This is a genomic window from Ramlibacter sp., assembly GCF_035548915.1.
Lineage (GTDB): Bacteria > Pseudomonadota > Gammaproteobacteria > Burkholderiales > Burkholderiaceae_C > Ramlibacter.
This window is the reverse complement of the sequence record NZ_DASZSE010000018.1, coordinates 1-57,671: the sequence shown is the minus strand read 5'-3', so window position 1 is coordinate 57,671 and position 57,671 is coordinate 1. Positions and strand designations below refer to the sequence as shown.

The following is a 57,671-nucleotide window of genomic DNA, read 5'->3' as shown; positions in this document are numbered from 1 at the left end:
GAGCACCTTCTTCACGAGCGGGTGCACGGTGAAGCCCTCTGGCGTGGTCGTGATGCGCTCGGCAAGGCGCTTCCACTCGGCAAGCGGGATGGCCGTGTCGGCGCTGTCGGTCCACTTCTTGCCGAGGAAGGGCGACCAGTCGACCGCGTACTTGCTCTTGAAGTTGGTGAGCACCGGATCGACCGTGTGCTTGCCGGCGTCCATCGCAGCGCGGTAGGACTTCACCATGTCGTCGCCGAGCGTGTCGCCCAGGCCCTGCGCGGCGAGCTTGTCCGCGTAGAGCTTGCGCGTGCCCGGATGCGCCGCGATCTTCTTGTACATGAGCGGCTGCGTGACCGAGGGCGTGTCCTGCTCGTTGTGGCCGAGCTTGCGAAAGCAGATGATGTCCACGACCACGTCCTTCTCGAACTCCATGCGGTAGTCGAGCGCGAGCTGCGTCGCGAGCACCACGGCCTCGGGGTCGTCGCCGTTCACGTGCAGCACCGGCGTCTCGATCATCTTCACGATGTCGGTGCAGTAGAGCGTGGAACGCGCGTCGCGCGGATCGGACGTGGTGAAGCCGATCTGGTTGTTGATCACGATGTGCACCGTGCCGCCCGTGAAGTAGCCGCGCGTCTCGGCAAGGGCGAGCGTTTCCATCACCACCCCTTGCCCGGCGATCGCGGCGTCGCCGTGCACGAGGACCGGCAGCACCTGCCTGCCGTGCTCGTCGGCGCGGCGGTCCATGCGCGCGCGCACCGACCCTTCGACGACCGGGTTCACGATTTCGAGGTGCGACGGGTTGAACGCGAGCGACAGGTGCACGGGCCCGCCGGGCGTCGACACGTCGGAGCTGAAGCCCTGGTGGTACTTCACGTCGCCCGCGGTGAGGTCTTCGGATGCGGTGTGCTCGAATTCGGCGAAGAGATCGCGCGGCATCTTGCCGAGCGTGTTGACGAGCACGTTCAGCCGCCCGCGGTGCGCCATGCCGATCACGATTTCCTGCACACCGCGCGCGCCGGCCTGCTGGATCAGCTCGTCCATCGACGGGATGAAGCTTTCGCCACCTTCGAGCGAGAAGCGCTTCTGGCCGACATACTTGGTGTGCAGGAAGCGTTCGAGCCCTTCGGCGGCCGTCACGAGTTCGAGGATCTTCTTTTTCTTCTCGACGCTGAAGTTCGGCTTCGCGCGGATCGACTCGAGCCTCTGCTGCCACCAGCGCTTCCTGCCCTGGTCGCTGATGTACATGTACTCGGCGCCGATCGTGCCGCAATACGTTTCGCGCAGCGCGTTCGTGAGCTCGCGCAGCGACATCTGGTCCTTGCCGAAGAACGTGTTGCTGATGTTGAAGACCGCTTCCTGGTCGGCGTCGCTGAACCCGTAGAAGGACGCTTCGAGTTCGGGAATCTTCTCGCGTTCGGCGCGCTTGAGCGGATCGAGGTCGGCCCAGCGGCAGCCGACGTTGCGGTAGGCGGCGATGAGCTGCTGCACGGCCGTGCGCTTGCGCCCGAGTTCGACTTCGGCGCTCGGCGAGAGGGTGACGGTCGCGGTGGCGCCCTGTTTCGCGCGTTCGGCGAAGGCGTTGACCACCGGCAGGTGGGGGACGTCCTTCGCGTTGCTGCCGTCGACGGCCGGCACGTTCTGCAGCGCGTCGAAGTAGTCGCGCCACATGTCGGGCACGCTGGTGGGGTCGGCGAGGTAGTTCTCGTACATCTCCTCGACGTACGGGGCGTTGCCGCCGAAAAGATAGGAATTGCCTCGATAGGCCGTGTAGACGGAGCCGGGATCGCTCATTTGTCTTCGCTACTTTCCGCTTCCCTGAGGGAAGCATGAAGCTGGTTGATGAACCTTCCGCGACACGGCTGAACCGATTGGCGGACGCGACTGTGGGGGAAGGGCCCTAGGTTGCGAATGCGATTGTGCCACGTTCGTGGCACGATCGCATTCGCGACCTAGGGCCGGCGGCCGCTTCAGGAACCCCCTCTCCCCGGCCCTCTCCCCCGGGGGGGAGAGGGAGGAAGACACCGCGCGCTCGGGGGCACTCGTTGACCACTCGTGGTCAACTTGTTGTCTCCCGTCGTCCCACCAAGGCCGCAAACCCATGACAACCGCCGCTTCCGCATTGCCGTCTCCGTTGCCGGCCATCCGATCCAACCCGCCGACGAACCCGCCGCCGAAACGTCCCTGCGCGCCGCCACGGCGCAAGCTGGAAGCCGAGGAACCGGAATCGCCCCGCGCGCAGGACGTTCGGATTCGAAGACAAGCCCAGCCGAATCTCCCTATCGACGCCGCGTCGTCCGTGTTCGCCGCGCGCGTCCTCGCCATGCTGTCGCCGCTGCCACCCATCCCCGCCCCCGATCAATGAACGCGCATCCGCAACCGGCGCATCACGCGCCTCGTGCGCGCCCCCTGCACTACCGCAGCAAGTCCCGGATCTGCTGCAACGCGGCCGGATCCTCGATCGTCGTCAAGTCTCCCGCATCCCGCCCCTCGCACACCGCCTGGATCGCGCGGCGCAGGAGCTTGCCGCTGCGCGTCTTGGGCAGCACCGTCACGAAACGAACCCGCGCCGGCCGCGCGACGGCACCCAGCTGCTGCTCGACCACCTTCATCACCTCGCCTTCGAGCTTCAGCTTCGCGTTCTCGTCCACGAGCGCCGAAGCATCCTTCACCACCGCGAAGGCCATCGCGACTTGCCCCTTCAGCGAATCGGCAACACCCACCACTGCGACCTCGGCCACGTTCGGATGGCTCGAAATGCTCTCCTCGATCTCGCGCGTGCCCAGCCGATGCCCCGCCACGTTGATCACGTCGTCGGTGCGGCCGAGGATGAAGTAGTAGCCGTCCTCATTGCGGATGCCCCAGTCGAACGTGCTGTACACCTGCCGGTTCGGAATGCTCTGCCAGTAAGTCTTCACGAAGCGCTCGTCGTCCCGCCAGACCGTCTGCATGCACCCGGGCGGCAGCGGCCCCTCGATCGCAAGCACGCCCTTCTTGCCCGCCCCCGCGAGCTCCTCGCCCGTGTGCTCGTCGAAGAGCTTCACATCGAAGCCGTACACCGGCCGGCCGGGGCTGCCAAGCTTCCCCGGCGCGGGTTCCACGCCGTTGCACACCGTGAGGATCGGCCAGCCGGTCTCCGTCTGCCAGTAGTTGTCGACGACGGGCCGCCCGATGCCCTCGGCGATCCACTGGGCGGTCGGCTCGTCCAGCGGCTCGCCCGCGAGGAACAGCGCCTTCAGCGACGACAGGTCGTACTGGCGCAAGTACGCGGGGTCCTGCTTCTTCAGCACGCGCACCGCCGTCGGCGCGCTGAACATCGACGTCACCTTGTACTTCTCGACCAGGCTCCACCAGATGCCGCCGTCCGGGCGGACCGGCAGGCCCTCGTACAGGATCGTCGCCATGCCCGCGATGAGCGGCCCGTAGACGATGTAGCTGTGGCCCACCACCCAGCCGATGTCGCTCGTGGAAAAGTAGGTCTCGCCCGCCTGCGCGAGGAAGATGTGCTTCATGCTCGCCGCGAGCGCCACCGCGTAGCCGCCCGTGTCGCGCTGCACGCCCTTGGGCCGGCCGGTCGTGCCGCTCGTGTAGAGGATGTAGCTCGGGTGCGTCGCATCGACCCACTCGCAAGGCACCGCCGCGTGCATGTGACGCTGCCGCAGTTCGGCATAGTCGCGGTCGCGATCGGCCACGTGATCCATCGGCGCGAGCCCGCGGTCCACGAGCAGCACCGATTCGGGTTTGTGCCTCGAAAGGCGGATCGCCTCGTCCAGCAGCGGCTTGTATGCGACGACCTTGCCCCCGCGCGAGCCGGCGTCTGCGCTCACGACCACGCGCGGCTCGGCGTCTTCGATGCGCGTGGCGAGCGACACGGAGGCGAAGCCGCCGAACACCACCGAATGGATCGCGCCGATGCGCACGCAAGCGAGCATCGCGAACACGGCCTGCGCGATCATCGGCATGTAGATGAGCACGCGGTCGCCCTTGCCGACGCCCAATGAAAGAAGAATCGCCGCCATGCGCTGCACTTCGGCGTGCAGTTCGGCGAAGGTGTAGACCCGCTCCTCGTTCGTCTCGGTGGAGACGTAGATGAGCGCGGGCTGGTCCGCGCGCCGGGACAGATGCCGGTCGATCGCGTTGTGGCAGAGGTTCGTGCGGCCGCCCACGAACCAGCTCGCGAACGGCGGGCGCGAATGGTCGCACACCGTCGCGGGCGGCGTTTCCCAGTCGACGAGCCGCGCCTGCTCGGACCAGAACGCGTCGCGGTCTTCGATGGAGCGGCGGTAGAAATCTTCGTAGCGCATGCGTGGCTCCTCACGGCTTTTCGTGCCGGCTCTTCCAGCTTCCTTACAGCTTCTGCCAGGCGCGATTGTCGTAGCACGCATCTTGCCCGCAGCTGACACGCGCGGCCGGGCCCGCGCCTATTTGACCAGTGTCAAGACCTCCGCGAATCGGGGATGCCGCGCGGTGCGCAGCCATTCGAAGGCCACCATCTCGACCGTGACCAGTTCGCAGCCGGCCGCGGCCAGGCGATCGAAAGCCGCATCGCGGTTGCGCTCGGTGCGCGAACCGCACGCGTCGGTGACGACCCAGACGTCGTACTCCAGCTCCAGCAGCGACAGGGCGGTCTGCAGCAGGCACACGTGCGTCTCGCAGCCCGCGAGCACGGCACTGTTGCGCGCAGGCGGCGCGGCGTGGGCTTTCTGCAGGTGCCGCGGCAGGCTCCTCGCGTTGCCGGAAGTCGCGCGGGGCAGCGGACGCAGGACGGGCATCAGGTCCTCGCCGCCCGCGAATGCCATCTTGCGCACGATCGTGGCGACGTGGGGCTTCAGCTCGGCCACCGTCTCGCCGAGGCCCTCGGGATTCTCTTCGGTGGCGCAGACCGGCACTTCCATGATGCGAGCGATGCGTGCGAGTCGCACGGCGTTGGCGAGCACGGCCTGCGCTTCGTGGATGGCGGGCATGAGGCGGTGCTGGTAGTCGACCAGCACCAGGTGCGAGTCCTCGGCTTCGAGCAGCATTCGGGCTTGTCCTTTGGGTTCAAGCCGGATTATTGCTGCGACACTTCCGATGGGGCCACCCGCGAAGGCGGAATTCGCCCCCACTACGTCATTCCCGCGAAGGCGGAGATCACCCCGTCATTCCCGCGGAGGCGGAACTCACCCCCACCACGTCATTCCCGCGAAGGCGGAACTCACCCCCACCACGTCATTCCCGCGAAGGCGGGAATCCAGAGGCTTTGCGCCGGCACGCGAAGGAACGCCACTGGATTCCCGCCTTCGCGGGAATGACGGGGGGAGGGGGCGGGACACTCGCGCCGGCGCGGCACCCTCAGATCCGCGACGACGCAGCCTCGGAGCCGCGACGACGGCACCCTCAGAGCCGCGAGGGCGGCAGGCTCATCGGCCGCGAGTGGCGCTCGCGCGAACGCTGCAGATACTGACAACGGCGCAGCTCGAAATCGCGCTGCTCGGCCAGGCGCGCCGCGAGGCTGCGCTGCAGTTGCGCGACGCTCGTGGCCGCGTCTTCTTCCTCGATACAGTCGCACAGGATGCTGGGCACCAGCACGATCTCGCTGTCGCCCGCGTCGAATTCGATGCGGCTCGGCTTGCCGAGCACACGCTCCACCGCGGCGCGCGCCTGCTGCGGCTGCATGCCCGGCAGCACCAGCGTGAACTGGCCCGCGCCGGTGCGAGCCGCAAGGCCGCGCGAGCCGCAGACGGCACGCATGCGCCGCACCACGTGCGCGAGGAGCTTGCGGCTCGTCTCGCGGCCATAGATGTTGCGCACTTCGACCAGGTCGTCGAAATCCAGCACCACGACGGCGAGCGCCTTGCCGGCGGCACGCGTCTCATCCAGCAGGACCTCGCCGGCACGGATGAGCCCCGCGCGGTTGTAGAGGCCACTGGACGGGTCGATGCGCCCGAGCCCCGCGTCGCGCCGGGCCTGCATCGCCGTGCCCTCGCGCAGCAGGACGAGCCCCATCGCGGCGCACGCGAGCGCGGCGAGCGTCAGCTGCTCGCTCGCCGGATGCAGCAACGCGATCACCCCGCCGAGTCCAAGCGACAACAGGGCGAGCGTCGCACCCGCGGCCTGCAGCACACGCACGAGGGATGCGAGGTCCGGCGCCGCCCACGCGGCGGGGCCCTCGGGCATGATGGCGGTCGTTTCGAATGCGGGCTTCACTTCGCTGGGACTCCTGCTTGGCCTCCCCCACCCATGCGGGGACACGGCGATCAGAACACGCGCTCACGCCTGGAAACTAGGCAATTGCACCCGGCCCCTCTAAGAAAAATGCCTATGCCGCCAACACCCACCGCCCGCCGCGCGCACTGTCACGAACGCCTGCCTGACGCTACACTGCGGCGCAAGCCGAGCCCGCCGATGCCCGACCCCGCCCCCACCGCGCAAGCGCCCACGATCCGCCTGCTGTGCGTCGAGGACAACCCCGACGACGTGGAGCTGATGGCCATCGCGCTCGAACGCAGCGACCCGCACCGCCAGTACCACCTGCACCGCGTGGACGACGCCGCGAGCTTCGTCGAGGCGATCCAGCAGGACTGGGACGTGATCCTCTGCGACTTCAACATGCCGCGGTTTTCGCCTTACGCGGCGCTGCAGATCCTGCTCGCGCGGCGCTGCGGCACGCCCCTCGTGGTCGTGACGCGTGCCATCGGCGAGGAAGCCGCGGTCCACGTGCTGCGCTGCGGCGCGAAGGACTACCTCACGAAGGACAAGCTCGGCACCCTGCCGCAGATCATCGAGCGGGTGATGAGCGAGCGCCAGCGCGCGCAGGAAAAGGAACGGCTCGACCGCGAGCTCGAAGCCGCCTACCGGCGCCTGCAGAAGCTGTCGGCCCGGCTGGTGGTCGCCCAGGAGCGGGAACGCTCGCTCATCTCGCGCGAGCTGCACGACCAGCTCGGGCAGACGCTCACGGGCGTGATGATCCACCTGCATGCCGCGCAGCGCGCCCCCGACGAGGAAACGGCGCGCAAGTACACGAACACCGCGATGGACATGGCCAACGGCGCGGTGCAGCAGCTGAAGACACTTTCGTTCTCGTTGCGCCCGGCGCAGCTGGACATCCTGGGATTGGTCGCGGCGGTGCAGTCGGCGGTGCAGCGCGTCGCGGAGCCCACGGGGCTCGCCTTCACCGTCACCTCGCGCGGGACGGAGCCGAGCGAGCTCGGGCCCAACGCGGCGGTGGCCGTGCGCCTCGTGCAGGAGGCCCTCACGAACGTCGTGCGCCACGCGCATGCGACAGGCATCACGGTGCGCCTGCGCTTCCTGCCTCAGGGGCGCATCGGCCTGCTGGTGGTGGATGACGGGATCGGCTTCGACAAGCAAGATCTCCTGAGCGGCCACGAGACGGAGCGCAACGTGGGCCTGTACGGCATGATCGAGCGCACGGAGCTCGCGGGCGGCAGGCTGCATATCCGCACGCGGCCGGGCGCCGGCGTGGCGATCCGCGCCGTGTTGTAGCCCACCTGGAGGGCGACGCTCGGAGTGATCGGAGTTATAAACGGGGGCAACGAATGATGAAGAACACTTCAGGGGTCCAGAAAGTCCGCGTCGTGCTCGCCGACGACCACGACCTGGTCCGCTCGGGCATCAGGGCGCTCCTCGAGATGGTGGCCGGCGTCGAGGTCATCGCCGAGGCCCGCAACGGCCAGGAACTCGTGACGCTCGTGGGCGACCTGAAGCCCGACGTCGTGATGACCGACATCTCCATGCCCGTGATGGACGGCATCGCCGCGATCTCCGAAATTCACGCCCGCTTCCCGGATGTGCGCATGCTCGTGCTGTCGATGTACGACACGGTGGACTTCGTGAAGCGCGCGGTGTCCAACGGCGCGTGCGGCTACCTGATGAAGGACGCGCCGCCCTTCGAGCTGGAACAGGCGCTGCGCAGCGTGATGGCGAGCGGCAGCTACTTCAGCCCCGCGATCGCGCAGCGTCTGCTGCAGCCGTCGGAGCCCACGGTGGACGACGAGCTCACGCAGCGCCAGGTGGAGATCCTGAAGCTGATCGCACAGGGCAAGGCGTCCAAGGAAATCGCTTTCGAGCTGGGCCTGAGCCCGAAGACGGTGGACGTGCACCGCGCGCGCATCATGGAGCGGCTGCACCTGAACGACATCGCGAGCCTCACGCTCTATGCGGTGCGCAAGGGCTTGATCAAGCCCTGAGCCGGGCCCGTGTGTGCCTCAGGGCACGAGCCGCATCAGCTTGCCGCTCGCCTCATCGGTGACGATGTAGAGCAGACCATCGGGCCCCTGGCGCACGTCGCGCACGCGCTCGCCCACCTCGAGGCGGTGTTCGCCCACCACCTTGCGACCGGCGAGCTCGATGCGGTCCAGGTAGCCGAACTTCAGCGAGCCGACGAAGAGTTGGCCCTTCCACGCCGCGCCATAGCGCTCGCTCGTGAGAAAGGCCATGCCCGAAGGAGCGATCGAGGGCACCCAGTAGTGCAGCGGCTGCTCCATGCCCGCCTTCGCCGTGCCCTCGCCGATCCTGCCGCCGCCATATTCCTCGCCATAGGTGATCACCGGCCAGCCATAGTTGCGGCCGGGCTCGGGCAGGTTGATCTCGTCGCCGCCCTGGGGGCCGTGCTCGATCTCCCAGAAGGTGCCGTCCGCGGCGAGTGTGGCGCCCTGCGAGTTGCGGTGTCCCCAGCTGAAGATTTCGGGCTGCGCACCGCTTCTTCCGACGAAAGGATTGTCCCTGGGGACGCTGCCGTCCTTGTGCAGGCGAACGATCTTGCCGAGGTGGTTCCCGAGGTTCTGCGCGTCGTTGCGCCGGACGTTGCGCTCGCCCATCGTGAGCAGCAGCGTGCCGTCGCGCGCCTCGACGATGCGGCAGCCGAAGTGCAAAGTACTCGCGACTTTCGGCTTCTGGCTGAAAATCACCTTCACGTTCTCGAGCCGGGTCTCGTCGCGAGCGAGTTGCGCCCGGGCGAGCGCCGTGCTGTTCGTCCCACCCTCGCCCGGCTCGGAAAAGCAGAAGTAGATCTCGCGATTCGACGCGAAGCCCGAGTCCGGCACGACGTCGAGGAGGCCGCCCTGCCCGCGCGCCGCGACTTCGGGCACGCCCGCGAGCGGCGGGCCGACCTTGCCGTCGGCGCCGATCACCCGCATGCGCCCCGGCCGCTCCGTCACGAGGAACCGGCCCTCGGGCAGGAACGCCACCGCCCATGGATGCGCGAACCCGGAGGCGACCGGCTCGAAGTGCGGCTGCGAAAGCGCAGCGGCCGCGAAGCACGCCGCCGCCAGCCCGACAGCAAGACCCGATGTGAAGCGCGCGGCGTGTTGCGGATTCATATGCATCAAGAGCTTATCTCGGATACCTCGCTTGAGTTCTCATCTTCGGGCGTGATAAAGTCCGGGACCATGTCCAAATGGCTCAACATTTGGGCGCTCGCGGCCTGCGTCACTGCCGCGCACGCCGCGTATGCCGCGCCGCCGACCATCGCCGATGACGAGGTCGCCCGCTTCCTGGCCGAAAAGGGCTTGCTTCAGAAGTGGGAGACGGTGCGCAGCCACGTGGCCGACAGAGTCGGCCCGCCCGCGCTGATCGTCGCGAACGGCGCCACGGCCGTGGCGCAGGGTGCTTCCGATCTCGTCATGAACGCGATGGCCTTCCTGGGTGTGCCCTACCGCAGGGGAGGCAGCAGCGCCGAAACCGGCTTCGACTGCAGCGGCTTCGTGAAAGCCATCTACGAGCAGACGCTCGGGCTCGTGCTGCCGCGCCGGGCGAACGAGCAGGCGGCTGCCACGCAGAAGATCGACCGGGGCGAGCTCGAACCGGGCGACCTCGTCTTCTTCAATACGATGCGGCATGACTTCAGCCACGTCGGCATCTACATCGGCGACGGCAAGTTCATTCATTCGCCCAGGCCCGGCGCCCAGGTGCGCGTGGAGGAAATGCGCACCAGCTACTGGGCTGCCCGCTTCGACGGTGCACGGCGCGTGCTGCAGCGGCCCATGTTCGAGGCGCGGCAGGCCGAAGCGGCACCGCAGCAACTGCCCTGACGGGGGCGCGGCCCGTGCCCCGCGTCGCGGCGCGTGCGCGCGGCTTCACGCTGATCGAAGTGATGACGGCGCTTGCCGTTCTCGTGATCCTGCTGCTGATCGCCCTGCCCTCGTACATCGACAAGCTCGTGCGCGATCAGATCGGAGAAGCTCTGCCCTTGGCGGAGGTGGTGAAGCCCGCCGTGGAGGCCGCGTGGCGCGCGGGCCTGCCCCTTCCTGCGGACAACGCGGCAGCGGGGGTGCCGCCCGCCAACAAGATCGTGAATGCGGTGGTGAGTTCGGTCACGCTCGAAAACGGCGCGATTCACATCGTCTTCGGCAACAGCGCGCACAACTCGATCAAGGGCAGGACGCTGACGCTCAGGCCGGCGGTCGTGCAGGACACGCGGGCGGTGCCGGTCGCGTGGCTGTGCGCGTCCGCTGCCGTGCCGGGGCAGATGGTCGCCAAAGGCGTCGACAGGACGGATGTCCCGGTGGCGCTGTTGCCTTTGAGGTGCCGGGGGAAGTAGGGGGTCGTTTTTTCGGAGGCGGCGCGAAGGCCCTCACTTCCGCTGCGGCGGCACGTCCGTGCAAGTCCCGTGCGCGATCTCCGCGGCCATGCCGATACTCTCGCCGAGCGTCGGATGCGGATGGATCGTTTTTCCGATGTCGATCTCGTCCGCGCCCATCTCGATCGCGAGCGCGACCTCGCCGATCATGTCGCCCGCATGCGTGCCCACGATGCCGCCGCCCAGGATGCGATGCGTCTGCGCATCGAACAGGAGCTTCGTGAAGCCCTCGTCGCGAGTATTCGCGATCGCCCGGCCCGAAGCCGTCCACGGAAAATGCCCCTTCCTGATCGCGACGCCCTGCGCCTTCGCCTGATCTTCCGTGAGGCCGACCCACGCGACCTCGGGGTCCGTGTACGCGACACTCGGGATCACGCGCGCGTCGAACGTGGACTTCTCCCCGAACGCGGCTTCCGCGGCAACGTGCGCCTCGTGCACGGCCTTGTGCGCGAGCATCGGCTGGCCCACGACGTCGCCGATCGCGAAGATGTGCGGCACGTTCGTGCGCATCTGGATGTCGACCGGAACGAAGCCGCGATCGCTGACGTTCACACCGGCCTTGTCCGCGCCGATCTTCTTCCCGTTGGGGCTGCGGCCCACCGACTGCAGCACGAGGTCGTAGAGCTGCGGCTCCTTCGGCGCCTGCTCGCCTTCGAATGTCACTAGGATGCCGTCCTTGCGGGCCTGCGCGCCGACGGTCTTCGTCTTCAGCATGATGTTGTCGAAGCGCGGCGCGTTCATCTTCTGCCACACACGAACGAGGTCGCGATCGGCGCCGAGCATCAGCCCGTCCATCATCTCGACGACGTCGAGGCGCGCGCCGAGCGTCGAATAGACCGTGCCCATTTCGAGCCCGATGATGCCGCCGCCCAGCACGAGCATGCGCTTCGGCTCGGTCGCGAGGTCGAGCGCACCCGTGGAGTCGACGACGCGCGGATCGTCCGGCATGAAGGGCAGCCGCATCGCCTGCGAGCCCGCGGCGATGATGCAGTTGCGAAAGCTGAGGGTCTGCGTCTTGCCGGTCTTCTCCTGACCGTTGCCGGTGGTTTCCTCCACCTGCATGCGATGCGGATCGAGGAACGTGCCGACGCCGCGCACGACCGTCACCTTGCGCATCTTCGCCATCGCGTTCAGGCCGCCCGTGAGCTTGCCGACGACCTTGTCCTTGTGCGCCTTGAGTTTCGCGCGGTCCACGGCGGGTCGGCCGAAGCTCACGCCGAGCGACTCGAAGTGGCGCACTTCGTCCATCACGGAGGCGACGTGCAGCAGCGCCTTCGAGGGAATGCACCCGACGTTCAGGCACACGCCCCCGAGCGTGGCGTAGCGCTCCACGAGGATCGTCTTCATGCCGAGGTCGGCGGCGCGAAACGCGGCGGAGTAGCCGCCGGGGCCGGCGCCCAGGACGAGCATGTCGCAGTCGTAGGTGCCGTCGGATGCGGCGGAGGGGGCGGCGGCGGGCCCACCCTCACCCCGGCCCTCACCCCGGCCTTCACCCCGACCCTCTCCCGCCGGGGCGGGAGAGGGAGTTCTTGCTCCCGGCGCGGAAGCGACTTCGGCCGCTTCCACTATCGCGATCACGGAACCCTCCGACACCTTGTCCCCCAGCCTCACCTTCACTTCCTTCACGACGCCGGCGAAAGACGAAGGAATCTCCATCGATGCCTTGTCGCTCTCCACGGTCAGGAGAGACTGTTCGACCTTCACCGTGTCGCCGGGCTTCACCAGCACTTCGATCACGGCCACGTCCTTGAAGTCCCCGATGTCGGGGACTTTCACTTCCGACAGGCTCATTGGGCCTCCCCCTCGGGGGGCAGCGGAGACACGCAGTGCTTGGCGTGGGGGCTCATTGTTTTTCTTTCGCTTTGATCGTGTAGATGTCGCAGGGCGCCGCCGAGTTGCGATCGAACTCGCAGCCCGCGGCGATGCCCGCTTCCGCCACTTCGCGGGCGGTCTTGGCCTTCGCGTAGATGGAATGCATCGCGCCCAGCGCGAAGCTGCGCCCGGAGCCGATGCCCCAGAATTCCTTGAACTCGAACACCTCGCGGTAGCTGTAGAGGCCGTAGATGCCGCTCGCGTTGGCGATCACCACGCTGAACTGGCTCGACTCGTACGGGTCGCTGTCCTCTTCCTTCGTCTGCAGGAAGAAGTTGTCCTTCAGATACGGATGCAGCTTGGTGAAGGTGTCGAACACCTCGTCCTTGTTCGCGAGCTTCAGAATCTCGCGCGGCATCGAGCCCATCGCCTTGCGCAGCACCGGAAAGTGCGCGACCGTGCCCGCCATGCCGATGTAGCTCGGGCCGTCGTCGGTCTCCACCTTGAATATCTTCGTGTTGTCCTCGAAGCGGTGAGCGAGCCGCGTGTCGCCGAACGTCACCAGGGTATCGGCCGCGATCGCGATCTGCCCTGCCTTCTTCACCACCACAACGGTCGTCATAGTCGCTTCTGTTTTTCTTCCTGTCTCAGAGCAGCACTCGCCTGAAGTCGGCGAGGATCTGCCCGAGGTACGCGTTGAACCGGGCCGCCGCGGCGCCGTCGATCACGCGATGGTCCCACGACAGCGACAGCGGCAGCATGAGCCTCGGCTGGAACTGCGCACCGTCCCAGACGGGCTGCGTCTGGCTCTTGGAGACTCCAAGGATAGCGACTTCCGGCGCGTTGATGATCGGCTGGAAGTAACGCCCGCCGATACCGCCGAGCGAAGAAATCGTGAATGTCGCGCCCGACATGTCCTGAGGGCTCAGCTTGCCGTCTCGCGCTTTTTTAGCGAGCTCGGCCATTTCCTGGCTCACGGCGAGCACGCCCTTCTTGTCGGCGTCCTTGATGACCGGCACGACGAGGCCGTTGGGCGTGTCGGCCGCGAAACCGATGTGCCAGTAGTTCTTGAGGACGAGCTCTTCACCGTCGAGCGATGCATTGAAGTCGGGATACTTCTTCAACGCGGCGACGCAGGCCTTGATGAGAAAGCCGAGCATCGTGATTTTCACGCCCGACTTCTCGTTTTCCTTGTTGAGCTGGACGCGGAAGGCTTCGAGGTCGGTGATGTCCGCATCGTCGTGATTGGTGACGTGCGGGATCATCACCCAGTTGCGGTGGATGTTGGCGCCGCTGATCTTCTTGATGCGCGAAAGCGGCTTGCGATCGATCGGGCCGAACTTCGCGAAATCGACCTTGGGCCAGGGGAGGAGCCCCAGGGCTTCGCCGCCGCCCGCGGGGGCCTTGGCCGCGGCCACCTTCGTCTGCACCTCGCCTCGCATCACCTGCTTGGTGAAGTTCTGGACGTCTTCCTGCGTGATGCGGCCTTTGGGGCCGGTGCCCTTCACTTCCTCGAGCGGAACGCCGAGTTCGCGGGCGAACTTGCGCACCGACGGGGATGCGTGCGGGAGCGTGCCTGTGGGCGCGACCGGTTCGTGCGGGGGCAACGCGGCCGTGGGTGCCGTGCGCCCACCCTCACCCCGGCCCTCTCCCGCCGGGGCGGGAGAGGGTGTTCCTTGGGGCGAGGGGTGTGCACCCGCACCCGCACCCGCACCCGCACCCACACCCACACCCACACCTTCAACGATCGCGACAAGATCGCCCTGGTTGACCTTGTCCCCTACCTTCACCTTCAGTTCCTTCACCACGCCCGCCGCCGACGAAGGAATCTCCATCGAAGCCTTGTCCGATTCGACGGTGATGAGGGACTGCTCGTTCTTCACCGTGTCGCCGGGCTTCACGAGCACTTCGATGACCGCGACATCCTTAAAGTCGCCGATGTCGGGGACGGTGACTTGCTGAAGCCCACCCTCACCCCTGCCCTCTCCCGCCGAGGCGGGAGAGGGTGTCATTGCTCCCTCTCCCCGCGAGGGCGCGGGTGTCATTGCTCCCTCTCCCCGCGGGGGAGAGGGCTGGGGTGAGGGGGGTTGGTGTGACGGGGCCTGCGGCGCAGAAGCGCTTTCGGCCGCTTCCACCACCGCGATCACGGATCCCTCCGACACCTTGTCCCCGAGCTTCACCCGCAATTCCTTCACCACCCCGCCCATCGACGAAGGAATCTCCATCGAAGCCTTGTCGCTTTCCACCGTGAGGAGCGACTGCTCCGGCTTCACCGTGTCACCGGGCTTCACCAGCACCTCGATGACGGCCACTTCCTTGAAGTCCCCGATGTCGGGGACTTTCACTTCGACCTGTGCCATGTTTCTTCTCGCCTCGCGCCCGTTGCGTTGTCTTTTCTTATGCGTACAGGGGATTCACCTTGTCGGCCTTGATCCCGTACTTCGCGATCGCTTCGGCGACCCGCGCGGCCGCGACTTTGCCATCTTCGGCGAGCGCCTTCAACGCCGCCACCACGATGTAGTGGCGGTTGACCTCGAAATGCTCGCGCAGCTTGCTGCGGAAATCGCTGCGCCCGAAGCCGTCGGTGCCGAGCACCTTGTAGCTGTGTCCCTTGGGAATGAACGCGCGAATCTGCTCGGCATAGGCCTTCATGTAGTCGGTCGACGCGACGACGGGACCTTCGTGCTTGTCCAGCTGCTGCGCAACGAAAGGCACCCGCGGCGCCTCGGACGGATGCAGCATGTTCCAGCGTTCGCAGTCGAGCCCGTCGCGGCCGAGCTCGTTGAAGCTCGGGCAGCTCCACACGCTCGCGCTCACGCCCCAGTCCTTTTCCAGCAGTTCGCGCGCGGCGATCGATTCGCGCAGGATCGTGCCGGAGCCCAGCAGGTTCACGTGCGGCGCCTTCGCGAGCGCGGGACCCTCCTGGAAGAGGTACATGCCCTTCACGATGTGCTCTTCCGTCCCCGGCTTCAGGCCGGGCATCGGGTAGTTCTCGTTCAGAAGCGTGATGTAGTAGAAGACGTTGTCCTGCTTTTCCACCATGCGCTGCAGGCCGTGGTGCATGATCACCGCCACTTCGTGCGCGAAGGTCGGGTCGTAGCTCACGCAGTTGGGCACCGTGGAGGCGAGAAGCTGGCTGTGCCCGTCCTCGTGCTGCAGGCCCTCGCCGTTCAAGGTCGTGCGGCCCGACGTGCCGCCCAGCAGGAACCCGCGCGCCTGCATGTCGCCCGCCGCCCACACGAGGTCGCCCACGCGCTGCAGGCCGAACATCGAGTAGTAGATGTAGAACGGGATCATGATGCGGTTGGACGTCGAGTACGACGTCGCCGCGGCGATCCAGCTCGACATGCCGCCCGCTTCGTTGATGCCTTCCTGCAGGATCTGGCCGCCCACGTCTTCCTTGTAGTAGGACACCTGGTCGCGGTCCTGCGGCGTGTACTTCTGCCCTTCGGGGTTGTAGATGCCGATCTGGCGGAAGAGCCCCTCCATGCCGAAAGTGCGCGCCTCGTCCACGAGGATCGGCACCACGCGCGGGCCGACCTGCTTGTCGCGCAGGAGCGCGGTGAGAAAGCGCACGTAGGCCTGCGTCGTGGAAATCTCGCGGCCCCCCGCGGTCGCATCCGTCACGGCCTTGAACGCTTCGAGATCGGGCACCTTCAGCTGTTCGTCCGCCTTCGTGCGGCGATGCGGGAGATAGCCGCCCAGCGCCTCGCGGCGCGCGTGCAGGTACTTCATCTCCGGCGTGTGTTCCTCCGGCCGGTAGAACGGCACCTCCGGGAGCTTCTCGTCGGGAATCGGCAGGTTGAAGCGGTCGCGGAAGGTGCGGATGTCGTCGTCGGTGAGCTTCTTCGCCTGGTGGGCGATGTTCTTGCCTTCGCCGGCCTTGCCCATGCCGAAGCCCTTCACGGTCTTCACAAGCAGCACCGTGGGCTGGCCCTTGTGGTTCACGGCGGAGTGGAAAGCCGCGTACACCTTCTGCGGATCGTGGCCGCCGCGGTTCAGGCGCCAGATGTCCTCGTCGCTCATCTTCGCGACCATCTCGAGCGCCTTCGGGTGGCGGCCGAAGAAGTTCTTGCGCACGAAGGCGCCGTCGTTGGCCTTCATCGCCTGGTAGTCGCCGTCCACCACGTCCATCATGATCTTGCGCAGGATGCCTTCCTTGTCGCGCGCAAGAAGCGGGTCCCAGTAGCTGCCCCACACGAGCTTGATCACGTTCCAGCCCGCGCCGCGGAACTCGCCTTCGAGTTCCTGGATGATCTTGCCGTTGCCGCGCACCGGGCCGTCCAGGCGCTGCAGGTTGCAGTTGACGACGAAGATCAGGTTGTCGAGCTTCTCGCGCGCCGCGACGCCGATGGCGCCGAGCGACTCGACCTCGTCCATCTCGCCGTCGCCGAGGAAGGCCCACACCTTGCGCCTGGACGTGTCGGCGATGCCGCGCGCGTGCAGGTACTTCAGAAAGCGCGCCTGGTAGATCGCCATGAGCGGACCGAGCCCCATCGACACCGTCGGGAACTGCCAGAACTCGGGCATCAGCTTCGGGTGCGGATACGACGAGAGGCCCTTGCCATCGACTTCCTGGCGGAAGTTGAGAAGCTGCTCTTCGCTGATGCGGCCTTCCATGAAGGCGCGCGCATAGATGCCGGGCGCACTGTGGCCCTGGATGTAGAGGCAGTCGCCGCCGTGGTCCGGCGTCTCGGCATGCCAGAAGTGGTTGAAGCCCGCACCGAGCATGGTGGCGAGCGACGCGAAGGAGCTGATGTGGCCGCCGAGGTCGCCGCCGTCTTCCGGATGCAGGCGATTGGCCTTCACGACCATCGCCATCGCATTCCAGCGCATGTACGTGCGCAGGCGCTCCTCGATCTCGAGATTGCCGGGGCAGCGCTCCTCGTCCTCGGGCTCGATCGTGTTCACGTAGGCCGTGGTCGCCGAAAACGGCATGTCGATGCCGTGCTGGCGCGCTTCCTCCAGAAGCTGTTCGAGCAGGAAGTGGCCCCGCTCGCGCCCCTCGGAGGCGATCACGGCCGCGAGCGCATCCAGCCACTCGCGGGTTTCCTGTTCGTCGGCGTCGTTCGCGGCCGCGCCGAACGAAAGATTGTCAGGCTGTGCGGACATGTTTCTTGTCTCCTCTTGGGGCGTCTGCAATTTAGTACGCCGTGTGCGTACGGTGGCACGAGTGTCGCACAGTTTTTTTCAAATTTCAAATGGTGCGTTTGCATTTCACAATATGATTTGAACCGAGATGGCCGCGCCGACTCCCATCCACCTACACTTCCAACCGATGCACGAACCTCATTCCGAGCTGCTGCCCGACGCCGTCGCGCCCGCGTGGTGGCGGCACTGGTGGCGGCGGCAGAGCCCGACGCACCAGGACCGCTTCGCGATGCTCGCGCCGCTCGCGGCGGTGCTGCTCTTTCTCGCCGCGATCGTGTCCGCGTTCTGGTACCTGCGGCTGGAGGAGACCGATCGCGAGCAGGAAGCCGTCAAGCGCGACGTCGAATACGCGCAGCAGCGGCTGCGCCTGCGACTGCTCGAACGGCAGGAGCAGCTCATGCGCATCGCGCGCGACATCAACAACAAGGAAGTCGATGCCGCGGAGTTCGTGGTGCGTGCCGAGTCGATGGTCGTGCAGTATCCCGAGCTGCAGGTGCTCAGCTGGATCGACGAGCGCCGGCGTTTCAAGGCGACCTATGCGGCTCCGAGCGTGCCCGCGGCGCAGATGCGCGTGAAAGGCGACGTGCTGCGCGTGGGCGAGACCGAGACGATCTACAGCCTCGCGCGCGACCTGCAGCAGCCCGTGTACTCGCAACCGGTGGCGGGCAGCGAAGGCACCGGCTTGCTGCAGCTGCACGTGCCGCTCGCCGACCAGGGCAGGTTCGGGGGAATCGTCCTTGGCGAATACTCCATCGACGCGCTGCTGCGCTACGGGGTGCCCACCGAAGTGTCGGCCAAGTACGCGGTGGCCCTGCTCGATGCGAAGGGCCGCGTGCTCGCCGGTGCGACCCTGCCGCCGCGCAGTCCCGCCACGCACCTGCTGCCCTGGGGGGAGCAGCCGAACGAATACGAAGTGCCCGTCTCGCCGGTAGGCAACGGGCTCGTGCTGCGCGCGCAGGCCTATCGCACGTCGCTCGGCGTGATCGGCAGCGGCGTGTTCTGGCTCGTGATCGCGTTGTCGGCCATGACGGCGTGGATGCTGATCGCCAACTGGCGCCACACGCGCCGGCGCGTGCAGGCTCAGCAGGCGCTCGTCGCGGAGACGAACTTCCGCCGCGCGATGGAGAACTCGATGCTCACGGGCATGCGCGCGCTCGACATGCAAGGCCGCATCACGTACGTGAACGCGGCCTTCTGCCAGATGACGGGCTGGAACGAAGCGGAGCTCGTCGGGCGCACGCCGCCGTTTCCCTATTGGCCCGAGGAAGATCGCGAGCAGCTCACGGCACGCCTGGATGACGAGATTCACGGCCGCGCGCAGGCAGGCGGCATCCAGGTGCGCGTGAAGCGGCGCGACGGCACCCTCTTCGACGCCCGCCTGTACGTGTCGCCGCTCGTGGATCCGCGCGGCCATCAGACGGGGTGGATGACGTCGATGACCGACATCACCGAGCCCAACCGCATCCGCGAGCAGCTGCAGGCGTCGCACGAACGCTTCACGACCGTGCTGGAGGCGCTGGACGCGAGCGTGTCCGTCGCGCCGCTCGGAAGCGAGGAGCTTCTCTTTGCGAACAAGCTCTATCGCCTCTGGTTCGGCGGCCAGGCGGCGGGCCATCTGCAGATGGTCGCGCAGGCGGGTGTGCCGGAGCAGCCGCGCTCGGACGAGCACCTGGACGAGGTCGATTCGTTCGTGGGGCTGCCCACCGGAGCGCTCACCACGGCGCGTTCGGAGAACGCCGAGATCTACGTGAGCGAGCTTGGCAAGTGGCTCGAAGTGCGTTCGCGCTACCTGAACTGGGTGGACGGCCGGCTCGCGCAGATGGTGATCGCCACCGACATCTCCGCGCGCCGGCATGCGGAGGAACAGTCGGCCGCGCAGGCGGAGCGGGCGCACTCGGCGAGCCGGCTCGTGACGATGGGCGAGATGGCGTCGAGCGTCGCGCACGAACTCAACCAGCCGCTCACGGCGATCCTCAACTATTGCAACGGCCTCGTCTCGCGCATCCACAGCCGGCAGATCTCGCAAGACGACATCCTTGCCGCGCTCGACAAGACGTCGCGGCAGGCGCAGCGCGCGGGCCAGATCATCCAGCGCATCCGCAGTTTCGTGAAGCGCAGCGAACCCAACCGCAGCCTCTCGGATGTGAGCGTGATGGTCAACGAGGCGGTGGAACTCGCGGAAATCGAGCTGCGCCGGCGCAACGTGCGCCTGTCGCACTACGTCGCCGCGCGCCTGCCGAAGCTGATGGTCGATCCGATCCTCATCGAGCAGGTGCTCGTGAACCTGCTGAAGAACGCGGCCGAATCGATCGAGCACGCGAAGCGTCCGCCCGCGCGCCGCAGCGTCGAGCTGCGCGTGATTCCGCGCATGGTCGACGAGCAGTCGGTCGTCGAATTCTCGGTGGTCGATTCCGGCGCGGGTCTCGCGCCGGAAGTGATGGACCGGCTCTACGAAGCCTTCTTCACCACGAAGGTGGAAGGCATGGGCATCGGGCTCAACCTGTGCCGCACGATCGTCGAGTCGCACCAGGGAAGGATGCAGGCGGAGAACATCTACAATGGCACCGAAGTCGCCGGTTGCCGCTTCTCCTTCTGGATTCCTGTGTCCGGCGCTATCAATGCAGTAGCAGGCAAGGACGCCGGAGTGACCGTATGAGCTTGATTCCCAAGAAGGGCACCGTCTATGTCGTGGACGACGACGAGGCGGTGCGCGATTCGCTGCAGTGGCTGCTCGAGGGCAAGGACTACCGCGTGCGCTGCTTCGATTCCGCCGAATCCTTCCTCTCGCGCTACGACCCGCGCGAAGTCGCCTGCCTGATCGTGGACATCCGCATGGCCGGCATGACCGGGCTCGAGCTGCAGGACCGCCTCGTGGAGCGCAAGTCGCCGCTGCCCATCGTCTTCATCACGGGCCACGGCGACGTGCCGATGGCGGTGAACACGATGAAGAAAGGCGCGATGGATTTCATCCAGAAGCCGTTCAAGGAAGACGAGCTCGTGAGCCTCGTGGAGCGCATGCTCGAGCGCGCGCGGGACACTTTCGCCGAATACCAGAGCGCGGCGAGCCGCGACGCGCTGCTGTCCAAGCTGACCTCGCGCGAGGCGCAGGTGCTGGAGCGCATCGTGGCCGGGCGCCTGAACAAGCAGATCGCGGACGACCTGGGGATCAGCATCAAGACGGTGGAGGCGCATCGCGCCAACATCATGGAAAAGCTGAATGCGAACACCGTGGCCGATCTGCTGAAGATCGCGCTCGGGCAGACGCCGCCGAAGGGCTGACGTGACGGCACAGATCATCGACGGCAACGCGCTTGCCGCACGCATCCGCGCCGAAGTCCAGGGCCGCACCGACGCCCTCAAGGCGCGCGGCATCGTCCCACATCTTGTCATCGTCCTCGTCGGCGACGACCCGGCCAGCCAGGTCTACACGAAGCACAAGGTCAACGACAGCGAGCAGACGGGGCTGAAGGCCACGCTGGAACGCTATCCCGCCACGCTCAGCGAGTCCGATCTGCTCGAACGCATCCGGGTGCTCAACGGCGACAGTTCCGTCCACGGCATTCTCGTGCAGCTGCCGCTGCCGAAGCACATGGACGCGCACAAGGTGATCGAAGCCATCTCGCCTGCCAAGGACGTCGACGGCTTTCACGTTTCGAGCGCGGGCGCCCTCATGGTGGGTCAGCCTGGCTTCTGGCCGTGCACGCCGCACGGGTGCCTGCGCATGCTCGACGAGATCGGCTACGACCTGAAGGGGCGCAACGCGGTCGTGATCGGGCGCAGCAACATCGTGGGCAAGCCGATGGCGATGATGCTGCTTGGCCGCAACGCGACGGTGACGATCTGCCACAGCCAGACGCGCGACCTGCGCGCGCACACGCTGCAGGCGGATGTGATCGTCGCGGCCGTGGGCAAGCGCAACGTGGTCACGGCCGAAATGGTGAAGCCCGGTGCGGTCGTGATCGATGTCGGGATGAACCGCAATGATGCGGGCAAGCTTTGCGGCGACGTCGACTTCGAGGGTGTGAAGCAGGTCGCGGGCTGGATCACGCCCGTGCCGGGCGGTGTCGGGCCGATGACGCGGGCCATGCTGCTCGTGAATACGATCGAGGCCGCGCAGCGCGCGAGCGGCTGAGGCGGCGGGCGTCTCGTTGCGGTGTGGGGCAACGAATGACGGGGAGGCCGTCATTTCCGCTCCTTCCCCGCGTCATGCCCGCTCCCTCCCCCGCGTCATTCCCGCTCCTTCCCCCGCGTCATTCCCGCTCCTTCCCCCGTCATTCCCGCGAAAGCGGGAATCCAGTGGCTTCATCTCTGCCAGGCAACGAAGCCGCTGGATTCCCGCTTTCGCGGGAATGACGGAGCGGGGCTCGATCCCCGCTTTCGCGGGAATGACGGAGAAGGACGCGAAAGCCCCTCAACGGTCCACCAGCCGCCGGTTGTTCGCGAGCCGCCTGTCCACCAACGCCACGCACCGACCGCGATTCGGCGACGTCGCTGTGCACCGCCTCCTGCGCGGTGCGAATCCCTTCGGGGAGGATCGAGCGCTCGCGGTCGGCATCATCGACGGGCTCGCGTTCAAGGGCGAATGCTATTCGGCGTTCGCGCAGATGCTCGGCACGCGCTCGGTGGCCGAAAGACTCGTGCAGCTCATCACTCGACTGGCCGAAATCGACGGCGTGCAGGGAAGGCAGCACGACCAGCGCCGCCTCCTCGCGCTCGCACGCACAGGTTCCTGACGCCATCCTTGCAAGGCGAGCGCTTCGGGCCGCCCAGCCACTAGGGCTTGTGCGGATGAACGCGAACGCCGCGCGCCCATACACTTTTGGACAAACAAATAATGCGAATGCATCTTCGCGCCGCGCCGCTTCCACTACAAGGAGACAACCATGAAGCATCATCTGGCCGCACCTCTGCCCAGCCGCCGAACCGTGCTGCGCGCGGGCCTCGGCGCCGCGGGGACCATCGCGCTGCCGCGGTTCGCATTCGCCGCGGATGAGCATCCGCCGATCGGCACGTGGCCCGCGGGCGCGCAGGGCGACTCCGTCTTCATCGGAATTTCAGTTCCGCGCACAGGCACCTATGCGGTGCAGGGCGAGGATGAGCTGAAGGGCTACCAGCTCGCCATCGAACACATCAACGAGGGCCATCCGCTCATCAAGGCGATCTCGCCGAAGACGAAAAAGGGCGTGCTCGGCAAGCAGCTCAAGTATGGCGTGGCCGATTCGGCGGCCAAGCCGAACGACGCGGTGCAGGCGCAGCAGCGCTTCATCACGGAGAACAAGGCGATCGTGATCACCGGCGGCACGTCGAGCGCCGTCGCCGTGGCGCTCAACAAGCTCGCGCAGCGCGAGAAAGTGCTCTTCGTCTGCGGAATTTCCGGCTCCAACGACACGACGGGCAAGGACTGCGTGCGCTACGGCGTGCGCCAGAACTTCTACGGCCAGACCGCCGCCGACGCGATCGGCCCCGCCCTGCTGAAGGCGTACGGCAAGAACCGCAAGGCGGCCTTCATGACGCCGGACTACACGTACGGCCACACGGTCACGAAGTCGGTGAACGAGTTCCTCGCGAAAAACGGCGGCTGGCAGATGGTCACCAATCAGGTGTCGCCGCTCGGCGCGCCGGACTTCAGCTCCTACCTCACCAACATCGCGAACTCGGGCGCCGAGTTCCTCGTGAACGTCAACTGGGGCCACGACGCGGTGCTCTCCACGCAGCAGGCCAAGCAGTTCGGCCTCCTGCCGAAGATGAAGCTCGTGATTCCCTACCAGATCCCGTTCCTCGCCCGTGAAGTCGGCGCGGACGTGACGGAGGGCGTGTTCGCCGCCACCGACTTCTGGTGGACGCTCGAGGACCGCTACCCGCTCGCCAAGCAGTTCGTGCAGGAATTCGAGAAGAAGTACGGCTACAAGCCCGAATGGGGCGCCGAGAACGCGTACATGGAATTCGCGCTGTGGGCCGAGGCCGTCGAGCACGCCGGCACCTTCTACCCGCCCGACGTGATCAAGTCGTACGAGTCGCCTCGTAAACTCAACTCCGTCGTCGGAGAGGTGAGCTGGCGGCCCGAGGACCACCAGCTCATCCGTCCGGTCGTCATCGTGCGCGGCAAGGCGCCGGGGGCGATGCGCAACAAGGAAGACTATTGGGAAGTGATCGACGTCGTGCCGGGCGCGGGACTCATGCAGAAGCCCACCGACTTCGGCTGCAACCTCGGTTCGTACACCTGAAGATTCGCGCCCGTTGCTCACCTGGTCCAACTTTCTGTCGCAGCTCTTCAACGGGCTGGCGCTGGGTGCCCTGCTCGCGCTGATCGCGTCGGGGCTCACCATCATCTACGGCACGCTCGGCGTGCTGAACCTCGCGCACGGCGCGATGTTCATGCTCGGCGGCTACGCGGGCTATGCCGCCTGGTCGGCGAGCGGCTCGTTCGTCGTCGCGCTCGTTGCAGGGACGCTGTCGGTGGGCGTGCTGGGTCTCGTGATGGAGCGCGTGATCATCCGCCACTTCTACAGCCGCCCGGGCGAGGACCAGCTGCTCGTGACCTTCGGCCTGGCCATCTGCTTCGTGGAGATCGTGCGGCTCATCTTCTCGAGCCTCACGAAGACGGTGACGCCGCCCGCCGCGCTCGCGGGCATCACGAACATGGGGATCATGTTCTATCCGACCTACCGGCTCGCGGTCGTCGGCATCGTGGCGATCGCGCTGCTTGCGCTCTACATCGTGCTCTACCGCACGCGCCTGGGGCTCATCGTGCGCGCGGGCATCGACGACGCGGTCATGGTGGATTCGCTCGGCATCGACGTCTACCGCGTCTTCATGATCGTGTTCGGACTGGGCTCCATGGCCGCGGGCTTCGCGGGCATCGTGAACGCGCCGGTGGTGTCGCTCACGCCGGAAGTCGGCGAGACCATCCTCGTGCAGACCTTCGTCGTGGTGGTGATCGGCGGCGTCGGCTCGTTCCCGGGCGCGATCCTGGGGGGGCTCGTGGCGGGCGAGATCATCAGCCTCACATCGATGGTGAATCCCGGCTACGCTTACGTGATGCTTTTCGCCGCGATGGCCCTCGTGCTGCTCGTGCGGCCGCACGGCCTGCTGGGCGCGCGCGGGCGCGAATGAAGGAACGGATACACAGGGCATGACCAGGCAGCGCCGGTTCCTCTTCGAAGCTCTCGCGGCGATCTGCCTCGTGGCGGTGCCCTTCGTGCTCCCGCTCCTCGGCGCCGCGCCGAACACCGTGAACCGCGTGCTGGTGTGGGGCCTCTTCGGGCTCGGCTTCGACATCCTCTTCGGCTACACGGGCATGCTCTCGTTCGGCCAGTCGGCGTTCTACGGCACCGGCGGCTTCGTCGCGGCGTATCTCCTCACCCGCGCGGGCTTTCCGAGCGTGATCGGCGCGCTCGCGATCGGCATGGTCGCCGCGGCTGTCGTCGGCTACCTGATCGGCATCCTCGCGCTGCGCCGCACCGGCATCTACTTCGCGATGATCACGGTGGCCATCGCGGAAATCTTCTTCTTCGTGGAATTCAATCCGCTTTCCGATTTCACGGGCGGCGAGAACGGCCTGCCCGGCGTGCCGACGCCCGTGCTGCACCTCGGCTTCACCACGCTGCACTTCACCTCCGGCTGGGCGCTCTACCCGTTCCTCGCGTTCTGCTACTTCGTGGGGCTCGTGATCGCGCTGCGCATCGTGCACTCGCCCGTGGGGGCCGTGCTGCAGGCCATCCGCGAAAACCCGTTGCGAGCGGCAGCGGTCGGCCACAACGTGCTCGGCTACAAGCGCACGGCCTTCGTGATCGCGGCCGCCTACGCCGGCATCGCGGGCGGATTGCTCGGCGTGCTGCAGGCCTTCATGCCGCCCGATGCGTTCATGTTCGAAACGTCGGGCCAGCTCATCATGCAGACCGTGATCGGCGGCCGCGGCACCCTCGTCGGGCCGCTCGTGGGCGCGGCCGTGTGGCTCTTCCTGCAGGACTTCCTGCAGGCCGTGCTCGGTCTCGGCGCGGCATGGAAGCTGGTGCTGGGCGTGGTGTTCGTGCTGCTCGTGTGCTTTCTGAGGCAAGGCATCGTGGGCGGGCTGCGCGATCTGTGGGATTTCGCGGCCGGCCGGCGCAAGGCCATGCAGGCCGCCGCGCCCGCCGCCGCTGCGGCATCCGCGCCCGCGGCCGCGCAGGCGGTCGCCGAAATGCGCTCGGCGCATCACGCGAACAAGGACTTCGCGGGCCCCATCCTGCAGGCGAGCGGCCTCACCAAGCGCTTCGGCGGCGTGGTCGCGAACGAAGGCATCGACTTCACGCTGCGCGCGGGCGAGCTGCGCGGGATCATCGGTCCGAACGGCGCGGGCAAGTCCACCTTCTTCAAGATGCTCACCTGCGAAATCGCGCCGACCTCGGGGCGCATCGCCTTCGAAGGCCGCGACATCACCGGCATGAGCATCACCGACGTGTGCCAGCTCGGCCTTACCAAGAGCTACCAGGTGAACCAGCTCTTCAACCGGCTCACCGTGCGGCAGAACGTGACGATCGCGGCGCTGGCCGAGCTGCGCGGCAAGTTCCGGCTGGACCTCCTGCGCCGCGCGGACCGGGTGCCGGGCCTCGCGGAACAGGTGGAACGCACGCTGGGGCTCGTGAACCTCACGGCACGCGCGGATGCGCAGGTGGCGCAACTCGCGTACGGGGAAAAGCGGCGCCTGGAAATCGGTCTGGCGCTCGCGTCCTCGCCCACGCTGCTGCTGCTGGACGAGCCGCTCGCGGGCATGAGCCCGAGCGAGCGCGCGGAAACGGTGTCGCTGCTGAAGTCGATCGCGCGGGGCCGCACGATGGTCGTGATCGACCACGACATGGACGCGCTTTTCGAGCTCGCCGAACGCATCACGGTGCTGCAGGAAGGCCGGCTGCTCGTGGAAGGCACGCCCGATGAAATCAAGCGCAATCCCAAGGTGCAGGAGGCCTATCTCGGCGGCGTGCGCGAAGCCGCGGTCGAGGAGACCGTGACGCCATGAGTCTGCTCGAAGCGCGCGGGCTGAACAGCTACTACGGGGACTCGCACATCCTCTTCGACGTGTCGCTGCACGTCGGCAGGAACGAGGTGGTGGGCCTCCTCGGCCGCAACGGCGCGGGCAAGAGCACGACGCTGAAAAGCCTGATGGGGGTGGTCGCGCCGCGCACGGGCTCCGTGATGCTCGAAGGCGTGGAGCTCGCCGGCCGCAAGAGCCACGCCATCGCTCGCGCGGGCATGCAGCTCGTGCACGAGGAGCGGCGGATCTTCTCGAGTCTCAACGTGGAGGAGAACCTGGTGCTCGCGGGCCTCACCGCGCGCGACCGCTGGCCGCTCGAGCGGGTCTACGAGATGTTCCCGCGCCTGAAGGAGCGGCGCATGAGCCGCGGCACGGATCTTTCGGGCGGCGAGCAGCAGATGCTCGCCATCGGGCGCGCGCTCATCCGCAATCCGAAGATCCTGCTGCTCGACGAGCCGTTCGAAGGGCTTGCCCCGGTGATCGTGCACGATCTCGTCCAGGCGTGCCGCTCGCTCGCGCAGGCCGGGCAGACCATCGTGCTGGTCGAGCAGAACCTCGCCGCGACGCTCGCGCTCGCGCAGCGCGTCTACATCATCAACAACGGCCACGTGGCCCACGAGAGCTCCGCGGCCGAGTTGCGCGCGAGCCCCGAAGTCCTCCAGCGGTACCTCGGGGTCTGAAACCTTGCGGCATTGAAGTCGCCGCGGCTGCCGCAAAATGGCGGCTATGAGCAATCCCCTCCTCGACTTCCAGGACGCCCCCGCCTTCGACCAGGTCCGGCCCGACCTCGTGGCGCCCGCCATCGACCAGCTTCTCGCGCAAGCCGACGCGGCTCTCGACCGGGTCACGCAGCCGGACTTCCCCGCCGACTGGAGCGCCATCGCGAAGGTGCTCGACGTCGCGACCGAACGGCTCGGGCGCGCGTGGGGCGTGGTGAGCCACCTCAACGCGGTCGCCGACACGCCCGACTTGCGCGCCGCCTACAACGCGGCGCTGCCCAAGGTCACCGAATTCTGGACGCGCCTGGGCGCGGACGAGCGGCTTTACGCGAAGTACAAGGCGATCGCACCCGAAACCCTCACGTCCGAGCAGCGCCAGGCGCACAAGAACGCGATGCGCAACTTCGTGCTCTCCGGCGCCGAACTGCAGGGCGATGCGAAGAAGCGATTCGCGCAGATCCAGGAAAGGCAGGCGGAGCTCGCGCAGAAGTTCAGCGAGAACGCGCTCGATGCGACGGACGCGTACGCCTACTGGGCGACGCAAGGCGAACTCGAAGGCGTCCCGCCGGACGTGGTGCAGGCCGCCCGCGCGGCGGCCGAGGCCGAGGCAAGGAGCGGCTACAAGCTCACGCTGAAGATGCCGAGCTACCTGCCCGTGATGCAGTTCGGCGCGAACCGGGCGCTGCGCGAGCGGCTCTATCGAGCCTACGCCACGCGAGCGAGCGACCAGGGCGACGCGAAGTTCGACAACAGCCCGCTCATCCGCGAGATCCTCGCGCTGCGGCAGGAGGAGGCGAAGCTGCTCGGCTACCGCAACTTCGCCGAAGTCTCGCTCGTGCCGAAGATGGCGCAGTCGCCCGACGAAGTGATCAAGTTTTTGCGCGACCTCGCCCGGCGCGCGCGTCCCTACGCCGAACAGGACGTCGCGGACATGCGCGCCTTCGCGCGCGAGAAGCTCGGCATCGACGACCCGCAGGCCTGGGACTGGTCTTTCATCGCCGAGAAGCTGAAGGAGGAGCGCTACGCGTTCAGCGAGCAGGAGGTGAAGCAGTACTTCACCGCGCCGAAGGTGCTGGCCGGCCTCTTCAAGATCATCGAGACGCTCTTCGAAGTGGAGATTCGCCGCGACAGCGCGCCCGTGTGGAACCCGGCGGTGGAGTTCTACCGCATCGAGCGCGGCGGCAAGCTCGTGGGCCAGTTCTATCTCGATGCGCCCGCGCGCACCGGCAAGCGCGGGGGCGCATGGATGGACGACGTACGCGCGCGGTGGCTCAGGCCCGACGACGGCAGCCTGCAGACGCCGGTGGCGCATCTCGTGTGCAACTTCGCCGAAGGCGTGGACGGCAAACCGCCCCTTCTCACGCACGACGACGTGATCACGCTCTTCCACGAGTCGGGCCACGGCCTGCAGCACATGCTCACGCAGGTGGACGAGCGCGACGTGTCCGGCATCAGCGGCGTGGAGTGGGATGCCGTCGAACTCCCGAGCCAGTTCATGGAGAACTTCTGCTGGGAATGGGGCGTGCTCAAGCACATGACGGCGCACGTGGACACGGGCGAGCCGCTGCCGCGAGCGCTCTTCGACAAGATGCTCGCGGCGCGCAATTTCCAAAGCGGCCTCGCGACGCTCAGGCAGATCGAGTTCGCCCTGTTCGACATGCTGCTGCATACGAGCCACGATCCGCGCGAGGACTTCATGCCGCTGCTCGCGCGGGTGCGCGACGAGGTGGCGGTGCTGCGGCCACCCGAGTTCAACCGCATGGCTCACACGTTCAGCCACATTTTTGCGGGCGGTTACGCGGCGGGCTACTACTCCTACAAATGGGCGGAGGTACTCTCGGCCGACGCGTATTCGGCCTTCGAGGAGACCGCCCAGCAAGACGGCGCCCCCAGCGTGGAAACCGGTCGAAAATACCGCCAGGCCATCCTGGAGACGGGCGGCAGCCGCCCCGCCATGGAGTCGTTCAAGGCATTTCGTGGCCGCGAGCCGACGCTCGACGCGCTTCTGCGCCACCAGGGAATGGCGTGAAGGCGAGACAGCGCGACAATGGAGGCCTGATCGCGCACCGATCGGTGCGCCGCATCGAGCCGTTGATGGAGACTTGAGCCGCATGACAGCTTACCGTTCCCTTGCCGCCGCCACCCTGCTCGGAGTGCTGGCCGCCGCCGCGACCCTGTCGCACGCGCAGGCCGTCTACCGCATCGTCGGCCCCGACGGCCGCGTGACCTTCAGCGACCGGCCGCCGCCCGACACCGGCGGTGGCAAGGCCACGCTCGCGCCGGTCGGGCCCGCCGGGTCCGCGGAGAATTTCGGCTCGCTCCCGTTCGAGCTACGGACCGCGGCGAGCAAATATCCGGTCGTCCTCTATGCGCGGCCCGGCTGCGCGCCGTGCGACACGGGCCGCAGCTTCCTCGTGAGCCGCGGCATTCCGTTCACCGAGAAGATGGTGACGACGAACGAGGATCTCGAAGCGCTGCAGCGCCTCTCGGGCGCGCTCACCCTGCCCTTCATCACGATCGGCGGGCAGCAGATCAAGGGCTTCGCGGAGCTGGAGTGGACGGGTTTCCTCGATGCCGCGGGCTACCCGAAGACATCGCAGCTTCCCCCGGGCTATCGGCGCCCGGCGCCCACGCCGCTCGTGGTCGCGTCGCGGCCGGCCGAGCGTCCGGCCGAAGGGGAGGCCACGCCTCTTCCCGTGCCTTCGACTCCGTCGTCGAACAACCCGAACAATCCGGCGAATATCCAGTTCTGACGTTGCGAGGCCACTCCCTCTCCCCTGGAAGGCGGGTTGGGAGAGAGGGGGCCCCGGTGCTCAATACGTGAGCGTCTGAACCCCGTTGGCCGTTCCCAGCAGGCACACCGAGGCCTTCTGGTGCGCGAAGACGCCCACCGTCACCACGCCCGGCCACTGATTCACCATGGTCTCGAAGCCGAGCGGATCCGTGATCTGCAGGCCCGTCACGTCCAGGATGTGCTGGCCGTTGTCGGTCACGAGCGGCGCGCCGTCCTTCAGCCGAACCTGCGCGCTGCCGCCGAGCCCCGCGAACTGGCGCGCGATGCGCCGCGCGGCCATCGGGATCACTTCCACCGGCAGCGGGAACCGGCCGAGCACCTGCACCTGCTTGGATTCGTCGGCGATGCAGACGAATCGCTTCGACTGCGCGGCCACGATCTTCTCGCGCGTGAGCGCCGCGCCGCCCCCCTTCACCATGAACCCGCGCGGATCGATCTCGTCGGCGCCGTCGATGTAGACGGAAAGCTCATCGACCTCGGTCGCGTCGAAGACGTGGATGCCGAGCGAGCGCAGCCGCTCGGTCGACGCGCTGGAACTCGAGACGGCGCCCGGGATGCGATCCTTCACCGAAGCGAGCGCCTCGATGAACCTGTTCACCGTGGAGCCGGTTCCCACGCCCACGATTTCGCCGGGCACCACGTAGTGCAGCGCGGCGCGGCCGACCAGCGCTTTGAGTTCGTCCTGTGTCATCTGGGAAAATCCTCGCGTCACGTCGATTATCCATGTCGCTCATCCCTTACTCGCTCGCGCGCCCCTTTCTCTTCGGGCTGGACCCCGAGCACACTCACGACCTCACGCTGAAGACGCTCGCGCGCCTTCAGCACACGCCCGCGCGAATGGCTTGGTGCAACGCCTTCGTGGAGGACCCGGTCGAGCTCGCCGGGCTGCGCTTTCCCAACCGCGTGGGGCTCGCGGCCGGCCTCGACAAGAATGCGCTGTGCATCGACGCCTTCGGCATGATGGGGTTCGGCTTCGTGGAAGTCGGCACCGTCACGCCGAAGCCGCAGCCGGGCAATCCCCGGCCGCGCCTGTTCCGGCTGCCGCGAGCGCACGCCCTCATCAATCGCCTCGGCTTCAACAACGAAGGGCTGGAGGCCTTCCTCGCCAACGTGAAGCGATCGCACTTCCGCGAGCAGGGCCGCATCCTCGGGCTCAACATCGGCAAGAACGCCTCGACGCCCATCGAGGACGCCACGCGCGACTACCTGGCATGCCTGGAAGGCGTCTACCCCCATGCCGATTACGTCACCGTCAACATCTCGAGCCCGAACACAGCCCACCTGCGCAGCCTGCAAGGCGATGCGGCGCTCGACGGCCTGCTGGATGCGATCGCGCGGCATCGCGCCGCACTCGCGAAGCGGCATGGGAGGCGCGTGCCGATCTTCGTGAAGATCGCGCCCGACCTCGACGAGCAGCAGGTCGCGGGCATCGCCGCCGCGCTGAAGCGCCACGGCATGGACGGCGCGATCGCGACCAACACGACCATTTCGCGCGACGCGGTCAAGGGCCTGCCCCATGCCGAAGAAGCCGGCGGCCTGAGCGGCGCGCCGGTGCGCGAAGCGAGCAACCGCGTGATCGCGCAACTGCGCGCCGCGCTCGGTGCGCGCTTTCCCATCATCGGCGTGGGCGGGGTGATGAGCGGGGAAGATGCCGTCGCGAAGCTGCGCGCGGGCGCCGATGCGGTGCAGATCTACACCGGCCTCATCTATCGCGGCCCGGCCCTCGTGGGCGAAGTGGCGCGCGCGCTCAAAGCGGCCGGGTCGCGACCAGCTTGACCGTGAACTGGCGGCCGGGCGCCGGCTCGAAGAAGCGCGCGTTGCCCTCGTTCACGATCACCGAGCCGGCGTAGCGCCGGTCGAAGAGATTGTCCACGCGCGCGGCCGCTTCGATCTTCCATTGCGGCAGCGCCCACTTGTAGCCCGTGTGCAGGGCCACCGTCGTCCACGCCCCCGCGGCGTCGGTGTTGGCGTCGTTCACGTAGACGCGGGCCGAGTGGCGCAGTTCGACCCCGGCGCGCCATCCCTCGGGCGGCTGCCACGAGAGCTCGGCGGCCGTGAAAGCGCGCGCCGTGCCGGGGATGCGGTTGCCCGCGGGGATGACGAGCGTGGGCGTGGCGCACGGCGTCGCCGCGCAGGTCGCGAACGCGTCCGCGTAGTGCGCGTCGAGCCACGAACGCGCGAGCTGCAGCGACCAGCCTCGGTCCGTCCTCGCCGATGCGGAGAGCTCCAGGCCGCGCCGCTCGGTATCGCCCGCGTTGCGGAAGGTGCTGCGGCCGCCGCTGTTGGTCTGCGTCACGATTTCGTCTTGCGTGCGCGTCTGAAAGAGCGCTGCGGACCATTCGAGCCGCATCTTCGCATCCGCGGACGACCGCCCCTTGAGACCTGCCTCCACGTTCGTGCTTCGTGAAGGCTTCAGCCCGAGATTCATGCCGGGCAGGCCATCGGGGCGGTAGGCGAGTTCGTTGAGCGTCGGCGTCTCGAAGCCGCGGCCGTACGCCGCGTAGGCATGCAGCTGGGGCGTGATCGCGAACATCGCGGCGGCCACGGGCAGCGTCGAGGCGAAACGCAAGCTGCCGCTGTCGTCCCCGTTCGTGCCGGCGATGTAGTGGTCGCCGGAGCGGATTCGCACGTTGCTGCGGCGCGCGCCCGCGGTGAGCGTCCAGCGCGGCGCGGGTCGCCACACGGCCTGCAGGTACGGATCGAGATTCGTCGCCGTGTTGTCTTCGTCGCGGCGCAGGGCGCCCTGCACGCCGAGCGTCGTGCCGATGAAATTCAGCCAGCCGCGGCGATGTTCCTGAAGCGTGTCGTACGACACGCCGCCCACGAGTTCGAGCGAAGTGAGCTTCGCCGTCCAGCGCAGGTCGGCTCCCGCGTAGGTGCGCGCGAGATCGATCACGCCGCCGGGATGCAGGGGATTCGCCTGCGTCGCGGTGGGAATCGACTGGAACTGCTTCGTCGCGCGCTCGCCGCCGTAGAGCATCAGGCGCAGCGTCTGTTGCGCATCGATGGCGTGCTCGTGCACGAGTCCGAGCTGGCTCTGTCGCACGGTCTTGCGCGTGTCGAATGCGAGCGCTGAAGGATCGACGCTGCGCGGCGCCGCATCGAACTGCGCGCGCGTGAGGCCGAGGGGATCGTCGGCGCGCACGTTCACGCTGTTGGCCACGAGCGTCCAGTGGTTCCAGTCGAGACGTGCGTTCGCGAGCTCGCGCTCGGCGGCGCTGTGATCGCGCGACCCGTCGGTCTGGAAATGGCTCGAGCTCAGGTTGAAGCCGATCCCGCCGGCCTTGCCGAGCGCGCGCACCGCCGGCCGCAGCATGCCGTCGCTGCCGGCCGCCATGCTGCCCGTTACCTGCGGCGCGCCTTCGCCCGCCTCGGTGAACACCTGCAACACGCCGCCGGAGGAGTTGCCGTACAGCGCCGAGAACGGCCCGCGCAACAGTTCGATGCGCTCGGCCGAGCCGAGGTCGATGTGCGACGTCTGCCCCTGGCCGTCGGGCATGGTGGCCGGGATGCCGTCGACGTAGAGCCGCACGCCGCGCACGCCGAATGTCGAGCGTGCGCCGAACCCGCGGATGGACAGCTGCAGGTCCTGCGCGTAATTCTGCCGGTCGCGTGCGGTGACACCCGGCACGACCGCGAGGCTTTCGGAGAGCTGCACTTCGGGGCGCGCGGCGCCGCGCAGCCGTGCGCCGTCGATCACGTCGACGGCGGCCGGCACGTCGAATGGCGAAGCCTCGGTGCGTGTGGCGGTCACGGTCACGGGCGCCAATTGCGTTTGCGCGACCGAACTGCCGCTCACAAGCATGAAGCCCAGAAGAGTCGGGTAGCCGAAGGGCAGCCCATCGCACGAAGCGAAGCCGGTCACCCGCGGCCGAAGTGCATCGCGTCCGCGCACGTTAGCTCTCCTCCAGCATTGCCACGACTGCCTCCCCGATCGCGAGCGCACTCGTCAACCCGGGCGATTCGATGCCGAACAGATTCACGAGCCGCGGCACACCATGCAGCGCCGTCCCATCGATGCGGAAGTCCGGCGCGGCCTGCCCCGGCCCGTGGATCTTCGGCCGCACGCCGCTGTAGCTGGGCACGAGCGAGCCGTCGGGAAGCCGCGGCCAGTAGCGCCGCACCTCCTCGTAGAAACCATGGGCCCGCGCGGGATTCACCGCATAGTCGATGTCCTCGGGCCGCGTCGCGTCCAGCCATTCGAGGTCCGGACCGAACTTCGCCTGGCCGCCCAGGTCGAGCGTGAGATGCACGCCGAGCCATGCATCGGCCGGCGCGGGATAGATCAACCGCGCAAACGGCGAGCGGCCCGCGAGCGAGTAGTAGCTGCCCTTGGAGAAGAATTCGCGCGGCACGAAGCGCGCGGCAAGGCCTTCGAAGCGCCGCGCGAGCGCACAGGCGTGCAGCGACGCCGAATTGACGACGATCCTCGCCGCGAGCTCCGAGCCGTCCGCCAGCCGAAGCACGTGGTCGTCGTCGCCCGCCCCGAGCACCGCCGAGTCGACCGCCGACCCGAGCGCGACGGCACCGCCCGCCTTCTCCAGATCGCCTTGCAGCGCCAGCATGAAGCCGTGACTGTCGACGATGCCGGTCGTGGGCGACGACAGTGCCGCGATGCAGCGCAACTCGGGTTCGAGCGCGAGCGCTTCGCGAGCCTCCAGCCATTGCAGGGGCACGCCATTGGCAGCGCCACGGTCCCACAGGCCGCGCAGCGCCGCCGCTTCGCTTTCGCTCTGGGCCACGACCAGCTTGCCGCAATTGCGAAAGTCCACTCCATGCGTCGCGCACAAGGCATACAGGAGTGCCTTGCCTCGCACACAGAGGCTCGCCTTCAGCGAGCCCGGCGTGTAGTAGAGGCCCGCGTGGATCACCTCGCTGTTGCGCGAGCTCACGCCCTGCCCGATCGCAGTGCAGGCTTCGGCCACGATGGTTTCGCGCCCGCTGGCCGCGAGCGCGCGCGCGACGGCCAGGCCCACGGCGCCCGCGCCGATGACGACGGCGTCGACGCGATCCATCAGGACAAAGTCCTCGGATCGCTGGCGAGCAGCATGCGGACCGGCGATCGCAAGTCCTCGCGCAAGGTGGCGGCTCCGGCGTGGAGTTCGAGCAGCTTCCTCACGAGTCCCTTGCTTCGACCCAGGCCGCGCCGAGGGCGGGCGCGAAGTCGTAGAGCTTTTCGACGTGCGTGTCCTGCGCCTGCCGCAGGGCCCGGCACACTGCGCACGAGTGAGGCCATGCCCGGATTGTGGCGGATGCGGCAGGGTTGCGCTCGCGGCTCGGGCGCTCGATCCAGCCCATTGTCCGCGCGGGAAGGCGTGGGGATAATCGGCCGATAGGAGGCACCGAATGGATCTGCCGCTGCTCAAGCCCGCCCGGCCGGATGTTTCACGGCTCGTGGCGGCCGTGCAATGCAACAAGAGCGACGACACGCTCGCGCGCTTCATGCCGCCCGAGGCCTGGGAGCATCTGGCCGAGTACATGTCGGTCGAGCGCGTGGAGCGGGGCCACATCCTGATCGCGCAGGGCGCGCTCGACCGCACGCTCTATTTCCTCGAATCGGGTGTGCTGCGTGTGCATCGGGGGCAGTCGAACGACAATCAGTTGCAGCTCGCGGTGCTGGGCCCGGGCTCGGTGGTGGGCGAAGGCTCGTTCTTCTCGGAAATCGAGCGCAACGCGACGGTGCAGGCCACGCAGCCTTCGGTGCTGTGGTCGCTCACGCCGGAGCGTTTCACGAAGATGTCGAAGAAGGACCCGGCGACCGCGCTGAAGCTTTCGATGGCGCTCGGGGCGGTGCTTTCCACGCGGATGCTGGATGTGGCGCGGAGGATATCGATTACCTAGAGGGTCCTGGCCGGACCGTCGCTAATGCAGGGAACTGTCCCTCGCATCGGCCTCTTCAACGTAAAAGTCGAATTCAATCGGAACCCCTTGCTTCGCCAACGTGCGCAGCAGCCTTTCCGATACTGACGGACCACCGCCCCGTCCACTGCTTGCCCAGAAGAAGCTTAACTCTGCCTTGCATCCAAGCTGGCAAATTTAGTATCAACCCGACCCGGTCCGACTCATCCGCAAGCGCCTGCCATCCTGGAAAAAGCACCAACCCGCATCACCTATGCCCGCAGGCGTGCAGCGCTTCGCGCCGCACTTCGACTTCGGCCCGGAAGGTGACGATCTCCACGTCCGCGCAGCCTTGCGCATCCGGCGCATCGGTCTCCTTCGCGGTGACCTTGAAGCCCCGCGGATCGATGCCGCTCGATTCGCCGTAGATCAGTGCGAGAGTCACCACGCGATCGCGGAATTCGCGAGCCTCGCGCGTATCGAGCCACTCGTCGTCCGGTGTCCTGGCGAACGCGGCAGCGGCCACAGTGACAGCGACAACGAAAGCGACTGCAAGGGCAACGGACACCTTGCGCATTCACGACACCTCGAGCGAAAACGGCGCCCGAAGGCGCCGTCCGCAAAACTGTCTGGTGGGTGGTATAGGGATCGAACCTATGGCCCCCGCCGTGTGAAGGCGATGCTCTACCGCTGAGCTAACCACCCGAGGCCTTCGCCTCGCGGCGAAACGCGAATTATGCCACAGGCGCCGCAGCGGCCTCGAACCCGATGCGCCAGAGCGTCCTGCCCTTGCTCTCCTTGTCCAGCTGCTGAAGCAGCTCCTCGTGCGCCGCCGACTCCTGATCGTTCGCGAGCAGCACCGGCAGCGTGAACTGCGTGAGGTCGACGCGCACCGCGATGCCCGCGGAGATGCCCGTCTCCACCACGTCGATCAGGAGCGCGTCCTGGCCGCGCGTGAGATTGATGTAGACATCCGCCAGCAGTTCCGCATCCAGCAGCGCCCCGTGCAGCGTGCGGCCCGAGTTGTCGACGCCCAGCCGGTCGCACAGCGCGTCCAGGCTGTTGCGCTTGCCGGGATACATCTCCTTGGCCATCGCGAGCGTGTCGACGACCGACCCCACGTGGTGCGTGAACGCGGGACGCCCGAGCAGTTCCAGCTCCTTGCTCAGGAACGCAACGTCGAACGCCGCGTTGTGGATGATGATCTCGGCGCCCGCCACGTATTCCAAGAGTTCGTCGACGACGGCGGCGAACTTCGGCTTGTCGCGCAGGAACTCGTTGCTGATGCCGTGGACCTTCAGCGCGTCCTCGTGCGAATCGCGCTCGGGGTTCAGGTAGTAGTGGCGATTGTTGCCGGTGAGCTTGCGGCCCACCAGTTCGACGCAGCCGATTTCGATGATGCGGTCGCCGGATTCGGCCGAAAGGCCCGTGGTTTCGGTGTCGAGGACGATCTGGCGCATTGCGCCGGATCATACGGCACCGCGGGGCGAGACCGGGCGAATCGTGCATGGAACGAAAGCGGCCGAGCCGGTACACACTGGCTCAACGGTTCCGTCGTCCTTCATCCCGATCTTCAAACTTCCTCAGGAGCACCCCATGTTGCCCGCCACAGTCACCGTTACCTCATCCACCGAACGCCAGGATGTCGAACAAAACGCCCCAGCCGCCACGCGTGCCATCCGGGTCACGGCGCCGGGCGAACGGCGCTACACCGAAGGGACTTGGCAGTTCGAGAACTTCCGCGGCGACTTCACCCTGGGGCCGGAAGGTCTGAGTGTGACGCTGAAGAGCGGTGCCCCGGAGATGACCATGCGGCTCTCCCGGGGCAAGCTGCCGCAACTTGCCGAACGGATCGAGTCGACGGACGAGAACCTGCACGAAAAGCTGAGGGTCTACAAGAATCGGATCTGGCTGGAGGGCATTCTGGGCGATCTGGAGCCCGAATCCCCGATCCAATACCGATACGACCCGGGCAACACCAGGATCTGGTGAGCTCGCTGCCGCGCAAACTCCCGTCCTCGGGCAGCGATCGATGATTTCTCATCGATCGCTGCGTCAGTGCTTTTCCTTGGCGTGGTTGATCGAGTACTTCGGGATTTCCACGACCACGTCCTTGTGGTCCAGGATCGCCTGACACGACAGGCGCGAGTTCGCCTCCAGGCCCCACGCGCGGTCGAGCAGGTCTTCCTCGTTCTCGTCCATCTCGTTCAGCGACTGGAAGCCCTCCCGCACGATCACGTGGCAGGTCGTGCACGCGCAGCTCATGTCGCACGCGTGTTCGATCTGGATTCCGTTGTCGAGCAAGGCCTCGCAGATCGACGTGCCCGCGGGCGCTTCGACCGTCGCGCCCTTCGGGCAGTACTCGGGATGGGGCAGCAGCTTGATGACCGGCATGTTCTCTCAGATGGCTTCCACGTTCCTGCCCGCGAGCGCGCGGCGGATCCCCTCGTTCATGCGCCGGGCCGCGAACGGCTCCGTTGCCTTCGCGAGCGCCTGCACCGCGTTCTCGATGGCCCCCGCATCGTCGCTTGCATCCGCCAGACGCCGCACGAGCTGCATGAGCGCTTCGACGTCCGCGCGTTCCTTGTCGTCCAGCAGGCGCGCATCGGCATCGAGCGCGCTTTGTGTCGCGAGCAGCATGCGCTCGGCTTCGACCTTGGCTTCCGATAGCGCCCGCGCCTTCATGTCCTCTTCGGCGGTGCTGAAGCTTTCCTTCAGCATGCGCGCGATCTCCTCGTCCGAGAGTCCGTACGACGGCTTCACCTCGATCTGCGCTTCGACACCGCTCGTCTGTTCGCGCGCGCCCACGTGCAGCAGGCCGTCGGCGTCGACGGTGAACGTGACGCGGATGCGCGCCGCGCCCGCGGCCATCGGCGGGATGCCGCGCAGCTCGAAGCGCGCGAGGCTGCGGCAATCGGCCACGAGGTCGCGCTCGCCCTGCACCACGTGGATCGCCATCGCGGTCTGGCCGTCCTTGAAGGTCGTGAAATCCTGCGCCTTCGCGGTGGGGATGGTCTCGTTGCGGGGCACGATGCGCTCCACGAGCCCGCCCATCGTCTCGATGCCGAGCGAAAGCGGGATCACGTCGAGCAGCAGAAGGTCGCCTTGCGGACTGTTGCCCGCGAGCTGATTGGCCTGCACCGCCGCGCCGAGCGCCACCACTTCGTCGGGGTTGAGATTGACGAGGGGCGCGCGGCCGAAGTATTCCTCGACCGCCGCACGAACCTGCGGCATGCGCGTGGAGCCGCCGACGAGCACGACACCCTGGATGTCGGCCTTCGACAGCTTCGCGTCGCGCAGCGCCTTGCGCACCGCCGTCATCGTGCGCGCGGTGAGCTCACGCGTGAGCTCGTTGAACGCCGCCCGGTCGATGCGTACTTGCGGGCCGTTCGCAAGCGGCAGCTTCACGTCCACGGATTCGGCCAGGGAAAGTTCTTCCTTCGCCTGCCGCGCGGCCATCTTGATCGCCGCCTTCTGCGCGGGGGCCGATGCAGCGACCCCCGCCTGCCGCAGCAGCCAGTCCGCGAGCGCCCGGTCATAGTCGTCGCCGCCGAGCGCCGAGTCACCGCCGGTCGCGACGACTTCGAACACGCCCTTCGCAAGCCGCAGGATCGAGATGTCGAACGTGCCGCCTCCGAGGTCGTAGACCGCATAGATGCCTTCGGCCGCGTTGTCCAGTCCGTAGGCGATGGCGGCGGCCGTGGGCTCGTTGATGAGCCTCAGCACGTTCAGCCCCGCGAGCCGCGCGGCGTCCTTCGTCGCCTGGCGCTGCGCATCGTCGAAGTACGCGGGCACCGTGATCACCGCGCCGTACAGATCCTCGCCGAAAGTGTCTTCGGCCCGAAAGCGCAACGTGGCGAGGATTTCCGCGCTCACTTCCACGGGCGACTTCTCGCCGGCTCGCGTGTGCAAGCCGAGCATGCCCGGCTTGTCGATGAAGCGATAGGGCAACTTTTCGCGGCCCGCGATGTCGTTCAGGCCGCGACCCATGAAGCGCTTCACCGAAGCAATCGTGTTTTCCGCATCTTCGGCATGCGCAAGCTGCGCGTCGTAGCCGATGCTGCGGCGGCTGCCTTCGAGGTAGCGCACGACCGACGGCAGCAACACGCGGCCCTGGGCATCCGGCAGGCATTCGGCCACGCCGTTGCGCACCGCCGCGACGAGCGAATGCGTGGTCCCCAGGTCGATGCCCACCGCGATGCGCCGCTGGTGCGGGTCGGGCGACTGGCCGGGTTCCGATATCTGCAGCAGACTCATGCCTTCATTGTCCCAGTTGCTCGAGCCGCGCTTCGATGTCGTGGCCGAAACGCTCGATGAACATGAGGGCTCTCACCTGCCCGGCCGCGGACTTCGCATCGTCCTTCGCATCCAGCAGCTCTTCGATGCGATGCAACGCCTCCTCGCGCGCCCGCGCCAGACTGGCGTTGAGCATGTCGAGCTCTTCTTCGCCGCGCGCTTCTTCCAGAGCTTCCCGCCACGCCATCTGCTCCATGAGGAACTCGGCGGGCATCGCCGTATTGCTTTCCGCTTCGATCGGCGCGCCCCGGATTTCGCAGAGGTAGGCCGCGCGCTTCAGCGGATCCTTCAGCCGCTGGTAGGCCTCGTTGATCCGCACCGACCATTGCATCGCGACGCGCTGCGCCGCCGGGCCTTGCCCCGCGAAGCGGTCGGGGTGCGCTTCGCGCTGCAGTTCCTTCCACCGCGCATCGATGCGCGCGCGGTCCTGCGCGAAGCGGCGCGGCAGGCCGAACAGTTCGAAGTCGTCCGACTGCAGGTTCACAGCCGCTTTCCCATGAAGATGCTCGCCGGGTGATCTTCGTATTCGCCGAACGGGCCGCGGCGCGTGAAGCCGCAGCGCTCGTAAAGCCGAAGCGCCTCGGGCTGGCGCACCCCCGTTTCGAGGAACACGCGGCGAATGCCTTCCGCTCGCACCGCGTCTTCGAGCGCGAGGAGCATTCGCTCGCCGACGCGCTGTCCGCGGGCCTCGGGCCGCACGAACATCCGCTTCACTTCGGCGAAGTCACCCTCCCCGTCGCGCAGGCGCCGGATCGCGCCGCATCCGAGCGCGCTGTCGCCCTCCCACGCGGCGACGAACGTGATGGACGGTTGCAGCAGCGCCTGCACGTCGAGGATGTGGTTGCACTCCGTGCCCCATTCCTCGACGGGGTACTGCCGGTGGAGGTATTCGTCCAGCGTGCCGAGCAGCCGCGCGATGCGTGCGTCATCGGGCCGCGACGGCCGGACCTCGATTGACCGCATGGAACTTCCTCAGACGCGGAACGACTCGCCGCAACCGCAGCGGTCGCGCTCGTTCGGGTTGTTGAACTTGAAGCCCTCGTTCAGCCCCTCGCGCACGAAGTCGAGTTCCGTGCCATCGATGTAGGCGAGGCTCTTCGGGTCCACGAGCAGCTTCACGCCGTGGTTCTCGAACACGATGTCTTCGGGCGCGATCTCATCCACGTACTCGAGCTTGTAAGCCAGCCCCGAACAGCCCGTGGTCTTCACACCCAGCCGCACGCCGACGCCCTTGCCTCGCCTCGCGAGGTAGCGGGTGACGTGGCGCGCGGCGGCTTGCGTCAATGTCACTGCCATGGGACTCAATTGACGTGCTTCTTCTTGTAGTCCTCGACCGCCGCCTTGATCGCGTCCTCGGCGAGGATCGAACAGTGGATCTTCACGGGCGGCAGCGCGAGCTCCTCGGCGATCTGGCTGTTCTTGATCGATGCGGCCTCGTCGAGCGTCCTGCCCTTCACCCACTCGGTGACGAGCGAGCTGGAGGCGATGGCCGAGCCGCACCCGTAGGTCTTGAAGCGCGCGTCCTCGATGACGCCGGTGGATGGGTTCACCTTGATCTGCAGCTTCATCACGTCGCCGCAGGCGGGTGCCCCCACCATGCCGGTTCCGACCGACTCGTCGCCCTTGTCGAAGGAGCCGACGTTGCGCGGGTTCTCGTAATGGTCGACGACTTTTTCCGAATAGGCCATGGCTTGCTCCTAGCGTGTTCTCGTGTCTCTTGCGTTCAGTGGGCGGTCCACTGGATCGTGCTCAGGTCGACGCCGTCCTGGTACATCTCCCAGAGCGGGCTCAGCTGCCTCAGCTTCTCGACGTTCTGGCGGATCGTGGCAACCGCGTAATCGATCTCTTCTACGGTCGTGAACCGGCCGATCGTCATGCGCAGGCTCGAGTGCGCGAGCTCGTCGCTGCGCCCGAGCGCGCGCAGCACGTAGCTCGGCTCGAGCGATGCGGACGTGCAGGCCGAACCCGACGACACCGCGATGCCCTTGATCCCCATGATGAGCGACTCGCCTTCGACGAAGTTGAAGCTCATGTTGAGGTTGTGCGGCACGCGCCGCTCGAGGTCGCCGTTGATGAAGACCTGGTCGATGGACGAAAGCCCGTCCAGCAGGCGCTTTTGCAGTTTGCGCGCGTGCTCCAGGTCCTTCTGCATTTCTTCCCGCGCGATGCGGAAGGCTTCGCCCATGCCCACGATCTGGTGCGTGGGGAGCGTGCCGGAACGCAGGCCGCGCTCGTGCCCGCCGCCGTGCATCTGCGCTTCGAGCCGCACGCGCGGCTTGCGGCGCACGTAAAGAGCGCCGATGCCTTTGGGGCCGTAGGTCTTGTGCGAAGCAAGCGAAATCAGGTCGACGGGCAGCGACTTCACGTCGATCTCCACCTTGCCCGTCGCCTGCGCGGCATCGACGTGGAAGACGATTCCCTTCTCGCGGCAGAGCCCGCCGAGCGCGGGGATGTCCTGGATCACGCCGATCTCGTTGTTCACGAACATGACGCTTGCGAGGATCGTGTCAGGACGCAGCGCGGCCTTGAACTTCTCGAAGTCCAGCAGGCCGTTCTCTTCGACGTCGAGGTACGTCACCTCGAAGCCCTGGCGTTCCAGCTCGCGCATCGTGTCGAGCACGGCCTTGTGCTCCGTCTTCACGGTGATCAGGTGTTTGCCGCGGCTTTTGTAGAAGTGCGCGGCGCCCTTCAGCGCGAGGTTGTCGGATTCGGTGGCGCCCGACGTCCAGACGATTTCGCGCGGATCGGCGCCGATCAGGTCGGCCACCTGCTGGCGCGCCCGCTCGACGGCCTCTTCGGCTTCCCAGCCCCACGCATGGCTGCGCGACGCGGGGTTGCCGAAGTGCTCGCGCAGCCACGGGATCATCTTGTCGACCACGCGCGGGTCCACCGGCGTCGTCGCGCCGTAGTCCATGTAGATGGGAAAGTGCGGTGTCATGTCCATCGCTTCGGTCTTCCGCGTGCTTCGTTGTGGTGTTCTTTACGACTTGGCGAACGAGTTGCCCAGAGCGAAGACCGAATTCGGCGCGTTCACGCGGATCGGCTTGACGACCGGCTGGCTCGAGATGGCCCGCTTCGGTGTCGGCTTGTCCTCGATCTGGATGCCCTTCGCGAGCTGGTCGTCGACGAGCTTTTGCAGCGTCACGGAGTCCAGGAACTCGACCATGCGCTGGTTGAGCGCGGCCCAGAGTTCATGCGTCATGCATCGCCCACCGTCACCGTGGCAGTTCTCCTTGCCGCCGCACTGGGTCGCATCGAGCGGCTCATCCACTGAGACGATGATATCGGCCACCGTGATTTCACTCGCCTTGCGGCCGAGCGTATAGCCGCCCCCGGGCCCGCGGGTCGACTCGACCAGCTCGTGGCGGCGCAGCTTGCCGAAGAGCTGCTCGAGGTATGAAAGGCTGATCTGCTGGCGCTGGCTGATCGCCGCCAGCGTGACGGGGCCGTTGTTCTGGCGCAGGGCCAGATCGATCATGGCGGTGACCGCAAAGCGGCCTTTGGTCGTGAGACGCATCGCAACTCCTTGGAAGCCCCCGGCGCTAAGCTGTTGACTTTCTTGAAACTTCTGATTTCCTGACTGATTCCGTCAAGTATACCCGAAAACCCGCTGCCGCGCTCGGGTAATCGGGGCTTCGGCGAGCAGACGATTCACGCGAGGCGTGAGCGTACGTGGTCGAGGAGGCCCGCGCACGCGGCTTCGACATGGTCGAGCACACGTTCGAAGCCGTCCTGGGTCCCGTAATAAGGATCGGCAACTTCCTCATCCATCCCCGCGGGTGCGAATTCCATGAGGCGCCTGAGCTTGTCCCGGTGGTGTGCCGGACAGCGATCCTGCAGGAATTCGAGATTATCCCAGTCCATCACGCAGATGAGGTCGAATTTCTCGTAGTCCAGCCGCTGCACCTGCCGCGCGCGCAGCGACGAGATGTCATAGCCCCGCAAGGAAGCGTGGTGCGTGCTGCGGCGATCGGGCGGCTGCCCCACGTGGTAGTCGTGCGTCCCGGCGGAGTCCACGTCGATGCGGTGCGCGAGGCCGGCCTCGCGCACGAGGTGGCGAAAGACGCCCTCGGCCGTCGGGCTGCGGCAGATGTTGCCCATGCACACCATGAGGACGCGGAGCTTCTCCATGCCCGTCATTTTGCCGCCGGCGATCATGACACCGCCGATCGTGACACCGCACAGGCGCCGCGCCCCGTGCGCTGGCGCCCTCACATCCGGGTCATCGGCTGGTTCGCGTGGATGATCGCTTCGATGTCGCGAAGCAGCTTCGGCGTCGCGGGGCTCGGATTGCGCGGCCGGCTTCGCAGGTAGGAAAGAAAGGTCTCCGACGCCGGGACGACCTTCTTGCCGCCCTGGCAATAGCCGCTGGTGCCCACGTAGCTGCCGAGCTCCGCGAGCTTGATGCAATCGGCCGCGGAGGCCGGAAAGCCCTGCACCGTCTTGTCCCACACGGGCGCCGAGAGAATGTCGGAGTTCACGTAGCACTTGACGCGGTCGGGCAGGCCGAGCGGCTCGATCACGATGATCGTGAGGTCCGTCATCTTCGGCGCGATGCCCTTGGCGATCTGCCCTTCCATGATGTAGAGCATGCGGGGCAGTTCGGTGTTGGTGAAGATCGACCACTTGTTGAGGCCCCACCGCACCACGGCGGTCACGTGGCCCGTCGCGCCGACGCCGAGCATCTCGGAGACTTTCTCGCCGTACTTGTGATACGCGTTGCCGTACGTCCACGTGTATTTGTTGTTGACGTACTGGACGTCGGTCGTCGCTTCGAGTTGTCCGAACTGCACCTGGCCGGGAGGAAACGAGCGATTCCATTCGCAGACGCGCTCCGCGAGCCGGTTCTCGTTGATGCCGTTCCAGAAGATGGCGCCGCTGGGCGGTGTCGACACGTCCGACATGTCCGCGAGCCACTCGACCATTTCGTCTTCGAAGCGCTTCGTCGCAGCCTGCGGGTCGGTGGCGCCCTGGAGATACGGATTGGTGGAGATGACCTCGCTGTTGTGCGCGAGGCGCCGGGCCTCGTGGCCGGGCATCTTCTTCTCGTCGTAGCCCACGATGCGGCGCATGCCGCGGTTCAGCGCCGCGGAGCGCAGCTCATTGCGGAAATCGCGCGTGGACAGCGGCATCAGCGCGGCGCGCTCGGCTTCGAGGATCGGCTTCACGCGATGCAGCCACATCACGTCGGTCTCGTCGATGCGCTGGGGAAACCGGTTCTGCAGAGCCAGGTAGACCGGCCAGGGCATCAGCGTGGAGTTGTAGCTCGCGGGCTGGCTGCGCGCCTCTGCCGGCATCGGTTTCTTCGGGGCTTTGCGCCACTCGACGGAGGGCGGCTGGTACAGACGACCGATGGGCATAGCGGGTGGGAGTTACATCACGACCGATGCTATCGGCACCCGCGGTGCGGCGCATCAGACCATCGTCTGGGAGAGAGGGACTACGTCCTGACGTGGTCATCCCGGCGAATGCGGGGAACCAGGGCGTCCTGACCCAGTCATCCCTGCGAACGCGGGGATCCAGGGCGTCCTGGCGCCGTCATCCCTGCGAACGCGGGGATCCAGGGCATCCTGACGTCGTCATCCCTGCGAACGCGGGAACCAGGGCGTCCTGGCGCCGTCATCCCCGCGAACGCGGGGATCCAGGGCGTCCACCCTTCTGGATTCCCGCTTTCGCGGGAATGACGGCGGGGGCGCCAAGCCCCACGGCGGGGGCGGCAAGCTCCGCGGCGGGGGCGGCATGCCCCACGGCGGGGGCGGCAAGCCCCGCGCCGGGGGCGACTAGCCCCGCGGCGGGGGCGACAAGCCCCGCGGCCGGGGCGGCAAGCGCGCCGCCAGCGGCAGTAATCGGCACCACGTTGTCGTGCACGACCGCCCCGAAGGCCTGTTCCTTCAGGTGCGCGAGCTGGTCGCGTATCCGCGCGGCCTTCTCGAATTCGAGATTGCGTGCGTGCTCGAGCATCTGCTTCTCGAGCCGCTTGATCTCCTTGGCGACATCCTTCTCGGACATGTCCTCCACCAGCGCCCGCTGCAGTTCCTGCTTTTCCTGCTCCTTGGCCGCCTTTTCGCTGTAGACGCCGTCGATCAGGTCGCGCACCTGCTTCACGATACTGCGCGGCGTGATGCCGTGTTCCGCGTTGAAGGCCACCTGCTTCGCACGGCGCCGGTCGGTTTCGCCGATCGCCTTCTTCATCGACTCCGTCATCTGGTCGGCATAAAGAATGGCCTTGCCGTTCAGATGGCGCGCCGCGCGGCCGATCGTCTGGATGAGCGAACGCTCCGCGCGCAGAAAGCCCTCCTTGTCAGCGTCGAGGATCGCCACGAGCGACACCTCGGGAATGTCGAGGCCCTCGCGCAGCAGGTTGATGCCCACGAGCACGTCGAATGTGCCCAGGCGCAGGTCGCGGATGATCTCCACGCGCTCGACCGTGTCGACGTCCGAGTGCAGATAGCGCACCTTCACGCCGTTGTCGGCGAGGTAATCCGTGAGCTGTTCGGCCATGCGCTTGGTGAGCGTCGTGATCAGCACGCGTTCGTGCTTTTCCACGCGGTCGCGGATTTCCTGCAGCACGTCGTCCACCTGATGCGTGGCGGGGCGCACCTCGACCTGCGGGTCGATGAGGCCGGTCGGACGCACGAGCTGTTCGACCACGTTGCCCGCATGCTGCTTCTCGTAGTCGGCGGGCGTGGCCGACACGAAGATCACCTGCCGCATGCGCGCTTCGAATTCCTCGAACTTGAGCGGCCGGTTGTCCAGCGCGGACGGCAGGCGAAAGCCGTATTCCACCAGCGTCAGCTTGCGCGCGCGGTCGCCGTTGTACATGCCGCCCAGCTGCCCGATCATCTGGTGGCTCTCGTCGAGAAACATGATCGAGTCGCGGGGAAGGTAGTCCGTGAGCGTCGAAGGCGGCTGCCCGGGCGCCGCGCCCGACAGATGCCGCGTGTAGTTCTCGATGCCCTTGCAGTGACCGAGCTCGGAGAGCATCTCCAGATCGAAGCGCGTGCGCTGCTCGAGCCGCTGCGCCTCCACGAGCTTGCCCTGCTCCACGAACCACTTCAGGCGTTCGTCGAGCTCCAGCTTGATCGATTCCACGGCCGACACCACCTTCTCGCGCGGCGTCACGTAGTGGCTCGAAGGATAGATCGTGAAGCGCGGCACCTTCTGGCGGATGCGGCCCGTGAGCGGGTCGAAGAGCTGCAGCGACTCGACCTCGTCGTCGAAGAGCTCGATGCGGATCGCAAGCTCGGAGTGCTCGGCCGGAAACACGTCGATCGTGTCGCCGCGCACGCGGAATGTCCCGCGCGCGAAGTCCTGTTCGTTGCGGTTGTACTGCATGCGGATGAGCTGGCCGATCACGTCGCGCTGGCCGATCCGGTCGCCCACGCGCAGGATGAAACGCATCTGCGTGTAGTCCTCGGGGGCGCCGATGCCGTAGATCGCGGAGACGGTCGCCACGATCACCGTGTCGCGCCGTTCCAGCACGCTCTTGGTCGCCGAGAGGCGCATCTGCTCGATGTGCTCGTTGATCGAGCTGTCCTTCTCGATGAAGAGATCGCGCTGCGGGACGTAAGCTTCGGGCTGGTAGTAGTCGTAGTAGCTCACGAAGTACTCGATCGCGTTGCGCGGGAAGAACTCGCGGAATTCGGAATAGAGCTGCGCGGCGAGCGTCTTGTTCGGCGCGAACACGATCGCCGGGCGGCCGAGCCGCGCGATCACGTTGGCCATCGTGTAGGTCTTGCCCGAGCCCGTCACGCCGAGCAGGGTCTGGAACACCTCGCCGTCGCGCACGCCTTCCACGAGCTTTTCGATCGCCTGCGGCTGGTCGCCCGCGGGCGGGTACGGCTCGAACAGCTCGAACGGCGAGCCGGGGAAGGTGACGAACTCCCCTTTCTTCTGCTGGGGTTGCACTGCGGCGAGGTCGGGCATTGCGCTCAATCTAGAATTCAAGGCAGCCGGGCAGCGTACAACAGGCCCGGCGCGATTGCTACTGACACCCAAAGGAACCCCCAATGTCGCTGTTCAACGCCGTCGAGATGGCCCCTCGTGATCCGATCCTCGGACTCAACGAGCAGTTCAACGCCGACGCCAACCCCGACAAGGTCAATCTCGGCGTGGGCGTGTACTACGACGACAACGGCAAGCTGCCGCTCCTCGAATGCGTTCAGAAGGCCGAGCAGCACATGATGGAAGCGCCCAAGGCGCGCGGCTACCTGCCGATCGACGGCATCGCCGCCTACGACTCGGCCGTGAAGAACCTCGTATTTGGGGCCGGATCGGAGCCCGTCAAGTCCGGCCGCGTCGCAACCATCCAGGCGCTGGGCGGCACGGGTGGGCTGAAGGTCGGCGCGGACTTCCTGAGGCAGCTGCGACCGGAGGCGAAGGTTCTGATCAGCGATCCGAGCTGGGAAAACCACCGCGCCCTCTTCACGCGCGCGGGGTTCGTGGTGGAGACGTATCCGTACTACAACGCCGCGAAGCGCGGCCTGGATTTCGACGGCATGCTGACGGGGCTCGACCGGGCGCCGGCCGGCACGATCGTCGTGCTGCACGCGTGCTGCCACAACCCGACCGGCTACGACCTGCACCCCGACCAGTGGGACCAGGTGATCGCAACGGTGAAGACCCGCGGCCTCGTCCCCTTCCTCGACATGGCCTACCAGGGCTTCGGCCAGGGCATTTCGGAGGACGGCGCGGTGATCGGCAAGTTCGTCGCGGCGGGGCTGGACTTTTTCGTTGCCACTTCCTTTTCCAAGAGCTTCAGCCTCTACGGCGAGCGCGTGGGCGCCCTGTCGGTGCTGTGCGGGAACAAGGAAGAAGCCGACCGCGTGCTCTCGCAGCTGAAGATCGCGATCCGCACGAACTACAGCAACCCTCCCACGCACGGCGCGCAGGTGGTGGCAACCGTGCTGAACACGCCCGAGCTGAGGCATCTCTGGGAGCGCGAACTTGCCGACATGCGCAGCCGCATCAAGCAGATGCGCATCGCGCTCGTCGAAAAGCTGAAGGGCGCCGGCGTGAAGCAGGACATGAGCTTCATCGCCGAGCAGGTCGGCATGTTCAGCTATTCGGGCCTCACCAAGGACCAGATGGTGCGGCTGCGCGAGGAGTTCGGCGTGTACGGCGTGGATAGCGGGCGCATCTGCGTGGCCGCGCTCAACAGCAAGAACCTCGACTACGTCTGCGAATCGATCAGCCACGTCATCGGCTGAGCCCGGCGCGCCGTGCGCGGGCGCACCCGCGGGGCGCCGGGAAATGGATCAGAACCCGAGTTCCCGCGTGAGCACCGTGGCGAGCGCGGTCCACGCGGCGCCCCACAGGCTGCGCCACGGCTGCTCGAGCCGCACGTGCCCGCGCCAGCTGCGCAGCGGCAACTCGGGTTGCCCCACCAGATCGAGCTCGACGCGGTAAAGCGGCTCGACCGGCAGCAGCTGAGTGTCGTGCCGCGTGACGGCGATGCCGCCGCCATGCGGCTGCGCGAGCATCGGCTCGGCCAGCACCTGCGCCGGATGAGGCGACACGCTCACCACCACCGCCTCATAGCCCGCGAGGGGCGCGGCATCCGCGATGAAGCGCGTCCTGTCTCCCGGCCGCGTCGCGAGCGCGGCGGCCTCCGATGCATAGGCCACGACGCGCCATTCGCCCGGGGCGGCCAGTTGCATCAGCGTCTGCTTCGGGCTTGCCATGAGTCCCGCACGCAATCCGGGGTCGATCTCCAGCACCTGGCCGTCGAAGGGCGCAAGCGGGTGGTACTGGGCGAGTTCCTGCACGACGGCCGCCTCTTCTTCCCGGGCACCGGCGAGCTGCTCCTGCAGCGAGGACCATTGCGCCTGCTGGGCGCTATCCACGCTCGCGCCGGAGAGCTGCGCCTGCAGCTGGCGCACGCGCGCACGCACCGAATCCAGCCGCAACTGCAACACCGCAGACGATGCGTCCAGCAGCGGCATGCCCGCGCGCACCGTGTCGCCTTCGCGCACGTGAACCGCTTCGATCAGCGCCGCCGAGGGCAGGCGCACCTCCAGGTGATGCAACGGCTGCAGCACGGCCGAAGCGCCCTCGTATGCCGGAACCGGAATGGCCCCGAGCAACACGATGGCCGGGCCGAGGTAGCGCCAGCGGCGCGCGAGCTCGCTTTCGCGCCAGCGATCGAATCCCGCGCCCCACACGGCGAATTCCCGCCAGACCGGCAGGACGATGAACCATCCGATTTCCACCGCGAAGAGAAAGAGGCCGAGCGCCTTGAACGAATAGCGGTACACGAGCCAGGCGATCCCCATGTAGAGGGCGAACCGGTAGGCCCATGTGACGATGGCGAAGGCCACCATGGCCCGGCGATGCGATGCGGGCGCCGGCTCGGGCGCGGGAAGCACCCACCCGATCAGCGTACGCCGCAGCCACCAGCGCGCCATCGCGAACGCGCGTCCGTGCAGGTTGGGCATGTCCAGCAGATCGCAAGCGACGAAGTACCCGTCGAAGCGCATGAACGGGCTCAGGTTGATGAGCACCGTCGTCACCCAGGTAAGCGTGCCGAGGATGAAGGCCGCGGTGCGCAGCGGCCCTTCGGGCAGCAGGGACCACGCGAGCAGCGCCCACGCCGCGATCGTGAGCTCCGTGCGCACGCCCGCCAGGGCGATTTTCAGGCGCGCGCGCGCGTCCGCGAGCCGCCACGCCTCCGAGGTGTCCGTGTACGCGACCGGCCACATCACCATGAACGCGACGCCCATCGTGGGCACGCGGCAGCCCTGGTACCGTGCGGCGAACGCGTGCCCGAACTCGTGGGCGATCTTCACGCCGATGAGCGTGACACCGTAGAGCAGCAGCCCGCGCCACGAAATCAGGTCGACCGCCTGGGCCCGGAACTGCGGCCATTCGCGCACGATGAGCGCGATCGCGACGACGAGCGCGGCAAGGCTCGCCTTCAGGAACGCCCCCGAGCCGAGGCGCACGACCCACGGCAGCATCCGCTGTAGGAAGCGGTCGGGATTCAACAGCGGAATGCGGAAGAAAAGGTAGTGGTGCAGCAGCCAGGTCGCCACGAGCCCGAGCCCCTCCTCCGAGCCCGTCGTGCCCTGCGCCGGACCGTCCGGTTCGACGAGTTCGTTTTGCCGGGCGAAAGCGTACACCGCCAGCACGTGCTCGCGCCCGATCGAGAGCGTGGTCTGCGCGTTCACCTGCTCGGCGATGCGGTCCGGCTCGCCGAGCCACCAGCAGCGCAGCACCTCGTAGGTCACCCAGTCGATGCGCACGAACCGATGCCGCACCGGGTCTTGCAGCGTCCAGCTCGGCTGGCCGTCGTGCAGCGCCGGGCCGTGATGCAGTCGCAGATCCTCGCGCAGCGCGGGCCACGCGCGCGGCCTCGCGTCCACGGTTGCGGCTTGCGCGAACGCTACCATCCTGTGGCTTCCCGCAAGGCCGCGAGCGGGCGGCGCAGCACCCAGTAGATGAGCGGCACGCGCCGCCCGTCCAGGTGCACCGTGCCGCGCGAGCCGAGCCGCTCGCTCGGAGGCTCGGTGAGCTTGCCGCGAATGCGGTAGGCGAGCGTGCCGTCCGGGCGCTGCTGCGGCTCGAACGAATAGAGCCGCAGCCTGGCGTGCACGGGCGAGGCGGGGCGGCTCGAGAGGAACAGCTCCATCGCGCTGCCCTCGGGCAGATCGACCGCGTCGGCCACGGGTAGCCACGCCTCGACCTCCTGGTCGTCGGGCCTCGCGATGCGAATGAGCGGCTCGCCGGCCGCCACGGTGCGGCCCGCCCAGGCGCCGGGATCGTCCACGAGCACCACGCCGTCGTGAGGCGCGCGCACTTCGGTGCGGCGCATCTGCTCGCCGAGGAAGCCCACTTCGGCGCGCTTTTCCTCGACGCGGCCCTGTGCCGCCGCGAGGGCCGCCTTGGCGCGCGGATCGGTCAGCGCCTGCTGCACCGTCTGGCGCCATTCGGCTTCGGCGGCCGCGAGCGACTGGCGCGACGCCTGCAAGCGGCTCGACGCGGCCGCGTCGTCCAGCACCGCGAGCAGCGTGCCCGCCTTCACCACCTGGTTCGGCTCCACCAGGAGCTTTTGCGCCATGCCATCCATGGTGGCGCGCAATACGGTGGGCTCTCGCGGGACGATTTCGCCGGGCGCGCGCACCGTGAGCCGCACGGGCAGCACCAGCAGGGCGAGCACCGCCGCGGCCGTGATCCAGGTTCGCCGAGTGTGCCTGGGCCGCCAGGCGCCCGAGCGGATGCGCTGCACGAGCAGCCGCCAGTCGAACACGCGCGCGCGCGCTCCCGACTGCGCTGCCTGGTCGGCCATGAGCCAGAGCGACCACCACTGCGCAAGCCACAGCGCTTCGTTGTCGGGCCATTCGATGTCGCGCACGAGGAGCCACCCGCCGTCGCCCGTGGCTTGCGGCAGCCAGAGCGCCCGCTCGGGCAGCCACTCCGCCCAGCCCTCGGCCAGCGCGGGCGCCACGAGGGTGGGATTCACGCGTCCGCCATTGGGAAACTTCGCGTGCAGCTCGCCAAAGAGCGCGTCGAGCCACTGACCGTACGGCCCACTCGCGTCGACCGCGCTCGCGCCGGAATGCGCGACCAGACTGCCGCGCTGCCAGAGGGCAGCCGCGTGGTAGGCCACGGCATCCCGCGTGCGGTTGAGCAGGATGAATCGGCGCTCGGCCTCGGAGGCGGCCGAGCGTGCCGCGCCGAGCAACTCGAGCGCGGCTTCGGCGGACAAAGTCACAAGGCTCGCATCCTCTCCTAACGGCGCAGCGACATTGTGAGGCCATCCGCCCTCGGGTCACGCGCCAGCGCGAACGGTGTCGCGCGGATCGCAGCGCCGCTGATGAGGCGCGAGCTGAGACCCTTGCCCGACGAGTCGGAGCGGATGCGGAACATCGCGACCGCTTCGCGCCCTTGCGAGTCGCGCGCCGTCACCTTGATGCGCAGGTCCACCTGGATGCCGGGCGGCGGATGGCCTTCGAACGTCCCGGCGTTGCCGTCGAACACCAGCCACTCGGGCAGCGGACTGCCGTCCAGCAGCGTGGCCGTGAGGCGCACGGTCTCGTTCGGGTCGTTGTGCAGGAACGCATCGGCCGGCACCTGGAAGTGCATGACGCGCTCGAGCGGCAGGATCTGGTCCTCCACGCCGCGGAAGAGCCGCAGCGCGCCGTCGGACGATTGCGCGACCATCGTGCGGAAGCCGCTCGCGCGCGTGTAGATGTCATCCAGGTCGCCGGGGATGCCGAGCAGCGCGCGGAACGTGTCCGTGGAATCGAACGTGAGGGTCGTCGCGAACATGTCGCCGCCCGAGCCGGACACGTAGCCCGCGCGCAGCACCGAGTCGAAGACCTGCGGCGGCAACGGCGCGGCCGGAGGCGGCCCCGCGAGCACCTGGGCGGGAACCGGTGGCGCCGGCGGCGGCGCTTCGGGGTTCGTCGGCCTGGGCGTGTCGTCCGAGCGCTGCGCCGTCGGGTCCGGCGTGCCGTCGGGGCGGAAGACCGTGCCCGTGCCGTCGTCGTGGATCGTGGCCGTGCCCGTGCCGCGCACGCCGCCGATGGGCGTCGCGGTGAGCTGAAACTCCTCGCCGTTGTCGCGGATGTGGTCTTCGGTGATCGGCGTGCGAACGAGGATCGTGCCGTTCGCGGGCAGCGTGACGTGCCCCGAGTAGTCGGTCCAGGTGTGGCCGCCGTCGGTGGAGACCTGCAGGTTGGCGCTGCCCGGCGCACCGTAGTCCGTTCCGCCCGGCGAAGCCGTCTCCGCCGAAAGATCGAGCGTGATGTTCTGCCCGCCGCTGCCGGTCACCGTGAACACCGCGTACGGCGAGGCTTCGTTCACGACGGGGTCGCTCACGGTGACGGGCCGGTCGTCCGTCGGAATCGCCGTGGGATCGGGCTGTCCGTTCGGGCCGAAGATCGTGCCCGTGCCGTCGTCGTGGATGCTCGCCGTGCCGGTGCCCGCGAAGCCGCCGAGCGGCGTGGCCACGAGAGCGAACTGCTCGTTGTTGTCCTGGATGCCGTCGTCGGAGATCGGCGTGCGCACGAGCACGACGCCGCCCGGGGGCACCACCACGTCGCCCGTGTAGTCGGTCCACGTGAGCCCGCCGTCCACGGACACCTGCAAGTTGTTCGGGCCGGACGAGCCGAAGTCGGTGCCGCCCGCCGACGCGGAGCCGCCGGTGAGCTGCAGCGTGAGGTGCTGGCCTTCGCTGCCCGTCACGGTGAAGACCGCCGTGGGCGAGCCCTCGTTCACCACGGGATCGCTCACGTCCACCGGCCGGTCGTCGGTGCGCAAAGCGTCGGGATCGGGCTGGCCGTCGGGCCCGTACACCGTGCCCGTGCCGTCGTCGCGGATCGTGCCGATGCCATCGCCCGCCACGCCTCCGCGCGGGGTGGCGATGAGCGTGAAGTGCTCGTCGTTGTCGCTGATTCCGTCTTCCGTGATGGGGGTGCGCACGAGAATCGCGCCGCCCGGGGGCAACGTCACGGGGCCTGTGTAATCGGTCCAGGTGAGTCCGCCGTCCAGCGAGACTTGCAGGTTGTCCGGATTGTCGGAGCCGAAGTCGGTGCCGTCCGACGAAGCGGTGCCGCCGTCGAGTCCGAGCGTCACCAGCTGCCCTTCGCTGCCCTGCACCGTGAAGACGGCCGTCGGCGAATGTTCGTTCACCACCGGATCGCTCACGGTGACGGGCCGGTCGTCCGTCGGGATCGCGGTCGGGTCGGGCTGGCCGTCGGGGCCGTACACCGTGCCGGTGCCGTCGTCGTGGATCGTTCCCGTGCCGGCGCCCGTCACGCCGCCGCGCGGCGTGGCCGTGAGATCGAACTGCTCGTTGTTGTCGCTGAAGCCGTCCTCGTGGATCGGCGTGCGAACGAGGATCGTGCCGCCGTCGGGCAGCGTCACCGGGCCGGTGTAGTCGCTCCACGTCGCGCCGCCGTCGAGCGAAACCTGCAGATTCGACGGACCGTCGGAGCCGAAGTCGGTGCCGCCGGGTGTCGCGCTTTCGCCGCCGAGCGCGAGCGTCACCACCTGGCCCGCGGTGCCCGTCACGGTGAACACGGCGGTCGGCGAGCTTTCGTTCACGACCGGATCGCTCACGGTGACGGGGCGGTCGTCCGTCGGGATGGCGGTGGGATCGGGGCTGCCGTCGGGCCCGAAGACCGTGCCGGTGCCGTCGTCGTGGATCACGGCGTCGCCCGTGTTCGCGATGCCGCCTTGCGGCGTCGCGACGAGCGTGAACTGTTCGTTGTTGTCCTGGATGCCGTCGTCGGTGATCTCCGTGCGCACGAGCACCGAGCCGCTCAGCGGCAGATCGATGCCGCCGGGCGTGTAGTTCGTCCAGGTGAGGCCGCCGTCGCGCGAGATCTGCAGGTTGTTCGAGCCGCCCGAGCCGAAGTCCGTGCCGCCCGGGGAAGCCGTGCCGCCATCCAGTTCGAGCGTGATGTGCTGGCCGGGGCTGCCGGTCACGGTGAAGACCGCCGTGGGCGAGCCTTCGTTCACGTCGACGTCGGTGACCGTCACGGGCCGGTCGTCGGTGCGAGGCGCATCGGGGTCGGGATCGCCGTCGGGCCCGTAGACGGTGCCGCTGCCGTTGTCGCGGATGGTGCCGGTGCCCGTCGCGCCGGCGCCGACGTTGGGTGTGGCGCGCAGTCGGAACTGTTCGTTGTTGTCGCTGATCAGATCCTCGACGATCGGCGTGCGCACGAGGATGGTCCCGCCCGCCGGGAGCGTGACCGGGGAGTTGTAGTTGGTCCAGGTCGTTCCGCCGTTGAGCGACACCTGGAGCTTCGTCGCGCCGGTGGCGCCATAGTCCACGCCGCCGCCGGTGGCCGACGCGTCGGAGAGCGCGAGCGAGACCACCTGGCCCTGCTGGCCGTGCACGGTGAACACGGCGGTCGGGGAGGCTTCGTTCACGATCACGTCGCTGACCGTGAGGGGGGGAGGCGTGCCTTCGGTGATGGTGCCCTTGCCGGTGCCGCCGGAGGCGCTCACTGTCGCTCCGCCCGTGGCGTCGGACAGCACGACGGTCATGGATTCGTTGCCCTCGAAGATGGAATCGGCCGTCGTCTGCACAGTGACCGTCTTCGTGAGCTCGCCTTGCGCGAAGGTGAGCGTGCCGCTCTTGGCCGTGAAGTCGGCGAGGCTCGCGGTGCCGGTCTGCGTCGCGTAGTTCACGGTCTGCGCGTCCTGCGAATCGGAGCTGCGCGTGACGGTGAAGGTGAGGACGCCGCCTTCGGCGATGCTGGCGTTGGAGATGCTGAATTCGGCGGCGGCGTCGTTGTCGACGATGGTGCCCGTCGCCGTCGGTGTGGAGATCGTGCCGGAGCTCGCGTTGGCCAGCGTGGCTGTGAAGCTTTCCGAGGATTCGAAGAGTGCGTCGTCGGTTGTCTGGACGGTGAAAGTCTTGGTCGTGTCGCCTTGCGAGAAGGTGAGCGTGCCGCTTGCGGCGGTGAAGTCCGACGAGCCGGCGGTGCCGGTGGCGGTGGAATAGTCCACCGTCTGGTCGGCCTGCGCATCGCCGGTGCGGGTGACTGTGAAGGTGACCTGGCCGCCTTCGGAGACGCTGCCGCCGGAGATGGAGAAGCTCGGGGCGCCGTCGTCGTCGAGGATGGTGCCGGTGCCGCTCGCGCCGCCGACGGTGATCGTGTAGGTCTCGTCGGCTTCGTCGATGCTGTCGGCCGTGGTGGGGACGGTGATCGTGAAGCTCGTGACGCCTGCGGGCACCGTGATGATGCCGCCGGAAACCGTCACGCCGTCGCTGAAAGCGGCGTTCGTGAGGGTGCTCGTGTAGTCGCTGGCGTCTGCCGTGCCGTTGGTGAACGAGAGCGCGTAAGTGACGTCCGAAGCGGAGGCGTTGCTGAGCGTCACGGTGTGGACGATGTCGCTCGCCTCCGTGGCGCTGTTGTCGCTCACGCCGCTGATGGTCGGCGCGCCGTCGTCGTCGTTGATCGTGCCGGTGCCGGATTTCGTGCCGACGGTCAGCGTGTACGTCTCGTTCGCTTCGTCGATGGTGTCGGCTGTCGTCGGGACCGTGACCGTGAAGCTCGTCACGCCGGCGGGGACGGTGATCGTGCCGCCGGAGATCGTCACGCCATTGCTGAAGCTCGCATTGGTGAGCGTGCTGGTGTAATCGACGCCGCCACCCGTGGCCGTGCCGTCGGTCAACGAAGCGCTGAACGTCGTGTCCTGGTAAGAGGCATTGCTCAGCGTCACGGTGTGGACGATGTCGCTCGCCTCCGTGGCGCTGTTGCTGCTCACGCCGCTGATGGTCGGCGCATTATCGTCGTCGTTGATCGTCCCGGTGCCGGATTTCGTGCCGACGGTCAGCGTATAGGTCTCGTTCGCTTCGTCGATGGTGTCGGACGTCGTCGGGACCGTGACCGTGAAGCTCGTCACGCCCGCGGGGACGGTGATCGTGCCGCCGGAGATCGTCACGCCGTTGCTGAAGCTCGCATTGGTGAGCGTGCTGGTGTAATCGACGCCGCCACCCGTGGCCGTGCCGTCGGTCAACGAAGCGCTGAACGTCGTGTC

General features: G+C 67.4%; 47 protein-coding genes and 1 tRNA gene (1 of these 48 running past the window's edge). 19 read left to right on the top strand and 29 right to left on the bottom strand.

Going from position 1 to position 57,671, the window contains the following annotated elements; translation table 11 throughout:
• Positions 1-1,773 carry the 5' portion of a 2-oxoglutarate dehydrogenase E1 component gene (locus tag VHA82_RS04395; protein WP_325540653.1) on the bottom strand. It extends 1,101 nt beyond the left edge of the window, so the window shows 1,773 of its 2,874 coding nt (coding positions 1-1,773); its start codon is at positions 1,771-1,773; its stop codon lies off the left edge, out of view.
• 307 nt (positions 1,774-2,080) lie between these two features.
• Between VHA82_RS04395 and VHA82_RS04390 the strand changes: the two genes are divergently transcribed.
• On the top strand, positions 2,081-2,344 hold the full coding sequence (locus VHA82_RS04390) for a hypothetical protein (RefSeq protein WP_325540652.1): 264 nt from the start codon (positions 2,081-2,083) through the stop codon (positions 2,342-2,344).
• Positions 2,345-2,393: 49 nt separating this feature from the next.
• Here the strand turns inward: VHA82_RS04390 and VHA82_RS04385 are convergent, their stop codons facing one another.
• The 3 genes from VHA82_RS04385 to VHA82_RS04375 all read right to left on the bottom strand — a co-directional run bounded on the left by VHA82_RS04385 (position 2,394) and on the right by VHA82_RS04375 (position 6,165).
• Positions 2,394-4,283, bottom strand: coding sequence for a propionate--CoA ligase (locus VHA82_RS04385; RefSeq protein ID WP_325540650.1), 1,890 nt, complete (start codon positions 4,281-4,283; stop codon positions 2,394-2,396).
• Positions 4,284-4,400: 117 nt separating this feature from the next.
• The gene (locus VHA82_RS04380; protein WP_325540649.1) at positions 4,401-5,000 is read right to left on the bottom strand and encodes an isochorismatase family protein; all 600 of its coding nucleotides are present in this window, start codon (positions 4,998-5,000) and stop codon (positions 4,401-4,403) included.
• Positions 5,001-5,355: 355 nt separating this feature from the next.
• Positions 5,356-6,165, bottom strand: coding sequence for a GGDEF domain-containing protein (locus VHA82_RS04375; protein ID WP_325540647.1), 810 nt, complete (start codon positions 6,163-6,165; stop codon positions 5,356-5,358).
• A 198-nt stretch (positions 6,166-6,363) separates the two neighbouring features.
• On the opposite strand from VHA82_RS04375, the gene VHA82_RS04370 reads away from it, so the two are divergent.
• Complete coding sequence (locus VHA82_RS04370) at positions 6,364-7,461, top strand: hybrid sensor histidine kinase/response regulator (RefSeq protein ID WP_325540645.1); 1,098 nt, start codon at positions 6,364-6,366, stop codon at positions 7,459-7,461.
• A gap of 53 nt (positions 7,462-7,514) precedes the next feature.
• Entirely contained in the window at positions 7,515-8,165 is a 651-nt protein-coding gene (locus VHA82_RS04365; RefSeq protein ID WP_325540643.1) for a response regulator transcription factor, read from the top strand.
• Between the two features lie 18 nt (positions 8,166-8,183).
• On the opposite strand, the gene VHA82_RS04360 is transcribed toward VHA82_RS04365, so the two are convergent.
• Positions 8,184-9,296: a PQQ-dependent sugar dehydrogenase gene (locus tag VHA82_RS04360; protein WP_325540641.1), complete on the bottom strand. Its 1,113-nt coding sequence runs from the start codon at positions 9,294-9,296 to the stop codon at positions 8,184-8,186.
• Between the two features lie 69 nt (positions 9,297-9,365).
• Between VHA82_RS04360 and VHA82_RS04355 the strand changes: the two genes are divergently transcribed.
• Together VHA82_RS04355 and VHA82_RS04350 are read left to right on the top strand one after the other, a co-directional pair.
• Complete coding sequence (locus tag VHA82_RS04355) at positions 9,366-10,007, top strand: C40 family peptidase (RefSeq protein WP_325540639.1); 642 nt, start codon at positions 9,366-9,368, stop codon at positions 10,005-10,007.
• A 14-nt stretch (positions 10,008-10,021) separates the two neighbouring features.
• Positions 10,022-10,516 (top strand): pilin, encoded by a 495-nt coding sequence (locus VHA82_RS04350; protein WP_325540637.1) that lies wholly within the window; start codon positions 10,022-10,024, stop codon positions 10,514-10,516.
• 33 nt (positions 10,517-10,549) lie between these two features.
• Here the strand turns inward: VHA82_RS04350 and lpdA are convergent, their stop codons facing one another.
• Genes lpdA through aceE form a run of 4 tightly spaced genes read right to left on the bottom strand, consistent with a single transcriptional unit; the run spans position 10,550 to position 17,479 of the window.
• On the bottom strand, positions 10,550-12,346 hold the full coding sequence (lpdA, locus tag VHA82_RS04345; RefSeq protein ID WP_325540635.1) for a dihydrolipoyl dehydrogenase: 1,797 nt from the start codon (positions 12,344-12,346) through the stop codon (positions 10,550-10,552).
• A 52-nt stretch (positions 12,347-12,398) separates the two neighbouring features.
• Positions 12,399-12,989, bottom strand: a complete 591-nt coding sequence (locus VHA82_RS04340) for an MFS transporter (protein WP_325540633.1) — start codon at positions 12,987-12,989, stop codon at positions 12,399-12,401.
• 25 nt (positions 12,990-13,014) lie between these two features.
• The gene (gene aceF, locus VHA82_RS04335; RefSeq protein ID WP_325540631.1) at positions 13,015-14,727 is read right to left on the bottom strand and encodes a dihydrolipoyllysine-residue acetyltransferase; all 1,713 of its coding nucleotides are present in this window, start codon (positions 14,725-14,727) and stop codon (positions 13,015-13,017) included.
• A gap of 37 nt (positions 14,728-14,764) precedes the next feature.
• Positions 14,765-17,479 (bottom strand): pyruvate dehydrogenase (acetyl-transferring), homodimeric type, encoded by a 2,715-nt coding sequence (gene aceE, locus VHA82_RS04330; protein ID WP_325540629.1) that lies wholly within the window; start codon positions 17,477-17,479, stop codon positions 14,765-14,767.
• A gap of 166 nt (positions 17,480-17,645) precedes the next feature.
• Here aceE and VHA82_RS04325 point away from each other — a divergent pair, with 166 nt between their 5' ends.
• From VHA82_RS04325 to VHA82_RS04280, 10 genes are all read left to right on the top strand, one after another.
• Positions 17,646-20,174: a PAS domain-containing sensor histidine kinase gene (locus VHA82_RS04325; protein ID WP_325540627.1), complete on the top strand. Its 2,529-nt coding sequence runs from the start codon at positions 17,646-17,648 to the stop codon at positions 20,172-20,174.
• Complete coding sequence (locus VHA82_RS04320; protein ID WP_325540625.1) at positions 20,171-20,797, top strand: response regulator transcription factor; 627 nt, start codon at positions 20,171-20,173, stop codon at positions 20,795-20,797. The genes VHA82_RS04325 and VHA82_RS04320 overlap by 4 nt, the downstream gene beginning before the upstream one ends.
• Before the next feature lies 1 nt (position 20,798).
• A complete protein-coding gene (locus tag VHA82_RS04315) occupies positions 20,799-21,650 on the top strand; it encodes a bifunctional methylenetetrahydrofolate dehydrogenase/methenyltetrahydrofolate cyclohydrolase (protein WP_325540623.1) in 852 nt (283 codons plus the stop codon).
• Between the two features lie 301 nt (positions 21,651-21,951).
• On the top strand, positions 21,952-22,251 hold the full coding sequence (locus tag VHA82_RS04310; RefSeq protein ID WP_325540621.1) for a hypothetical protein: 300 nt from the start codon (positions 21,952-21,954) through the stop codon (positions 22,249-22,251).
• Positions 22,252-22,401: 150 nt separating this feature from the next.
• Positions 22,402-23,742: a substrate-binding protein gene (locus VHA82_RS04305; protein WP_325540619.1), complete on the top strand. Its 1,341-nt coding sequence runs from the start codon at positions 22,402-22,404 to the stop codon at positions 23,740-23,742.
• 13 nt (positions 23,743-23,755) lie between these two features.
• Entirely contained in the window at positions 23,756-24,631 is an 876-nt protein-coding gene (locus VHA82_RS04300; protein WP_325540618.1) for a branched-chain amino acid ABC transporter permease, read from the top strand.
• A gap of 19 nt (positions 24,632-24,650) precedes the next feature.
• On the top strand, positions 24,651-26,513 hold the full coding sequence (locus VHA82_RS04295; protein WP_325540617.1) for a branched-chain amino acid ABC transporter ATP-binding protein/permease: 1,863 nt from the start codon (positions 24,651-24,653) through the stop codon (positions 26,511-26,513).
• The gene (locus VHA82_RS04290) at positions 26,510-27,208 is read left to right on the top strand and encodes an ABC transporter ATP-binding protein (RefSeq protein WP_325540616.1); all 699 of its coding nucleotides are present in this window, start codon (positions 26,510-26,512) and stop codon (positions 27,206-27,208) included. Before VHA82_RS04295 ends, VHA82_RS04290 begins: the two co-directional genes overlap by 4 nt.
• 46 nt (positions 27,209-27,254) lie before the next feature.
• Complete coding sequence (locus VHA82_RS04285; RefSeq protein WP_325540614.1) at positions 27,255-29,276, top strand: M3 family metallopeptidase; 2,022 nt, start codon at positions 27,255-27,257, stop codon at positions 29,274-29,276.
• An 82-nt stretch (positions 29,277-29,358) separates the two neighbouring features.
• Positions 29,359-30,000: a glutaredoxin family protein gene (locus VHA82_RS04280; RefSeq protein ID WP_325540612.1), complete on the top strand. Its 642-nt coding sequence runs from the start codon at positions 29,359-29,361 to the stop codon at positions 29,998-30,000.
• A gap of 60 nt (positions 30,001-30,060) precedes the next feature.
• Here VHA82_RS04280 and rpiA read toward each other — a convergent pair whose 3' ends face one another.
• A complete protein-coding gene (gene rpiA / locus VHA82_RS04275) occupies positions 30,061-30,732 on the bottom strand; it encodes a ribose-5-phosphate isomerase RpiA (RefSeq protein ID WP_325540610.1) in 672 nt (223 codons plus the stop codon).
• Between the two features lie 32 nt (positions 30,733-30,764).
• On the opposite strand from rpiA, the gene VHA82_RS04270 reads away from it, so the two are divergent.
• Positions 30,765-31,817: a quinone-dependent dihydroorotate dehydrogenase gene (locus VHA82_RS04270; protein ID WP_325540608.1), complete on the top strand. Its 1,053-nt coding sequence runs from the start codon at positions 30,765-30,767 to the stop codon at positions 31,815-31,817.
• Here the strand turns inward: VHA82_RS04270 and VHA82_RS04265 are convergent.
• A complete protein-coding gene (locus tag VHA82_RS04265) occupies positions 31,789-33,846 on the bottom strand; it encodes a TonB-dependent receptor (RefSeq protein ID WP_349255986.1) in 2,058 nt (685 codons plus the stop codon). The two genes, VHA82_RS04270 and VHA82_RS04265, sit on opposite strands and share 29 nt — an antisense overlap.
• A gap of 91 nt (positions 33,847-33,937) precedes the next feature.
• The gene (locus VHA82_RS04260; protein WP_325540604.1) at positions 33,938-35,056 is read right to left on the bottom strand and encodes an NAD(P)/FAD-dependent oxidoreductase; all 1,119 of its coding nucleotides are present in this window, start codon (positions 35,054-35,056) and stop codon (positions 33,938-33,940) included.
• Between the two features lie 331 nt (positions 35,057-35,387).
• Between VHA82_RS04260 and VHA82_RS04255 the strand changes: the two genes are divergently transcribed.
• The gene (locus tag VHA82_RS04255; RefSeq protein WP_325540602.1) at positions 35,388-35,882 is read left to right on the top strand and encodes a cyclic nucleotide-binding domain-containing protein; all 495 of its coding nucleotides are present in this window, start codon (positions 35,388-35,390) and stop codon (positions 35,880-35,882) included.
• Between the two features lie 265 nt (positions 35,883-36,147).
• Here VHA82_RS04255 and VHA82_RS04250 read toward each other — a convergent pair whose 3' ends face one another.
• From VHA82_RS04250 to dnaQ, 3 genes are all read right to left on the bottom strand, one after another.
• The gene (locus VHA82_RS04250; RefSeq protein WP_325540600.1) at positions 36,148-36,456 is read right to left on the bottom strand and encodes a hypothetical protein; all 309 of its coding nucleotides are present in this window, start codon (positions 36,454-36,456) and stop codon (positions 36,148-36,150) included.
• 53 nt (positions 36,457-36,509) lie between these two features.
• Positions 36,510-36,584, bottom strand: a tRNA-Val gene (locus tag VHA82_RS04245).
• Between the two features lie 29 nt (positions 36,585-36,613).
• Positions 36,614-37,339, bottom strand: coding sequence for a DNA polymerase III subunit epsilon (gene dnaQ / locus VHA82_RS04240; protein WP_325540599.1), 726 nt, complete (start codon positions 37,337-37,339; stop codon positions 36,614-36,616).
• A gap of 136 nt (positions 37,340-37,475) precedes the next feature.
• Here dnaQ and VHA82_RS04235 point away from each other — a divergent pair, with 136 nt between their 5' ends.
• The gene (locus VHA82_RS04235; RefSeq protein WP_325540597.1) at positions 37,476-37,871 is read left to right on the top strand and encodes a hypothetical protein; all 396 of its coding nucleotides are present in this window, start codon (positions 37,476-37,478) and stop codon (positions 37,869-37,871) included.
• Between the two features lie 63 nt (positions 37,872-37,934).
• Here VHA82_RS04235 and fdx read toward each other — a convergent pair whose 3' ends face one another.
• From fdx to uvrB, 11 genes are all read right to left on the bottom strand, one after another.
• Positions 37,935-38,273, bottom strand: a complete 339-nt coding sequence (gene fdx, locus VHA82_RS04230; protein WP_325540595.1) for an ISC system 2Fe-2S type ferredoxin — start codon at positions 38,271-38,273, stop codon at positions 37,935-37,937.
• 6 nt (positions 38,274-38,279) lie between these two features.
• The gene (hscA, locus tag VHA82_RS04225; protein WP_325540593.1) at positions 38,280-40,136 is read right to left on the bottom strand and encodes a Fe-S protein assembly chaperone HscA; all 1,857 of its coding nucleotides are present in this window, start codon (positions 40,134-40,136) and stop codon (positions 38,280-38,282) included.
• Positions 40,137-40,140: 4 nt separating this feature from the next.
• Positions 40,141-40,659 (bottom strand): Fe-S protein assembly co-chaperone HscB, encoded by a 519-nt coding sequence (hscB, locus tag VHA82_RS04220; RefSeq protein ID WP_325540592.1) that lies wholly within the window; start codon positions 40,657-40,659, stop codon positions 40,141-40,143.
• Positions 40,656-41,138 (bottom strand): GNAT family N-acetyltransferase, encoded by a 483-nt coding sequence (locus VHA82_RS04215; RefSeq protein WP_325540590.1) that lies wholly within the window; start codon positions 41,136-41,138, stop codon positions 40,656-40,658. Before VHA82_RS04215 ends, hscB begins: the two co-directional genes overlap by 4 nt.
• A gap of 9 nt (positions 41,139-41,147) precedes the next feature.
• Positions 41,148-41,471 carry an iron-sulfur cluster assembly protein IscA gene (iscA, locus tag VHA82_RS04210; protein WP_325540588.1) on the bottom strand — a complete coding sequence of 108 codons (324 nt, stop codon included), beginning with the start codon at positions 41,469-41,471 and terminating at the stop codon, positions 41,148-41,150.
• 5 nt (positions 41,472-41,476) lie between these two features.
• Positions 41,477-41,863 (bottom strand): Fe-S cluster assembly scaffold IscU, encoded by a 387-nt coding sequence (gene iscU, locus VHA82_RS04205; RefSeq protein ID WP_325540586.1) that lies wholly within the window; start codon positions 41,861-41,863, stop codon positions 41,477-41,479.
• 35 nt (positions 41,864-41,898) lie between these two features.
• Complete coding sequence (locus VHA82_RS04200) at positions 41,899-43,119, bottom strand: IscS subfamily cysteine desulfurase (protein WP_325540584.1); 1,221 nt, start codon at positions 43,117-43,119, stop codon at positions 41,899-41,901.
• 36 nt (positions 43,120-43,155) lie between these two features.
• Positions 43,156-43,692, bottom strand: coding sequence for a Fe-S cluster assembly transcriptional regulator IscR (gene iscR / locus VHA82_RS04195; RefSeq protein ID WP_325540583.1), 537 nt, complete (start codon positions 43,690-43,692; stop codon positions 43,156-43,158).
• Between the two features lie 134 nt (positions 43,693-43,826).
• Entirely contained in the window at positions 43,827-44,306 is a 480-nt protein-coding gene (locus VHA82_RS04190) for a low molecular weight protein-tyrosine-phosphatase (protein ID WP_325540582.1), read from the bottom strand.
• An 80-nt stretch (positions 44,307-44,386) separates the two neighbouring features.
• Positions 44,387-45,472, bottom strand: coding sequence for a hypothetical protein (locus VHA82_RS04185; protein ID WP_325540580.1), 1,086 nt, complete (start codon positions 45,470-45,472; stop codon positions 44,387-44,389).
• A gap of 322 nt (positions 45,473-45,794) precedes the next feature.
• Positions 45,795-48,101 carry an excinuclease ABC subunit UvrB gene (gene uvrB / locus VHA82_RS04180; protein ID WP_325540578.1) on the bottom strand — a complete coding sequence of 769 codons (2,307 nt, stop codon included), beginning with the start codon at positions 48,099-48,101 and terminating at the stop codon, positions 45,795-45,797.
• Positions 48,102-48,184: 83 nt separating this feature from the next.
• Here uvrB and VHA82_RS04175 point away from each other — a divergent pair, with 83 nt between their 5' ends.
• Positions 48,185-49,384: an amino acid aminotransferase gene (locus VHA82_RS04175; protein ID WP_325540577.1), complete on the top strand. Its 1,200-nt coding sequence runs from the start codon at positions 48,185-48,187 to the stop codon at positions 49,382-49,384.
• A 48-nt stretch (positions 49,385-49,432) separates the two neighbouring features.
• Here the strand turns inward: VHA82_RS04175 and VHA82_RS04170 are convergent, their stop codons facing one another.
• The 3 genes from VHA82_RS04170 to VHA82_RS04160 all read right to left on the bottom strand — a co-directional run.
• Positions 49,433-51,565, bottom strand: coding sequence for an HlyD family efflux transporter periplasmic adaptor subunit (locus tag VHA82_RS04170; protein WP_325540575.1), 2,133 nt, complete (start codon positions 51,563-51,565; stop codon positions 49,433-49,435).
• Positions 51,559-52,887: an efflux RND transporter periplasmic adaptor subunit gene (locus VHA82_RS04165; protein ID WP_325540573.1), complete on the bottom strand. Its 1,329-nt coding sequence runs from the start codon at positions 52,885-52,887 to the stop codon at positions 51,559-51,561. Before VHA82_RS04165 ends, VHA82_RS04170 begins: the two co-directional genes overlap by 7 nt.
• Positions 52,888-52,904: 17 nt before the next feature.
• Positions 52,905-57,671: Calx-beta domain-containing protein (locus VHA82_RS04160; protein WP_325540572.1), on the bottom strand; the 4,767-nt coding region annotated here is incomplete at its 5' end.

Coding starts and splice junctions, on each gene's coding strand:
- VHA82_RS04390 (WP_325540652.1), top strand. CDS start 2,081: ATGACAACCGCCGCTTCCGCATTGCCGTCTCCGTTGCCGGCCATCCGA.
- VHA82_RS04385 (WP_325540650.1), bottom strand. CDS start 4,283: ATGCGCTACGAAGATTTCTACCGCCGCTCCATCGAAGACCGCGACGCG.
- VHA82_RS04380 (WP_325540649.1), bottom strand. CDS start 5,000: ATGCTGCTCGAAGCCGAGGACTCGCACCTGGTGCTGGTCGACTACCAG.
- VHA82_RS04370 (WP_325540645.1), top strand. CDS start 6,364: ATGCCCGACCCCGCCCCCACCGCGCAAGCGCCCACGATCCGCCTGCTG.
- VHA82_RS04365 (WP_325540643.1), top strand. CDS start 7,515: ATGATGAAGAACACTTCAGGGGTCCAGAAAGTCCGCGTCGTGCTCGCC.
- VHA82_RS04360 (WP_325540641.1), bottom strand. CDS start 9,296: ATGAATCCGCAACACGCCGCGCGCTTCACATCGGGTCTTGCTGTCGGG.
- VHA82_RS04355 (WP_325540639.1), top strand. CDS start 9,366: ATGTCCAAATGGCTCAACATTTGGGCGCTCGCGGCCTGCGTCACTGCC.
- lpdA (WP_325540635.1), bottom strand. CDS start 12,346: ATGAGCCTGTCGGAAGTGAAAGTCCCCGACATCGGGGACTTCAAGGAC.
- VHA82_RS04340 (WP_325540633.1), bottom strand. CDS start 12,989: ATGACGACCGTTGTGGTGGTGAAGAAGGCAGGGCAGATCGCGATCGCG.
- aceF (WP_325540631.1), bottom strand. CDS start 14,727: ATGGCACAGGTCGAAGTGAAAGTCCCCGACATCGGGGACTTCAAGGAA.
- aceE (WP_325540629.1), bottom strand. CDS start 17,479: ATGTCCGCACAGCCTGACAATCTTTCGTTCGGCGCGGCCGCGAACGAC.
- VHA82_RS04325 (WP_325540627.1), top strand. CDS start 17,646: ATGCACGAACCTCATTCCGAGCTGCTGCCCGACGCCGTCGCGCCCGCG.
- VHA82_RS04320 (WP_325540625.1), top strand. CDS start 20,171: ATGAGCTTGATTCCCAAGAAGGGCACCGTCTATGTCGTGGACGACGAC.
- VHA82_RS04305 (WP_325540619.1), top strand. CDS start 22,402: ATGAAGCATCATCTGGCCGCACCTCTGCCCAGCCGCCGAACCGTGCTG.
- VHA82_RS04295 (WP_325540617.1), top strand. CDS start 24,651: ATGACCAGGCAGCGCCGGTTCCTCTTCGAAGCTCTCGCGGCGATCTGC.
- VHA82_RS04290 (WP_325540616.1), top strand. CDS start 26,510: ATGAGTCTGCTCGAAGCGCGCGGGCTGAACAGCTACTACGGGGACTCG.
- VHA82_RS04285 (WP_325540614.1), top strand. CDS start 27,255: ATGAGCAATCCCCTCCTCGACTTCCAGGACGCCCCCGCCTTCGACCAG.
- VHA82_RS04280 (WP_325540612.1), top strand. CDS start 29,359: ATGACAGCTTACCGTTCCCTTGCCGCCGCCACCCTGCTCGGAGTGCTG.
- rpiA (WP_325540610.1), bottom strand. CDS start 30,732: ATGACACAGGACGAACTCAAAGCGCTGGTCGGCCGCGCCGCGCTGCAC.
- VHA82_RS04270 (WP_325540608.1), top strand. CDS start 30,765: ATGTCGCTCATCCCTTACTCGCTCGCGCGCCCCTTTCTCTTCGGGCTG.
- VHA82_RS04265 (WP_349255986.1), bottom strand. CDS start 33,846: ATGCTTGTGAGCGGCAGTTCGGTCGCGCAAACGCAATTGGCGCCCGTG.
- VHA82_RS04260 (WP_325540604.1), bottom strand. CDS start 35,056: ATGGATCGCGTCGACGCCGTCGTCATCGGCGCGGGCGCCGTGGGCCTG.
- VHA82_RS04255 (WP_325540602.1), top strand. CDS start 35,388: ATGGATCTGCCGCTGCTCAAGCCCGCCCGGCCGGATGTTTCACGGCTC.
- VHA82_RS04250 (WP_325540600.1), bottom strand. CDS start 36,456: ATGCGCAAGGTGTCCGTTGCCCTTGCAGTCGCTTTCGTTGTCGCTGTC.
- dnaQ (WP_325540599.1), bottom strand. CDS start 37,339: ATGCGCCAGATCGTCCTCGACACCGAAACCACGGGCCTTTCGGCCGAA.
- VHA82_RS04235 (WP_325540597.1), top strand. CDS start 37,476: ATGTTGCCCGCCACAGTCACCGTTACCTCATCCACCGAACGCCAGGAT.
- fdx (WP_325540595.1), bottom strand. CDS start 38,273: ATGCCGGTCATCAAGCTGCTGCCCCATCCCGAGTACTGCCCGAAGGGC.
- hscA (WP_325540593.1), bottom strand. CDS start 40,136: ATGAGTCTGCTGCAGATATCGGAACCCGGCCAGTCGCCCGACCCGCAC.
- VHA82_RS04215 (WP_325540590.1), bottom strand. CDS start 41,138: ATGCGGTCAATCGAGGTCCGGCCGTCGCGGCCCGATGACGCACGCATC.
- iscA (WP_325540588.1), bottom strand. CDS start 41,471: ATGGCAGTGACATTGACGCAAGCCGCCGCGCGCCACGTCACCCGCTAC.
- iscU (WP_325540586.1), bottom strand. CDS start 41,863: ATGGCCTATTCGGAAAAAGTCGTCGACCATTACGAGAACCCGCGCAAC.
- VHA82_RS04200 (WP_325540584.1), bottom strand. CDS start 43,119: ATGGACATGACACCGCACTTTCCCATCTACATGGACTACGGCGCGACG.
- iscR (WP_325540583.1), bottom strand. CDS start 43,692: ATGCGTCTCACGACCAAAGGCCGCTTTGCGGTCACCGCCATGATCGAT.
- VHA82_RS04190 (WP_325540582.1), bottom strand. CDS start 44,306: ATGGAGAAGCTCCGCGTCCTCATGGTGTGCATGGGCAACATCTGCCGC.
- VHA82_RS04185 (WP_325540580.1), bottom strand. CDS start 45,472: ATGCCGGCAGAGGCGCGCAGCCAGCCCGCGAGCTACAACTCCACGCTG.
- uvrB (WP_325540578.1), bottom strand. CDS start 48,101: ATGCCCGACCTCGCCGCAGTGCAACCCCAGCAGAAGAAAGGGGAGTTC.
- VHA82_RS04175 (WP_325540577.1), top strand. CDS start 48,185: ATGTCGCTGTTCAACGCCGTCGAGATGGCCCCTCGTGATCCGATCCTC.
- VHA82_RS04170 (WP_325540575.1), bottom strand. CDS start 51,565: ATGGTAGCGTTCGCGCAAGCCGCAACCGTGGACGCGAGGCCGCGCGCG.